The organism is Pelagibius sp. (assembly GCF_028281305.1).
Classification (GTDB): Bacteria; Pseudomonadota; Alphaproteobacteria; order Kiloniellales; family Kiloniellaceae; genus Pelagibius.
The window spans coordinates 1-45383 of the sequence record NZ_JANQKD010000097.1; the positions used below are offsets into that span (position 1 = coordinate 1).

The following is a 45383-nucleotide window of genomic DNA, read 5'->3' on the forward strand; positions in this document are numbered from 1 at the left end:
CATCGCCGCCGCCGGCTTCGGCCTGCAGGCCTGGCTGTTGCGGCGGCGCGACTACCGCACCATCGGCGCGCCCTCCCAGCCGCTGTTTTACGAGCTCGGGTCCCGCCGCCGGCCGGTGGAGGCGCTGTGCTGGCTGATCATCCTGCTGATCCTGGTGCTGCCCATGGCGGCGCTCCTGGCCGCCTCCCTGGTCAGGGCCTACGGGCTGTCGCTCTCGGCGGAGACCTTCACCCTGCGGCACTACGCGGATGCGGTGTTCAGCCACGACGCCACGGCACGCGGCTTCGTGAACAGTTTCGCCCTGGCCACGGGAACGGCGGTACTGCTCATCGCGCTGGCGTTGCCGCTGGCCTACTTTATCGTCTGGCGCCGCACCGCGCTGCTGCGGGTGCTGAACGGCCTCGCGGAACTGCCCTATGCCCTGCCCGGCGCGGTACTGGCCATCGCCGCCATCCTGGTGTTCCTGAAGCCGATCCCGCTGCTCGGCGTGTCGCTCTACGGCACGCTGTGGACCATCTTCGCCGCCTACCTGGCGCGCTTCCTCACCCTTGGCCTGCGCCCGGTGATCAGCGGCTTCTACCAGCTCGACCGCACGCTGGAGGAGGCGGCACAGATGGCCGGGGCCGGGTTCTTCCGCCGCCTCGCCACCATCGTGCTGCCGCTGACCGCACCGGTGGCCGCGGCCGGCGGCCTGCTGGTCTTCCTCACCGCATTCAACGAGATCCAGGTCTCCGCCCTGCTCACCTCCTCCGGCGCCGAGACCATCGGCGTCATCATCTTCTTCCTCGACGAGAGCGGCAGTTCCTCCATGGCCTCCGCCGTCGCGGTGATGGTGGTCGCCGTGGTGTTGGGGCTGATGCTGCTGGCCGGCCGCCTGGCCAAGCGCCTGCCCCGCGGCGTGCTGCCCTGGGAAGCCTAAAGGGAAAAGACCGAAGTCAGTGAATAGGCGCACCCTTCGAGACGATCCTTCGGATCTGCTCAGGGTGAGGGTGAGCGCTCAGACTGATTGACCTTATGCTGAGGAGACCGCGCAGCGGTCGTCTCGAAGCACGGGGTCAATCAAGCCGCCGGGATCACCCAGCCGTCCTGCACGGTCAGGCGCACGGGGTCGCCGCGGGACGGCGCAGAATCATCCGGCAGGGTAAGCTGCAGCCGCGCCGCCGGATCGGCCTCCGGCGCCACCTCCACCGCCGTCACGCCGCCCTTGTAGGTGACCCTGAGCGCCCGTCCGCGGATGGCACCCTCCGGAGAAAGGACCAGATCCTCCGGCCGCAGACAGACCCTGGCCGGCCCCTGCCGTTGGTCCGGCGCGCAGCGCAGCACGAAGTCGCGCCCCAGCAGGGTGGCGGTGCAGCGCCCTTCGCGCAGCAGGGAAGAGACCTCGGCCGGCACGATGCTGCCTTGGCCGATGAAGTCCGCCACCATGTCGTTCTGCGGCTTGCGGTAGAGATCGCGCGGCGCGGCAAGCTGGGCCAGGCGGCCGTCGTGCATCACCGCAATGCGGTCGGCCAGGGTCATGGCCTCCGCCTGGTCGTGGGTGATGTAGACCATGGTGGCGCCGGTCTTGGCGTGAAAGGCCGCAAACTCCTCCTCCATCGCGGCGCGGAGATGGACGTCGAGGTTGGCCAGGGGCTCGTCCAGCAGCACGATGCGCGGCTCCATCACCAGGCAGCGCGCCAGGGCAACCCGCTGGCGCTGGCCGCCGGAGAGCTCCGCCGGGCGTCGTTCCTCCAGGCCCTTGAGGCCCACGGTCTCCAGCGCCGCGGCGACGCGGCGGTCGTAGTCACTGCCGCGCACCCTCTGCACCCGCAGGGGATAGCCGACGTTTCCGGCCACGCTCATGTGCGGCCAGAGGGCGTAGGACTGAAACACGATGCCGATGCGCCGGTCCTCGGTGGCCAGGTGATGGGCGTCGGAGGATGCCAACAGGTCGCCCAGATGGATGCTGCCGGCATCCAGCCGCTCGAAGCCGGCGATCAGACGCAGCAGGGTGGTCTTGCCGCAGCCGGAAGGTCCCAGCACCGCCAGGAACTCGCCGTCAGCCACATCCAGGCTGACCGCCTCGACGGCGCGGATCTCGCCGAAGCGCTTGGAGACCGAGGAGATCGTGAGGGCGACCATGGTTCCCTGGGGTTCCCTGGGTGGCGGGTTTGTTACAACGCAAAGACGGCTCTGGCTTAGCCTGCCGCCGCCGCTGCGGTCAAATGACGCTTCAGAGAAACAGGCAGAACAGCGCGTAGCAACGGCCCAGAAGGCCGGTGAAAACGAAGTAAAGAACCGCGTCGACCAGCAGGCCGAGGACGAGGACCGGCAGCCCGACATAGAGCAGGAGATAATAGAGCGCCCAGCCGGTAAAGCGGCGCTTGGGAATGCGGTGACCGCGGATCTCGGGAACGGCCGGCCCGGGCGATCCGGGCGACCCGGGCGATCCGGGCGATCCGGGCGACCCAGGCGATTCGGTGGAAGGCTCTGCCATGGCCGCAGACTAAGCATTGTGGGGCGGAGAGAAAACCGGGAGACTGCGCCCATGGTCGCCGTTCCGGACACCGCCACGGAAGTCGCCTGGGAGCCCTGCATGCGCGAGCGCTGGGAGGCGCTGTTCCGCGCGGCCGGCAAGTCGACCCTGGAACAGGCCTGGGCCTACGGACAGGCCGTCGAGAGCGAACACGGGCTGACGGTCGAGCGCGGCCTGGTCGCCGCGGGCGGCGAGCCTCTCGCCCTGGTCCAGAGCTTCTGCCGCCGCCGGGCTCTGGTCCGCTTCGCCCGGGTCATGCGCGGACCGGTCTGGCTGATCGACCCGCTGGCGGATCGCCGCGCATCGCAGGTCTGCGCGGCGATTGCCGGTCATTACCGTCGGCGCCGCCTCGGTGACTTCCTGCTTTGGCTGGCCGAGCTGCCGCAGGACGTCCGCAGCGACGCCACGCTGCGCGCCCTGGGCCTGCGCCCGGTGGTGACCGGCTACAGCTCCGTCTGGCTCGACCTCGATCCGCCGCTGGAGACGTTGCGCGCGAAGCTCCACGGCAAGTGGCGCAACGCCCTGCAACAAGCAGAGGGGTCCGGGATCACGGTGGAGGCGGTCGACCACCCGCGCCGCCTCAACCAGATGCTGCTGCTCTACGACCGCTTCCGCCGCAAGAAGCGCTTCCTTGGCCCCAACGGTGACTTCATTGCCGCCCTGGCACGGGCGGACCGCGGGGCCGTGACAGCCCTCACCGCGCGCCGCGAACGCGACCTTGTCGCCGGGATCATCCTCGTGCGTCACGGCGCCAGCGCCACCTACCTCGCCTCCTGGACCAGCGATGCAGGGCGCGCCGGGCAGGCCCACAACCTGCTGCTCTGGCGCGGCATCGACGCGCTGAAGGCCGGCGGCTGCCGCTGGCTCGACCTCGGCGGCGTCAACACCGAAAGCCAGCCCGGCATCGCCCGCTTCAAACTCGGCCTTGGCGGCGAAGTTTTTTCGCTGGCGGGAACTTATCTGTAAACCGCCAGACCCACGCGAGTCAGGCGAGCTGTCCGCCCGTTGCGTCGAAGTCCATGCCGTTGAAGGCGGTGGCCGCGTCGGAGGCGAGGAACATGACCCCCTCGGCCATCTCGTGCGGGTCCATGATCCGCGGCGTCACGAAGGTCGGAGCGGCGGCTTCGTAGGTGAAGCCCTGGTAGTCGAAGCTTTCCCGCAGCATCGGCGTATCCACCGCAAGCGGGGAGATCGACACCACCCGGATGTTGTCCTTGGCCAGTTGGGCGCCGGCCTTGGTCAGGCCGGCGACGGCGTGCTTCGAGGCGTTGTAGTGCGCGGTGCTGGGGAAGCCGCGGTGGGCCGCGACGGAGGCCATGTTGACGATCACGCCGCTGCCCTGCGCCTTCATCACCGGAATGGCGTACTTCATTCCGTAGAAGACGCCGTAGGTGTTGGTGCGCAGCATGTCGTCGAAGTTCTCGAGTGCGATGTCCTCGATCAGGCCGGGGGTCATGAAGATACCGGCGTTGTTGAACAGCACGTCGAGCCGTCCGTAGGTGGAGAAGGTCGCGGCGATGAAGCCCTCGACCTGCGCGGGGTCGCGCACATCGGTGACCATCCAGGTCGCCTCGCCGCCCTTGGCGCGGATCTCGGCTTCGACCTGCTTGCCGAGGGCATCGCGGCGGGCGGTGATAACCACCTGCGCGCCGGCCATGGCAAAGGCATGGGCCGTTGCCGCGCCGATGCCGGAGTTGCCGCCGGTGATCGCCACCACCTTTCCGGCGAAACTGCCGTTCGGATCGGCGCGGTCCGGGGCGGCAAGCGGGTTCAGCGCGTTGGCCTTTGCCGTCGAGGCGGCGGCCGCTGTCGCTGCGGTCACGGCCAGGCCGAGCGCCCCACGGGTGAGCAAGGCGCGGCGGGTGGTGTCGGTTTCAGATAACATCGCGGGGATCCTTTCAAGGAGGAGCAGAAAGACCGAGCGCGGAACCGGTACTGCTCAAGCCTTCGCCTTGAAGAGTCCGGACCTGGTGCAGGCTTAGCTGCCGGGCGTGTTGCGTACGAAGGTGCTGCCGCGCTCGGCGGTCGCGGTGAAGGTCATGGCGTTGACCTTCCAGGCGCCGTCAACCCGCGCGAAGCCGTGCAGATAGGTGCCCCAGACCTCCCACAGCGGGTTGCCGCCGTTCTCCGGCAGGGCGCCGCGGTCCATGCGGTTCCAGGCATAGCCGTGGCTGAGCATCACCGCGGTGTCGGCACCGGTGAAGGTGATGCGGTGGTTGCCGCGCAGGTGAAAGCTCTCCTTCTCCGCCGTCAGGTTGGCGGCCCAGCCGGCGATCAGGTCGTCGGCGGCAATGGTCGCCGGCTCGCCGCCCGCCAGCGAGGTGAAGTCGACATCGATCTGATCCGTGAAGAGACTGCGGGCAAGGGCCCAGTCCTTGGCGTCGACGGCGGCGTCCAGGGTATCGGCAATCCGGATCATCTCGGCCCGGTCGACCAGGGTCTCGGCGGTCACCGGACTGCCCTGAAGGGCCGGTCCTGCCGTCTGGGCCTGCGCGGTCTGAACAGGGCCGGTGAGCGGCAGCGCCACGGACAGGGCAGCCGGGAGGGCGGCTGCGAGAGCAAGGGTCTTCATCGGCCATCTCCATCGCGCTTTGTGGTTCGCTAGGCTGGAGATAGGCGCCTCTATCGATAACCACAAATACCGTTTTCATATTTAAATGATGCTCTCAAAGCATCATTCATTCAGAACGGTCTCGATCAGGAGCGCCGTCAGGCTGCCAGGGTTGCTGCGGTGGATGAAGACAAACTCAAGCGGTACGGACAGCCCCTTCACCTTGCGGAACTGAACGCCGCGCGGCGGGCGCTGCATGTTGGCCGAGTTGACCAGGGCGCAGCCGACCCCCGCCGAGACGAGGCTGAGAATCGTCGTCTCGTTGTTGGCCCGCTGAACGATCCGCGGTTCGAGGCCAAGCGCCGCCATCGCCGCGTTCTGGCGATCAAAGTAGGCGGGTGCGGCCTCGCGCGGAAAGGAAACCATGGGCAGCCCGTCGATGTCAGCCGGATCGAGCGGCCCGTCGCGATCGAAAGCCATGTCGGTGGAGGCGGCGAGGACCACGTCGTCGGTGGCCAGCGGATGGACCGCCAGCTTGCCGCCGACGAGGCTGTCCTGACGGTAGACGAAGCCGGCATCGAGCAGGCCGTCGCGCACGGCGTCGATCTGCGCGATCGACCCAAGCGGCACCACATCAAGCTGAATATCGGGATAGGCCCGCGCAAAGCGGTTCAACGCGCGCGGCAGTGGTCCCGACCAGGAGGCGTTTTCCAGCAAACCGATCTTGATCGATCCTCCGCCGCCACGCGCGACGCGCTGCGCCTTGTCGACGGCGGCGGCGGCCCGTGCCAGCACGGCGCGTGCTTCTTCGGCAAAGACCTTTCCGGCATCCGTCAGAACAACACCGCGCCCCTCGCGGCGCAGCAGATCGAAGCCGAGTTCGGCCTCAAGGTCCTTGATCTGCCGCGAGACAGCGGGCTGGGCCACGTTCAGACGGTCGGCGGCGTGCCGCAGACCGCCATGATCGGCAATGGCAACGAAGTAGCGAAGATGCCTGAGTTCCATTCCTCCAATGATACCTCAGGAGCATCATTGAAGGAACAATCCGACGGCCTGGAGTATCGGGCAGCAAGCCCTGCAGCGGCCTCGGATTGGGCCCGGCCCTACTGAGCGGCACCGGAAGGGGTGTAGGCTGCCCGGACAGATGTCTCCTTCAGCGGGAAAACAAGCCATGCCCGAAACAGACTGCATCATGTGCCGCGGCGCCGAAGCCGACGGCGAACTCGACCGCATTGAGGTCTGGCAGGATGCGCACTGGCGGCTGACCTTCAGCCTCTCGTCCGAGGTGATGGGCTTTTCCTACCTGGAGCCGAAGCGGCACATCTCCCACATCCACGCCCTGGACGGCGACGAAGCCAGCACCTTCGGGCCGGCCCTGGCGCGCTGCACCAAGGCGCTGAAGGCAGCCACCGGTGCCGAGGTCGTCTATGTCTATATCTTCGGCGACGGCGTTCCGCACCTGCACCTTCACCTTGCCCCACACCGCGCCGGCGACGCGCTGAACGATCAGATGATCAAGGGCGAGATCGTCGAGGAGAAGCTGCCGAACGGCATGACCCGCTTCTACAGCCCGGACTTTCCGGCACTGCCGCGCAAAGACCTGCAGGAGACGGCCGAGCGGGTGAAAGATCTTCTAAACCCCTGAGCGTGCTGCCGGTCCCTCAAGGGACCGCCCCCGATGTCGCTCAGGGGCAGCCGCGGTCCAAATCGTTTTCCCGCGCGTCGTGGAAGCGCAGCAGGATGCGCCGCGGAAAAAAGCGCCTGAGGTTGCGCCGGACGTCGCGCTCGGCGCGCCGGGGGTCGAAGCCGGCCTGGGGATCGCGGCTGAAGGCGGCCGTGGTGGAGAAGTCGAGGAACTTGGCGTGCACGATGGTGGTCGGGAAACGCCAGATCATGTGGTAGTCCAGCGGCACGCCGCCCGTCTTGGCCTGGGCGCAGACCTGGCTGGGTTCGCCGTAGGCCGCCTCCAGGCTCTCCACCAGGCGCTCGAAAGCCGCCGGCGTGGCGCCGACGCGGCGGCGCTCCAGCAACACCTGGCGCAGGCGGTCGCTGGTCTCGTCCATCTGCAGATAGGCGGTGAAGGCGAGGCCGCCGATATCGACGTCCGGCACGCTGAGGTCCGCATAGGCGCCACCGTAGAGCCAGCGCCCGGGCAGCGGCTGCACCGCCGCCCCCAGGGCCGTCTCCAGTTCGCCGGCGGCCATGCCCCAGCGCGCCGCGCCCCAGCCCGGCAGGTCTTCTGGGCTCTCGGCTGCAGCCAGTCCGTTTGGCATCAGCGCAAGCACCAGCGCCAGCATCAGGAACTTCGGTCTCATGCCCCTCATGTGGTGTGGAACGGCCAGCGGCGCAAAAGGCGGTCACAGAAGTCACAAAAAAGTGCGGCGGTCTCATTGAAGAGACCGCCGCCAGTGGCAAGTTGCGGACCGCCCGGCAGATCGAGCGGATCTGAGCGGCCCAGGTGATCAGACGGGAAATGCGCGGTCAGATCGCATTCTTGCCCATCTGGTCAGCGATGTAGTCGGCCTGGCGCAGGGCCAGGGCGACAATCGTCAGGGTCGGGTTCTCCGCCGCGCCGGTGGTGAACTGGCTGCCGTCGGAGATGAACAGGTTGGCGATGTCGTGGGTCTGGCCCCACTTGTTGACCACGCCGTCGCGCGGCTTCTCGCTCATCCGGTTGGTGCCCAGGTTGTGGGTCGAGGGATAAGGCGGCGTCGGGAAGGTCCTGACCGCGCCCACCGCGTCATAGACCGCCGCCCCCTGCCGGTAGGCATGGTTGCGCATGGCGATGTCGTTGGCATGGTCGTCGAAGTGCACGTCGGGCACCGGCAGACCGTGCTGGTCCTTCATCGTCGCATGCAGGGTGATGCGGTTGGTCTCCTGCGGCATGTCCTCGCCCACCAGCCACATGCCGGCCATGTGATCGTACATGTCCATCGCCGAGGTGAAGCCGCGCCCCCAGGCGCCGGGGTTGAGGAAGGCAGCCATGAACGGCAGGCCGAGCGACAGCGTTTCCATCTCGTAGCCGCCGACGAAGCCGCGCGAGGGATCGTTGACGGACTCGTCGGTGATGATCCCCGCCATGGTGGTGCCGCGGTACATGTGCACCGGGCGGTCGAAGACGGCATAGACGCTGCCGGTCATGTGGCGCATGTAGTTACGCCCCACCTGGCCGGAAGAGTTGGCAAGGCCGTCGGGATACATCGCCGAGGCGGAGTTCAACAGCAGCCGCGGCGATTCGATGGAATTGCCGGCAACCGCCACTGCCCGCGCCTTCTGCCGGTGCTGCTTGCCCTCGGCATCGGCATAGAGCACGCCGGTGACCTTGCCGGAACTGTCGTGCTCGATCTGCAGCACCTGGCTGTTGGGCCGCACCTCCAGCTTGCCGGTCTCCTCGCCCTTGGGGATCTCCGCGTAGAGCGTCGACCACTTGGCGCCGGTCTTGCAGCCCTGAAAGCAAAAGCCGATCTGCTGGCAGGCACCGCGGCCGTCGCGGTCGGCGGAGTTGATCGCCATGCGGCCGGTGTGACAGCTCTTGTAGCCCAGCTTGTCGGCGCCGGCCTTCATGACCTTGAAGTTGTTGTTGCCCGGCAGGCCGTCGATGCCGTGGGTGCGGGTCACGCCCATGCGGTCTTCGGCCTTGGCGTACCAGGGCTCCATGTCGGCCAGCGTGATCGGCCAGTCCAGCAGGTTGGCGCCGGCGATGTCGCCGTAGGTGCTGCGCACCTTGAACTCGTGCTCCTGAAAGCGCAGCGAGGCGCCGGCCCAGTGCACGGTGGAGCCGCCCACCGCCTTGACGATCCAGGCCGGCAGGCCGGGAAAGTCCTTGGCGACCCGCCAGTCGCCGGAGGTGGTGCGCGCGTCGAGCCAGGAGATCTTGCCGAACATCCCCCATTCGTCGTTTTCGAAGTCGTCGATCTCGTGGCGGCCGCCGGCCTCCAGGATCACGGTTCGGATGCCTTTCAAAGCGAGCTCGGTGCCCAGCGTGCCGCCGCCGGCGCCGGAGCCGATGACGACGACGACAGAGTCGTCGTTCAGATCGAATGTCTTTGCCATGGTCCGTCCTCCCGCTCAGGCTTCCAGCCAGTCGATGTCGTCGAAGCCGCGGCTGATGTAGCCGCCCTTCTCCGCCGAGGCGCCCTCGTAGCCGAACTTCGCCCAGACCTCCGGCTGGTTGTAGAGCCCGGTGATCAGGCCGCCGCGGATCTTCTGAAAGAAGGCGCCGTCCTCTATCGAAGTCAGGATGGCGACGCGGTCCTCCTCCCAGGCAACATCGCGGTAGCCGCCGCCGTGGCGCGCCTGGGCGGTCGCATCCAAGAGGTCGACGCCGCCTTCGAGCATGGCTTTCAACGCCGCGTCCTCGCCGGCCGAGGCGTCATAGCCGATCATCGCCTGGGCATAGAACTTGTCCGCCAGGTGATCGTGCGGATAGGTGTCGCGGGCCATCTGCACCAGCGTTGCCATACTCTCGGGCCGCAGGGTCTTCACCTCCATGGCCCAGGCCCCGCCGGAGCCCATCACGATCCCGCCGTTGACAACGGCGATGATGCCGGCGGTGCCGGCCCCGGCGGTCTTCAGAAACCGCCGGCGCGTCACCTTCGTGCGCTTATCCAACGTCCTCATGGGCTTTTCCTCCTCAGATCCTCTGCTTTGTTCTTCGTTCTCTGTTGTTTGCTTTTCCGGTTTCTCGCCGACCCGCTGCTTTCAGCGGTAGCGCCCGTGCTGTTGCAGCACCTCGATCTTGTAGCCGTCGGGGTCCTGCACGAAAAAGAAGGACGCCATCAACGCGCCGTCGCGGTGAAACTCCTTCATCGGATTAGGATTGAGACCGAGTTCCTCGAAGCGCTCGTGCTCCGCTTTCAGGTCCTCCACCGCGACCGCCAGATGTCCATAGCCGGTGCCGTGGGTATAGGGTTCGCTCTGATCCTTGTTGACCGTCAGTTCGACTTCGAAGTCGTTTTCGGGATTGCGCAGATAGATCAGCGTGAAGCCGTCGAAGTCGAAGCGGTCGGCGACATCCAGCCCGAAGGCCTTCTTGTAGAACTCCGTCGAGCGCGTCTCGTCCAGTACGCGGATCATGGTGTGGATGGCTTTGGCCATGGCGGTCGTCCTCGCTTTATCTGCTGGCTGCCTCGATCAGGCCGCCCGCGACGTCTGGCGACAGCCAGCGCCAAGGGCGCGTCGCCGGCGCCATGAGAGGCAGAGCGCAGGCACACATCGGGCAGCAAAATTCACAACCGGTGAAGAGCGGTCGGCACAGCTGTGCTTCCTCCCAGGCCGTCTGGCTTTGCGCGTTCTTTCGGCCGTTGGTGAGGAGTCTACAGCCCGGCAGCGGGCAGGTGGTGTTATGCCGCTACTACAGCAGCGGGGATACGCGACCCTCGCTGCAAGATCGCTGTCTAGACCGCGATGCTTTCTTCAACCGAAAGCTTGGCCGATGGCCGAACCGATTGCGGAAAGCGTTCGTCGGTCAGGAACACCAGGCAGGCGCAACGCAGCAGCGAGGCGAAGTTGCTGATCTCGCCCTGAAGCTCCAGAACCTCTTCATAGAGTTCGGAGACAAATTGCGGCACCGTCATGTTCTGTGACCGCGCCATAGCCTCCAGAATATCCCAGAAACGGGCTTCCAGCCTGACAGAGGTGCTGTGGCCGTTGATGCGGATCGACCGCGTTACGAAACGATAGGTCTCAGGATCCTGTCCGGAAAAAACATGGCACATGGGTCTGACCTCCCCAGGACAGCGTAAGGTCCGGTTCCGCGCGCAGCATCACCCGTCGCGCCTTGCGAACCGAAAACCTCACAGGGCGAACTTTTGTATTTCTTTGTTGCCAGAAGTATGCGGAATCGAAGACCGCACTGTCCAGCCTCTCCTTTCGGGCCAGGTGGGTCAGGTCGGCTGGGTCAGGTCGGCTGGGCCAGGTCGGCTGGGTCAGGCCAGGCGGACGCGATTCCCGAGCCGGCCGACATATTCGCCAGCCGCAACGCAGCCGCGACAAGGCGACCCGGAGGAGGCTAAGCTGGCGACAGCGTGCGGCGGCTTGGACCGCAGGCCGGAGCAAGGAAACGCAGAACATGCCCGATCATGCCGTATCAACAGAGCGCGCAACGGAGCTCCCCGAAGCGGCCATCACCGCCTTTCAGCGGGACGGAGTCGTCTGCCTGCGGCAGGCCTTTGGCCGGCACTGGCTGGACCTGCTTGATCGGGGCATCTCGGAAAACCTGCGCAGCCCAAGTCCGCGGCAGGAAGTTCGCCGCGCCCAGGACAACCAAGAGGGGCCGCGCTACATAGAGGATTTCTGGGTCTGGTCCGACTTCCCCGCCTTCGAATCCTTTGTGCGGCAGTCACCGGCCGCAGGCCTGGCGGCGCAACTGCTGGGCGCGCGCCGGATCAACCTGGTGATGGATAACTGGTTTCTGCGTGAGGCCGGCTCCACGTCTCGGCCGCCCTGGCACCATGACATCTCCTATTTCGACTTCGAGGGCAGCATGTGCGTGCTCTGGCTGCCGCTGGAGGCCACCAGCAAGTCGGAGGGGATTTCCTTCGTGCGCGGCTCCCACCTCTGGAACCGCCTCTTTATGCGCACCTTCTTCGCCGATCACCGCCCTGCCGCCGCGCCAGGGATGGTCAACGGCAAGCTCTACGAGGCGCCGCCGGATATCGATGCCAACCCGCAGGACTACGAGCTTCTGTCCTTCGATTGCGCAGCCGGTGACTGCATTTTCTTCGACATGCGCTGTCTGCACGGCGCTCTTTCGGCCCATACGCCCGATCAGACGCGGCGGCGCTATACCCTGCGGATGGCCAAGGAAGACGCGCGGATCCGCTACCGCGGAGACTGGGCCAAACAGGAGCGCGCCATTATGGAAGCCGCCGGCCACCGCGAAGGCGACGCGCTGGAGAGCGCATTCTTTCCGACTCTCTGGGAAAACCCGGGCCCGCTCTAGACGACCCCACCACAGGACCGCCACGTCCAGGCGCGCCAACGTCGTCTCGAGCACACTAAAGGTCGTGAGAAGCACACGGCGGCACTTGCGAGCATCTATCCTGGCCACTCAACCGGGGACAGCAGTTCCGGACCGTGCTACGGTCGCGCGACACCACGACTAAGCACAAGCAACAAAAATGCTTCCGCAGCGCAAAAGAATGCGGAAGCGCATAACTGGGGGGTGTGCATGCTGTTCAAGAATCCTGTCCTGATCATTTCCGTCGGACTCAGCGCCATCATCGGTATCTGGAGCGTCGTTTCACCGGATGACGTGACCGGCGCCGCCGTCGCCCTGACCAGCGGCGCGTTGGAGTACCTCGACTGGCTGTTCATGCTCACCTGTACCATGTTCGTCTTCCTCGTCGTCTACCTGGCGATCACCCGCTACGGCGAGATCAAGCTGGGCAAGGACGAAGAGGAGCCGGAGTTCTCGACCGCCTCCTGGATCGCCATGCTGTTTGCCGGCGGCATGGGCTCAGGCCTGCTGTTCTGGGGCGTGGCCGAGCCGATGTACCACTTCTACTCGCCGCCGGGCATGGACGGGGAGACCGCAGAAGCCGCGCGCATGGCCTTCGTCATCACCAACCTGCACTGGGGTTTTCACGCCTGGGCGATCTACGGCGTCTGTGCGCTGGTCATCGCCTATTTCGTGTTCCGCAAAGACGCCCCCTCCATGGTCTCGACGCCCATCGAATACGCCCTGCGCCCTCTGCTGGGCGACCGTGCGACCGGCGTCATCTCCGTAACCTCCGACGTGCTGGCGGTCATGGCGGTGGTCTTCGGGCTGGCCGGCTCGCTCGGCATGGGCACCCTGCTGGTGCGCTCGGGCCTTGCAGAGGTCTTCGGCACCGATCCGGCGTCGCTCACCGTGGCCATCGGCATCCTGGTGGTGATGACCATCGCCTTTCTGCTGTCCGCCTGCACCGGCGTCGACAAAGGCATCAAGATTCTTTCCAACCTCAACATGGTGATCGCCATCGTCATCATGCTGGTGGTGCTCTTCGCCGGTCCCACGACCTTCATCTTCAACGCCTTCGTGAACTCCATCGGCGACTATCTCAGCCAGTTCATCTTCCTGTCGTTCCGCATCTTCTCCTATGACGATTCGCTGCGTGGCTGGACCCACGGCTGGACGCTGACTTACCTCATCTGGTGGATCGCCTGGGGTCCCTTCGTGGGCATCTTCATCGCCCGCATCAGCCGCGGGCGCACCATTCGCGAGTTCTGCATCGGCGTGGTCATGGTGCCGACGATCTTCTCCATGCTGTGGTTCGCCGTCTTCGGCGGCGCCTCGGTCTACATCGAGATGAACGGCGGCGGCGGCCTGGCGGAGGTGGTCTTCGAGGACGTCACCAAGGCGCTTTTCACCTTCTTCAGCTATCTGCCGGGCACCGGCCTGCTGAACATCCTGGCGGTGATTCTGATCTTCGTCTTCCTGGTGACCAGCGCCGATTCCGGAACCTTCGTCGTCTCCATGATGACCACCCGGGGCAATCTGAACCCGGATGTGCGCACCAAGCTGCTCTGGGGCATCATCATGTCGGCCATCACCTTCGGCGTGCTGGTCTCCGGCAGCGTCACGGTGGCCAAGGCAATGGCGATCACCGGCGCCATACCCTTTACCTTCATCGTCTTCTTCCAACTGGTCGGGTTCTTCCGAGCCTTGCGAGAAGACGAGTCGCCGGAGAACCGCGACCTTCGCATGGCGCGGCGTATGGCGCACGCCCAGGCCCAGGTCCAGTCGGGCAGCGGCGGCGGATCGGCGGACTAGGGGGGAGACGAACCATGACCAGATTCAGCAAAGCCGCCGCGCTCGCCCTCGTCCTCGCCGCCACCCTCGGCCTTGCGGCCTGCGCGGAGGAAGACGCGAAGATCGTGCGCGTCGCCTCGAAGAACTTCACCGAAAACATGCTGATGGCCGAGATGATGGCCCGCATCGCCGAAGAGGACGGCCTGGCGGTGCAGCGGGCCATCCCCTACGGCTCCTCGGCGGAGACCTTCGAGGCTCTGAAGCAGGGGCGCATCGACCTCTATCCGGAGTACAACGGGACCGGCCTGGTCTATCTCGGCCAGCCGCCTATGACCGACGGCGATGCGGCCCTGGCGCGGGTGCGCGAGCTCTATGGCGCCCTCGAGCTGGATTGGCGTGAGCGCCTCGGCTTCTCCAGCGACTACGTGCTGGTGGTCCGCCCGGAGGTCGCCCAGGCCCAGGGCATCACCAGGATCAGCGATCTCGCGCAGTTGGCGAGCGTCGACTTCGCCACCGACGACACCTTCGTCGAACGTCCGTTGGACGGCCTCAACCCCTTGGTGCGGCGCTACGGGCTGCGGCCCGGCAAGGTTCTGACCTACAGCCTCGACGAAGGCGGCAAGGATGCCATCGCCCAGGCGGTGCTGGAAGGCGATGCCCTGGTCGGTGAACTGTTCCGCACCGACCAGCAGATCGACAGCTTCGACCTAGTTGTGCTGCAGGACGACCTCGCCTTCTTCCCGGTCTACGAGCCTTCCCCGCTGGTGCGCCGCGAGGCGCTGACCCGGTTTCCCGAACTGGGCCCCGCACTGGCCAAGCTGGAGAACAAGCTGACCGCCGACGCGATGCGCGAGATGATTGCCGAGGTCGAGCTGGAGGGGCGCAGTGTGGCTGCCGTCGCCTTCGACTATCTTGTCGCATCAGGCCTGCTGCAGGCGGCATCGGAAGCGGGCGACACCGGTGGCGGCGGGGCCGACCCCCTGGTGGTGGCGATGGGCGAGCTGGACTCGCTCGCCGGGCCGGCCGGAAAGGCCGTGCGCGCGGCACGCAGCGTCTTTCCCAAGCGCTCCGTCGTCGTCGAGCGCGCGCCCAACCCGCTCGATCTCGTCACCTCCGGGGCTGCACGCCTCGCGGTGGCCGGAGTCGATTCCTTCTACGACGTCGAGGGCGACAATGCCGTGCTGACCAGCCCGGCCGAAGCCTTGGGCGTGGTCGGCTTCCAAGTGGCCCATGTGATCACCCGCGAGAACGGCCCGGCCGGCCTGGCGGAGGTCGGCAAGCTGGGCGTCGGGCAGGCCGGCTCCTCCTCAGACCGGGTGGCGCGCATGGCGCTCGCCGGCATCGGGCTGGCCGAGGTGAACGTGGTCGCCGGCCAGGATGCGGAACTGGGCATCCAGTTCGAGGCCATGGCCAAGGGCCTGGTGGACGCCCTGTTCGTCATGGCCCCGCTCGGCGATACGGCGGTGCTGGAATTGCTGGAGGGCGGCTCGTTCAAGCTGCTGCCGATCCCGGGCTGGACCGAAGGCAACGCGCCGCTGCGCTTTTCCTTCCTGCGCCAGATCCAGATCCCGCAGGGCACCTACGACGGCCAGCAGGCCGCCATCGAGACGCTCGGGGTGCAGATGGTGCTGGCCGGTCCCTCCGGCGGACGGGAGGCTTTCGGCGCGCAGGGCCCCGGCACCACCGGCACGGCGGCGACGCAGCCCTTGCCGGCCTCCACCGTTCAGGAGCTCTCCAAGGCCCTGGGCTCGGCCGAGGCGGTCGACCCGGCAGCGCCCGCTGCCGCCGCGCTCAGGCCCACGCTCGACGAAGGTCCGCAGCCGCTCGTCGCCGACCCGGCGACCTCGCTGATCAACCTCGTCGCCAGCCTGTTCCTGGTCTGGATGGTCTATCTCCTGGTCGCCAGACCGCGGCGCGCGCCGGATCAGCCCAGCGACATCCGCATAACACCGGCCAGGTCGGCCGACAGCACCGGCGAGTGATCGGGGGAGGACGCGCCAATGACAAAGAAAGTACTGGTTCCCATCGACCTGGAACACAAAAGCTCCTGGGCCAAGGCGCTGCCCAATGGCGTCGATCAGGCCCGCATCCTGGGGGGCGAGGTCTGGCTGATGACGGTCGTCCCGCACATTCCCTCCGGTATCGATTGGCGCTATGCCATCCGCGGCGAGGAGCACGGCTCGATCGACTATGACGTGAAGGAGTTCGTCAAACAGGCCGAGGGGCGTTTGAAGGAACTGGCAGGCGAGCTGATTCCGGAAGATCTCTTCGGCGGCATCATCGCCGCCCACGGGACGATCTACGAGAAGATCGTCGAAGCGGCGGAGCAGGTCGGCGCGGATCTGATCGTCATGGCCGCCCACCGCCCCTCGCTGAAGGACTATCTGCTCGGCCCCAACACGGCGCGGGTCGCCCGCCATGCGCCCTGCTCGGTGCACATCGTGCGCGACTGACCGCAACCGGCGTGCGGACCTTCAGCCGCGCGCGTCCTGCAGTCCGTAGAAACCGTAAGCCGCCGCCAGGTAGGCCTTGCGCAGGAACGGCAGGGGAAAGCGCGGCAACGGCGCGCGCAGCACCGCCGGCAGGGCCTCGGCTCCCTGGCGCCCGGCGACCAACGCCGCCAGCGCCCGCCCGGCATAGGCGGTCAAGGCAACGCCGTTGCCGTGATAGGCCAGGGCGGCGAAAAGACCCGCCTCCCGGCCGCCGCCACGGCCTTCTTCCAGAGCGCCGACAAAGGGCACCAGCGGTTGGCTGAGACAGACCAGCCCGCGCCAGAAGAACTCCGTCTCAACCTCACGCCACAGAGGAAAATGCCGCTCGAAAGCATGGCGCAGGCGCTGCGCACCACGCTCTGCGGCTGCCGGCGAGCCCGACACCCCGCCGCGCCCGCCGAAAAGAAACCGACCGTCCGGCAGCAAGCGGAAGTAATGCAGCAGCCGGCGGCTGTCGGCGCACATGGTGGTCGCCGTCCAGCCCTGCGCCGCCCGTTCCGCTTCGCTCAGGGGCCGGGTGACCAGGATGTTGGAGAGCACCGGCAACAGCCGGCCCGCCAGTCCGGGCAGGCGCTGCTCCTCACTGTAGCCGTTGGTCGCGATGATGACCTTGCGGGCGGAGAGCCGGCCCTGCGGCGTGACCAGCAGGAAGCCGGCAGCGCTGCGTTCCACGGCGAGGACGGGCGAGTTGCCGAAAACCCTGACCCCGGCGTCGACCACGGCGCGCGCGAGGCCGCGCAGGTACTTCAACGGATGAAGGCCGGTGCCCAGAGGAACCAGGAAGCCGCCGTGAAAGCCGCTGGCTGCGAGCCCCCGCCCGGCCAGGTCTGCAGGCGAGAGAATCTCGGAGTCGAGACCGAAGAGCCGGCGCAGGGTCTCCTGCTCGGCGCGCATCTCCACCAGCCGGCCCGGGCGGTGGGCGAGCACGATCTCGCCTTCCCCCGTCAGATCCGCTGCGATACCGCGGCGGGCGCAGAAGTCCTTCACCAGATCGATGGCTTCCGTCTGAACCTGGAAGAAGCGGCGCGTCTCTTCGCGGCCGTAGCGGCGCTCCATGGCGCCATAGCCCAACTTCGCGCCGCCCAGACAGCAGAAGCCGCCGTTGCGCCCGGAGGCGCCCCAGCCGGGGGTCCCCGCCTCCAGCACGGCGACATCCATACTGTCTTCTTCGGCCAGGCACAGCGCCGCCGTCAGGCCGGTATAGCCGGCGCCGATGACGGCAACGTCACAGGCCGCCTCCCCCGCCAGGGCGGGTGTCTCGCGGTCCAGCGGCGGGGCCGAAGCCTCCCAATAGCTGCCGACCGCCGCAGCGCGGTCGTAGAGGCTGGGGTGATAGAGACGGGTCATAACAAGGGTCTATTGGATTTCACGGTTCCTGCAAAGGGCGGCCCGCTCTAGGAAGAGTGGCCCGGGCGCGCTATGCTCCGCGAAACAGGCATCAGAACCGGGGATCGGAACCATGGGCTTCTTAAGTAAGCTGTTCGGCGGTGGCGGCGGCGAGACCGCCGCCCCGAGCGCTGAGGCGATCGAGTACAAGGGCTTTCAGATTCAACCGGCAGCGCGGCGCCAGGGCGGCCAATGGCTCACCGCCGGCGTCATCCGCAAGGAAGTCGACGGCGAAGTGAGGGAACACAGTTTCCTGCGCGCCGACACCCACGCCTCGCAACAGGATGCAGACGACTTCGCGCTGGTGAAAGGGCGGCAGATCATCGACGAACAAGGCGACCGCCTGTTCAAGGACTAGGCACCTTTCTTCCGGATTGGCCCCATGAACCTCGATGCCTTTCGTGACAGCCTTCAGGCCGGCGAACCGCCGGCGGGCCTGAGCCTGCCCCTCGCCGCGCTGTGGCAGGCCGCCAAGGGCGACTGGGATGCCGCCCACCGCCTGGCTCAGGCCGACGACAGCGCCGCGGGTGCCTGGGTCCATGCTTATCTGCACCGGGTGGAAGGCGACGAGAGCAACGCCGGCTATTGGTACCGCCGTGCCGGCAAGGACCACCCCAAAGGCCCCTTGGACGAGGAGTGGACGGCCATCGCCGGCGCCCTGCTCTGATCCCGTCGGAACACTCTATCGCCGCGCATTTGCAACCCGCATACCGGCTGGCGTCGGGCGCAGCGAGCGTTCGATGAACTCGCCCAGCGCTTCGGCGGCCGTGTTGTGTTTCTTCTTGCTGCGGTAGAGACGGACCACCACATCGCCGAGGGCCGGCAGCCCGCTGGCCGGACCCAGCACCGGAACCCCCTCGCCGATGGTGCCGGCGGCGAAGGCCGAAACGCCCAGCCCGGCCAGCACCGCGGCCTGCAGGCTGGCGGTGCAGGCCGCGGTGTAGATCAGGCGATGCTCGATGCCGCGGGCGGCGAGACCCTCCAACATGGCCTCCCGATAGAAGCAGCCGGCCGGGTAGACCGCGAGCGGCAGCGGCGTGTCCTGCCTTTGCAGGAGTTGGCCATGGCCGACCCAGAGGATCGGCTCGCGCCAGAGCACCTTGCCCGGCGGTGCGTCCTGGCGGGGCTGACGCATGAGCACAAGATCCAGCTGCTCGGCACGCAGCATTTCGGTCAGATCCACCGCCATACCGGAGACCACTTCGATCTCAAAGGCGGAGTGCAGGCGCATGAAGCGGTTCAGCAGCGGCGGCAGCTGGGTCACCGCCAGTCCTTCCTGCGTGCCGAGCCGCACCTTGCCGGACCCGACCGGCAGACGCAGGGCAGCCACGGCATCGCTTTCGATGCGCAGCAGATCGCGCGCATACCCCAAAAGAACAGCCCCCTCCGCCGTGACCGCGACCCCTTGCTTGGAGCGCACCAGCAGCCGCGCCTTGGTAAGAGCCTCCAGCTTGGAGATCTGGTTGCTGATGGTCGACTGGGAGCGCCCGATCCGGTGTCCGGCCCCGGTGAAACTGCCGGCCTCCACCGCCGCGACAAAGGTCCTCAGCAACTCCAAGTCAAGCTGAGGGCGGGGATAATGCACCGGTGCGTGCCAATCCATCGAAATCCCCTCTGACATGTATCCGAATTACGAATGTGACATAGGGTTGTGGTTTGAGCAATCATTGGGGTTACTCGGTACGCTGTGCCTCTGACAGGAAGGCAGGAAGATGGAAGAGCGGATCCAGGATGGGTTGCTGCGCGGGCTTGCCGGTTTCTACCCCGGGTCCGAGCTGCTGAAGCGGTTCGGAGACCATATCCAATCCTTAGTTGAGGCTGCAGAGCAGACGGCAGAGGACGGCGATCCTGAACGCCACATCGCCGCCTTGCTGGCGTTGGAGGCTGTGCTGCTGAGCGACCTGCTGTCCGATCCGGAAGCGCGCGAAGTGGTGCATGGCGAGGACCTGCAGGCCGCCATGGCGACCAGCCAGCGGCTGTTCGCCGATTTCGAGTGCCGCCTGGAAGACGCCTTCGTAGCGGACATCGCCCGGGTCAAGGATCCACAGCGCTACCTCAGCGACTGCGAGTCGGAAACGCGCGGCTACCTCGCCCGCTACCGCGCCTTGGCGGCCGCGGAGGTCGCCCTGGCCGGAATCGGCCCGCAGGACCGGGTCGTCTTCGTCGGCGCCGGATGCCTGCCCGTCACGGCAATGGAGTACGTGCGCCGGACAGGCTGCCGGGTGGACGCCGTCGAAATCCTCCGCGACAGGGCCGCGCAGGCCGGCGCGGTCATCGAACGCCTGGGCCTGGCCGACAGCCTGCAGGTGATCCCCGCCGACGGGCGCACGGTCGACTTTGCCGGATACAATGTCATTCTGGTGGGGGTTCTGGCCGAACCCAAGGCCGCGATCTTCGCCCGCATCGCGGGCAGCGCCGCCCCGGACAGCCGCGTGCTCTGCCGCACGACGGAGGGCCTGCGTCAGTTCATCTACAAGCCGACGGCGCCGGAGTCCCTGCTGCCCTATCAGGCCCAGGCGATCAGCCGCGCCCGCGGCTTCCAGACGCTCTCCACCCTGTGCCTGGGGCGGGTGTCGCTGAAACCGGACGGCGCGGCCTGATGGAAACCCACCTCGGACTGCTGAGTGTTGCCGGCGTCTGGGCGATCGCCGCCATGTCGCCGGGGCCGAACTTTCTGATCTCCGCACAGTCCACCCTGCTGTTCGGGCGCAGGAAAGGTCTGGCCACCGTGTTGGGCATCGTCTGCGGCACCGTGGTCTGGGGGCTGGCCGGTTTCTTCGGCCTCTCCGCCGTGATGGCCGCCGCGCCCGGTGCCTTTCTCGTGCTTTCGGTCATCGGCGGCGGCTACCTCATCTATCTCGGCCTGCGCCTGGTCTACAGCGCGCTCGGCGCGTCCGGCCTGGGCGCCGCCTTGCAGGAAAATCCGCCATCGGAAGTGTCGGCCTGGCGCCGCGGTCTGCTGACGAACCTCGCCAACCCCAAGACCGTCGCTTTCGTCGGCAGCCTCTTCATTGCGACCCTGCCGGCCCCCGCGCCGCTTTGGGTCGGGCTTGCCGCCGTGACCATCATGGCCGTCACCTCCTTCACCTGGTACTCGCTGGTGGTCGCCACCCTGGCCTGGCCGCAGATCCGCGCTGCCTATGGCCGTGCCCAGGGCTGGATCAACGCCACCGCCGGCATCGTCTTCGTGTTCCTCGGTCTTCGCCTGGCTGTCTCCGACCTTCCGACTCTGGCAGCCGGCGCCTAGTGCGGTCCCCGGGAGGGACGCTTCCGGCGCTCTCCGGCGGACCCGTCGATTGCAGTCAATCCCCTTCCCCCAAAGCTTTGTGCAAAAGGAGACGTCACCGTGTCAGATGCTGCTGATCTCTTGATTGCCAACGACAGTCCCTCGGAGGCTTCCACGCTTGACCTGGCAAGCGTGGAGGTCTCCGCCAAAAGCTTCCTCGGCCTGGCGCAGCCGTCATGTCTGACAGAGACCCTGCGTTTGCGGCTCACCGACCAGTGCTATCTGCCAAAGGCCGATGCGCCCTTGCGGGACTGGGTCGCGCGGGTGGCCTGCCCGGCTTTCCTGGCCTACCGCCGCAAGCACCCGGAGGCCGCCGCGGCACTCAGGCGGTTCTGCACGATCGGCACCGGCGCCGGCCTGGACGCTCTGGCCGCAGCGGAGGTGCTGAAGCCCGCCATGATCGCAGTCACCGACCTGCACCGCGCCGTGGTCGACCAGGCCATGGCCAACGTTCTTGCCAACCTGAAGCGGCCGGACAGCGTCATCCTGCGCAGCGGCGTGGGCGATCTGCTCGCTCCTTTTGCCGGCAGCGGTCTCAGCTTCGACCTGATCTACGAGAACCTGCCGAACATTCCGCTGCCGGCAGACATCTCCCTGGAAGACGGACAGGCCAGTTCCAGCTTCATCGCCCCGCGCAGGGAAGCTCTTCCGCCGCTGGCCCGCGATTTCCTGCTGGACCTGCATGTCGCCTTCCTGCTGCAGGCGCGCGGCTTCCTCAGCCCCGGCGGCAGGGTGCTCTGTTCCATCGGCGGGCGGCTGCCGCTGCGCGCCATGCTGCACAGCTTTGCGGCCGTGGACTTCAGTGCCGAGATTCTGCTCTACAGCTGGAAAATCCAGAGCGAGCCCGAGGAGGTGATCGGCGGTTATGCCGAAGCACAGAGCAACGGCCGCGGGCCCTTCCACTTCTACCTGGCCGAGGATCTGGACGCGGCCTTCGCCGGCGCCGCGCCGGTGCAGTCCACAAGCGAGGCGCTGGCCCTGGAAAGCGCGCTGGCGCCCAAGCGGATCGACCCGGCCAGCGCCCTCAAGCTGCACCGGGCGGGCAGAACCATCGGCCACACCACAGTCGTGATCGAAGGACGGCCGACCGCAGGGAGTTAAGAGCCAGCGTTTCGCCGCCGCGGCATGCCGACGCGCGGGACCGCGGCGAGCAGTGCCTGGGTGTAGGGATGCCGGGGGGCGTTGAAGACGGATTCGACGCCCCCTTCCTCCACCACCTCGCCGTGGCGCATGACCGCAACGCGGTCGGCAACATGCCGCACGACGGCGAGGTCGTGGGAGATGAAGAGGTAGCTGAGGCCGAGGCGTTCGCGCAGGTCCATGAAGAGGTTCAGCACCTGGGCCTGCACCGAGACGTCCAGCGCCGAAACCGGCTCGTCGGCAACGATGAGATCGGGATGGGTAATCAAGGCGCGGGCGATCGCGATGCGCTGGCGCTGGCCGCCGGAGAACTCGTGCGGAAAGCGCTCCGCATCGCGCGGCTTCAGGCCGACGGAGTCCAGGACCTCGGCAATGCGCGCCTTGCGCTCGGCGGCGCTCACGCCGCTCTCCAGCGCGTCCAGCGGCTCGGCGATGGTCCAGCCGATCTTGCGCCGCGGGTCGAGGGAGCCGTAGGGGTCCTGGAAGACCATCTGCGCGTGGCGCCGCAGAGCCCGCAGACCGGCGGGCGGGAGCGCGAAGACATCCTGCCCCATCATCTCCACCCGCCCGGCCGTCGGCCTCTCCAGCGCCAGGACCGTGCGCGCCAGGCTGGACTTGCCGCTGCCCGACTCGCCCACCACGGCCAGGCTCTCCCCCTTGGCGAGGTGCAGGTTGACGGCGTTCAGCGCCCGGAAGCGCGGCGCCGGCGCCAAGAGACGTTCGCGCGGCAGGGGGTAGTCGAGGGTGAGGCCCTCGACGCGCAGCAGCATGGGGCCTGTCTCGCCTGCCGTCATGCCGGCAGCTCCGCGCCGTGCGGGTGGAGACAGGCGACGCGGTGCCCGTCCTCCAGCGCCCGCTCGGCCGGCGGGCCGGGCAGGCAGTCGGGCGCCGCCCGCGAGCAACGTCCCGCAAAAACACAGCCCTGAGGCCGGTGCTGCGGATCGGGAACGCGCCCGGGAATGGTGGCCAAGCGCCGCCCCGCCGGTAGGGCCCTGTCGAGGGCATGGGGCGAGGCCGCCAGCAGCCCGCGGGTGTAGGGATGGGCCATGCGCTCAAAGACCGCCGCCGTGGTACCGCGCTCCACCACACAGCCGGCGTACATCACCAGCATGGAGGCCGTGTTCTGCCAGACCACGGCGAGGTCGTGGGTGATGAGCATGAGCGCCATGCGCGCCTCGGCCGTGACATCGGCCAGGAGATCGAGAATCTCCGCCTGGCTGGTCACGTCGAGGGCGGTGGTCGGCTCGTCGGCGATAAGCACCGCCGGATCGCAGGCCAGGGCGATGGCGATCACCACCCGCTGGCGCTGGCCACCGGAGAGCTGGTGCGGATAGAGCCCGGGCGCAAAGCGCGGCTGCGGCAGGCCGACCCGGTCCAGCAGCTTTACCGCCCGGGTCTCCGCTTCACCGCGCCCGAGGCCCATGTGCCAGCGCAGCCCCTCGGCAACCTGGTCGCCGATGGTCTTCACCGGGTTGAGCGCGGTCATGGGCTCCTGAAAGACCATGGCGATGCGCCGGCCACGGATTTGGCAAAGCGCGTCCTCGTCCAGCGCCAGGAGATTCTTGCCTTCGAAGATGACATGCCCTTCCGCCCGGGCGGCCGCCGGCAGAAGCCCCATGACGGCCAGCGCCGTCATCGACTTGCCGCAACCGGACTCGCCGACAATCCCCAGCTGCTCGCCGGCCGCAAGGTCGAAGCTGACGCCGTCCAGCAGCGTCGCCGGACCCTCCGGCGTGGCGATGGTGACGCGCAGGTCCTGCAGGCTGAGCAGTGTCATGGCGTCCTCACCGCAGCCGCCGCAGGCGCGGGTCCAGGAGGTCGCGCAGGCCGTCTCCGAGAAGGTTGAGGCCGAGGACCGTCACCATGATGGCAAGGCCCGGAAAGACCGCGAGCTGCGGGGCGATGAACATCAGGGTCTGTGCCTCGTTCAGCATCTTGCCCCAGCTCGGGTTCGGCGGCTGGGTGCCGAGACCGAGATAGCTCAGACCCGCTTCGGCCAGGATCGCCAGCGCAAACTGGATGGTCATCTGCACGATCAGCAGGCTGGCGATGTTGGGCAGGATGTGATCGATGGTGATGCGCGTGCGCCCGCGCCCCGCGACCCGCGCTGCCAGCACGAAGTCGCGCTTCCAAAGACTGAGCGCCGCCGCGCGGGTCAGCCGCGCGAAGACCGGAATGTTGAAGATGCCGATGGCGATGATGGCATTGATCGCCCCGGGCCCGAAGAGCGCGGTGATCATCACCGCGGACAGCAGGGCGGGAAAGGCGAAGGTGAAGTCGTTGAAGCGCATCACGACCTCCTCCACCAGCCCGCGGCGGGCCGCCGCCAGCGCGCCGAGCGGCACCCCGATGCCGGCGCCGATGCCGACGGCGACCAGAGAAACGGCGATGGAATTGACCGCCCCGGCCATGATGCGCGACAGCACGTCGCGGCCGAACTGATCGGTGCCCAGCCAGTGATCGGCCGAGGGCGGCTGCAGCTTGCCCGGAATGTCGATGGCGCTGACGGTATAGGGCGTCCAGACCAGCGAGACCAGCGCGACTGCGACCAGCGTCAGGGTCACCGCAAGACCGATCATGAGGTTGGCCTGGCCGCGCCCGCGCTGCCAGTACTCGCGAAGGGCCGAGGTCTGCGTCTCAGACGACATGCTGGCCTCCGCGCAGCCGCGGATCGAGCACGGCGTAGAGCAGGTCGACCACGAAGTTGACGACCACCACGCTGGCGGCCAGCAGGATCACCAGGTCCTTCACCACAATGAGATCGCGCTGGGCGATGGCCTGAAAGATCAGGCGCCCGAGACCCGGCAGGTAGAAGACGTTCTCGATGATGATGGTGCCGGCCAGGAGGAAGGAAAACTGCAGGCCCATGATGGTGACCACGGGGATGAGGGCGTTGCGCACGGCATGGCGCCAGAGGGCGGCGCGGCGGCTGAGGCCCTTGGCCCGGGCGGTGCGCACGAAATCCTCGCCCAGGGTTTCCAGCACCGAGGAGCGGGTGACACGGGCGAGGATCGCCGCCTGCGGCAGGGCCAGCGCGACCGCAGGCAGGATCAGCGTCTTCAGCGCCGGCCAGAAGCCGGCATCCCAGCCCGCGAAGCCGCCCGCCGGCAGGACCTGCCAATGCACCGCGAAGAGCAGGATCAGCAGCATGGCGAACCAGAAGTTGGGAATGGCGATCCCCAACTGGGTGAACCCCATGACGCCCACGTCGGCGGGCTTGTTGCGCCGCGCCGCCGCCAGCACGCCGAGCGGAATGGCAAGCGCCGTGGAGAGCACGATGGCCATCAGGGCCAGCGGAAGGGTGAGGCCGATACGCTCGCCCACCAGTTCCCAGACCGGAACGCCATAGGTGTAGCTGCGCCCCAGGTCGCCGGTCACCAACCCGCCGAGCCAGACGAGGTAGCGCTCGGCCGCCGGCCGGTCGAGCCCCATCTCCGCCCGCAGCGCCGCCAGCGTATCGGCGCGCGCGTTCACGCCCAGGATGATGGCCGCCGGATCGCCCGGCAGCACCTCCATCACCAGGAAAACCAAAAGGCTCGCCACCAGCAGGGTGATGACCAGCGCGGTCAGCCGCTGAACGAGGAAGAGGGCCATGGCCTAGTTCGAGAACTCGACGAAGCTGGCGTGCCGTGCTGGATCACCAGCCTGCATGCTTCGCGACGCCCGCCAAGGCGGGCTCCTCAGCATGAGGATCTTTCTTCGTGCCATACAGGGTCTCCCTCATCCTGAGGAGCGCGGCCGGGCATCAGCCCGGAGGCGCGTCTCGAAAGACGCAGGGTCGCCCTGCAATTCAGAGCCTCAACCCGGCAACCTACGTCCCTACTGCCAAGAGACCGCGGTCAGGTCGTTGGCCTGCACCGGGCTGTTCTCCCAGAGGCCGACGATGTCCTTGTTCCAGACGCCATGCTTGGCGAGTTGGAAGAGAAAGACGTTCACCGAGTCCGCCGCCAGCTTTTCCTGCGCTTCGGCGAGCAGGCCGTAACGCGCGCCCTCCTCCACCGTGGTGTTGAGCTTGGCCATCAGCGCCTTGAAGTCAGCGTCCTGGTAATTGAAGTAGTAGGTCTCGCGGCCGTAGATGCCGATGTCCATGGGCTCGGTGTGCGAGACGATGGTGAGGTCGTAGTCGGTACCCTTGAAGACCTGCTCCAGCCACTGCGCCCACTCGACCTGGCTGATCTCGGTCGCAACACCCACGGCGGCAAGCTGGGCGGCGATGATCTCGCCGCCGCGGCGCGCGTAGCTGGGCGGCGGCAGCTTGAGGCTGAGCGAGAGCCCGTCACCGTAGCCCGCCTCGGCCAGAAGGGCCTTGGCCTTGTCCGGGTCGTAGGGGTAGCTGCCGGTCAGGTCGACATAGGCGGGGTGGTGCGGGGCGAAGTGGGTGCCGATGGGCGTGCCATAACCGAACATGGCCCCGTCGATCACCGCCTGACGGTCGACCGCGTGGGCCAGCGCCTGACGCACGCGCAGATCGCTGAGCGGTCCGCGGGCGTTGTTGATGGCGAGAATGGTCTCCCCCTCCGTGCTGCCGATCACCACCTTGAAACGGGGATCGGCCTCGAACTGCGCCAGCGCCTCAGGCGCCGGGAAATTGGCATAGGCGTCGATGTCGCCGGCCAGCATGGCCGCTGTCGCCGCAGCGGGATCAGGGATGATCTTGATGGTGGCCCTGGCCAGCCTGGCGGGCGTGCCCCAGTAATTGCCGTTGCGGACCATCTCGACCCGGTCGCCCTTCACCCAGCGCTCGAAGGCGAAGGGGCCTGTACCGACGGGATTGGTCTTGTTGTTGGCAACGCTTTCCGGCGCAACGATGACGGCATCGCCCCAGCCGAGATTGAAGAGCAGATTCCCCGCCGGCTGCTTCAGCGTGACCACCACGGTTTCCGCATCCGGCGTTTCCACCGAGGCGATCGACTCGAAGAGCCCTTTCTGCGCATTGGTGCTGTCTTCGGCCATGGCGCGGTCGAGGGAGAACTTCACGTCGCCCGAGTCAAAGGCGGTACCGTCGTGGAACCGCACCCCTGACCGGAGCGCAAAGGTGTAGGTCAGGCCGTCGTCCGAGACCTCCCAGCTTTCGGCCAGGGCAGGCTGTACGGCGCCGGCGCTGTCGATGCGGGTCAGGCCCTCGAAGATGTTGGCGTAGACCACCTCGTCGATGGCCGCCGCCGCCCCGGCAGTGGGATCGAGGTGCGGCGGCTCGAGCGGCATGGCCAGGGTAATGCTGTCCTTGGCGGCGGTGGCCGGCAGTGCGCCGAGGCCGATCAGGCCGCAGGCCACCACGCCCGCCTGGATGCTGCGTGCAAGAAATCTGTTCATCGGTCCGCTCTGCCTCCTCCTTGGCCTCTGGACGGGAGCATGGCCGCTGAACGGCGCCGTCCCCTGCTTTGCCGGAAGTTTAGCCAGCCGCGGCGCTGCCCAAAAGCGTCAATGTCGCAGAGGCCATGACCTTGGCGGAAGCAATCATATCGTCGATACCGACATACTCATCCGGCTGATGGGCCAGATCGAGGATGCCCGGCCCGTAGGCGATGCAGTCCTCCAGGTGGCCGACCCGCACAATGTGCTTCTGGTCGTAAGTGCCGGGGGAGACCACCTGTTCCGCCGGGCGGCCCAGCACCGACTCGATGGCGGCAGAGACCGCGCGCACCACCGGCGCCCCGGCATCGGTCAGGGTGGGCTGAAAGGCCAGCACCTCTTTCAAGGCATAGTCGAATCCGGCGCGGTCGTGCTTCAGGCTCTCGAGGATCGAGACGATCTCGTTCTTCACCGCCTCCGGATCCTCTTCGATGAGGTAGCGGCGGTCGAGCACCATGCGGCAGGAGTCCGGCACCATGGGCGCCGGCAGGCCCTCGTAGTCTTCGGCGAGGCCGCCGTGGATGGCGTTGATGTTGAGGGTCGACTGGCGCGCGCCCTCCGGCACCACCGGCATGGCGGTGCGCTTTTTCGCCAGGGCGGGGTAAAGCTCGCTCTCCAGGCGCTGCAGGAAGGCGCCCATATGGCGCACGGCGCAGTCCCCCAGGAAGGGCATGGAGCCGTGGGCGATGTGACCCTTGGTCTCCACCTCCGCCCACCAGACCCCGCGGTGGCCGATGCAGACCCGGTCGACGTTCAGCGGCTCCGGGATAATCACGTGGTCGACCCGCGGCCGTGAGAAGAGGCCCTGCTGCGCCAGATAGCCGACGCCGGCGTAGCCGCCGGACTCCTCGTCGACGGTGCCGGAGATCTCCAGCGCCCCGGCAAAGCCGCCGCCCTCCTTGACCCGGGCCTCTTCGACCAGGGCCTCGACGGCGATCACCGCCGCGGCGATCCCGCCCTTCATGTCGCAGGCGCCGCGGCCATAGACCCGGCCGTTGCGCACCACCGGCGCGAAGGGATCGACCGACCAGCCGCGGCCCGCCGCCACCACATCGATGTGGCCGTTGAAGTGAACGCAGGGGCCGGGGCGGCTGCCTTCGATGCGGGCGACCACGTTGGTGCGCGGATAGCGCGCCGAATCGCCCACCACGCCTTCGGCACGGTGATAGGAGACATCGAAGCCGCGCTTGCGCAGCCGCTCCCCGAGAAACTCGGCGCAGGGCGTGTAGGCCTCGCCCGGCGGGTTCACGGTGGGAAAGCGGATCAAGTCGCAGGTCAGCGCGACCAGGTCCTCCTGCTTCTCCTCGATACGACGAAAGACGGCATCCTGCATGAATGCCAGCTAGCCACAGAGCGCCACCGGGGCGCAAGCGATAGCCGACACAAAGCAGAGTGGGGGGATCGGGGAACAGGGAAAGGACAGAAATGTCACAAAAGCCCCCTTCGCCCCTGCAGCGAAGCCCCCACCTATAGACCTGGAGAGAGCGCCGAGCCCGAGGATCGACGATCAGAGGAGACGCGCCATGCCGATTCCCACCGACCTTCTGCAAGCCAAGCAAACCGTTGCCCCACGGCTGCTGCGCGCCGCCCTGCGCGGCGGCACCGTAACCGCGCGCCGGCCCTTGGGAGTCTCCGGGCGAATCTCCGGCGCGATCGCCGCCGCCGGCGCCAATGTGCATGCAGTGGGCGTCGGCAAGAAGGTCGTCGCCGGAAAGGCGACGAAGCAGAGCTGCGTACGCTTCTATGTGGCGCAGAAACTGCCGCTGTCCCTGCTGGCGCCGCGCGACCGCCTGCCGGAGACCATCGACGGATTGGTCACCGACGTCATCGAGACGGCGCCTGCCTTCGCGCTGGGCAGCACCGTGGTGAAGAAGCCGCCGTCGAAGACGGCAAGGCCTGCCGCGAAGCGCCGCAGCGCAACGCAGCAGGAGGACTGCAGCGAGGCCAGGCAGTCCCGCCAGCGTCCGGTTGTCGCCGGCATCAGCGTCGCCCATGAGGACGTGACAGCCGGCACACTCGCCTGCTTCTGCCGTTCGACCCGCAATGGCGACGATCCCGGCCAGGTGCTGGCACTGAGCAACAACCACGTCCTCGCCGATACCAACCGAGCGCTCATCGGCGACGACCTGCTGCAGCCGGGCCCAGCCGACGGCGGATCGGTAACCGACCGCTTCGCGACGCTGCAGCGCTTCCAGGAAATCGTCATCGACGGACAGACGCCGAACCGCATCGACGCCGCCGTCGGCCTGCTGCTGCCGGAGACCGAAAGCCGGGCGGAGGTCTGCAGCATCGGGCCGCTGTCCGGCGCCGAGCGCGGTGTCGAGGGTATGGAGGTGCGTAAGCACGGGCGCACGACCGGCTATACCGAGGGCGTGGTCACGGACGAGTCCTACGACGCACTGGTCGGCATGGACGCCTTCGACCCCGCTGCCGTGGCGCTCTTCGTCGATCAGCTGCGTATCGAGGTGACGCCGCCCTACAGCGCCATCGGGCTCGGCGGGGACAGCGGGTCGCTGATCGTCAACCGGGCCGCGGCCCGCGCGGTGGGCCTGTTCTTCGCCGGACCGCAGAGCGGGGTTTACGGCATCGCCAACCAGATGAATGATGTGATGGAGAGCCTGGAAATCGAACCGATCTAGGAAGCCTGACCGATGGGCGACCCTCTGGACGAAGCGAAGCAGCGGCTGAAGCACCGCCTGCTCGGCCGCTGCGGTATCCACGCGGTGGGGATCCGCCGCGCGGACAACGCGGTCTGCCTCTATGCCGCGGCGATCGAAGACGCCGAGCTGGTCGCACTGCTGCCAGAGATCGAAAGGGAGGTCGCGCCGCTGCGGGTTCTGCTGATCGAGGAGGCGCCGCCCAAGGCCGCGGGCTGAAGCCGGCAAAGCCGCTTTTGCTCAAGTCCCATCGCGCTTGCGGTCACGAAACAATCGCCAGCGGCGCCCCAGGTACCAGAAGAGACCCCAGGGCAGAAGCCGGCGCAGCCGGCGGCGCCAGCCGAACAGCGGCGGCTCGCCCGGCGGCATGGCGATGCAGCGCAGGCCTTTGACGGCTGGGCGGCCCTCGCCGTCCTGCGGTTCGCGGACGCGCAACGCCTCCGGCCCGAGATGTAGCTCCATACGCTGCGGTGCTTCAGGCGCGATGGGATCGTAACCGCTGAGGGAAAGCCAGCCGTCGTCCCGGTCCTCCAGGCGGTAGACGACCAGGACCTGGGCTGCCGCGGGCGCGGTCAGGGGGTCGCGCAGCAGCTCCACCGCAAGAGGCTGCCGCTGCGCCAGCGCCGCCTTGATGCGCTCCAGAGTCTCGGCGGTCCGGGCCCTCAACCAGGCGCCACCGCCAGGGACCGGCGGTTTGAGATCCAGGTCCACGGCGACCGAGGTGAAAAGCCCGGTCTCCGACAGCTGACGCTCGAGACTGCGGCTGATCTGCTCCGCCGGGATCCAGTTGTCGGCAATCCGTCCGGCGGCGGCCCGCCAGACCAGGGAGTCCGCCGCATTGTCCTCGGCCCAGGCGTGAAGCCGTCGCAGCAGATAGGGCTGCAGGGCGGCCCAGCGCTCCCTGTTCGCCGCGTTGGTGCCGCCCCCGGGGTCGGGGCGCGGCGGGGCGAGGCGGGCCCGGTAGTGATCGACGGCCGCAAGGGCCAGGACGATGCGGAACAGGGCTTCGGGCTCCGCGGGTGTCGCCGCCAGGCGGTCGACCAGGGCGGTGGCGCCGAAACGCCGGGCCTCTGCGGCGAAATCGCTCTCCAGGCGCGCCTTGGCCGAACCCGCGGCAACCCGCAGGCGTTCCGCGACAGCCGCTGCCTCCCTGGGCTCCAGCTCCCAAAGGTCCCAGGGCCCGGGATCGTCCAGCCAGGGCCGGAACCAGCTTTCAAGCCTGGCCACAGTCAGGATCTCTCATGTCTGGTTGCGGACAAGGGAGGCGTGCCTGGGGCGCGGCGGACAGAGGGGTAGTCTTCAGAACTACCGCGATCGCTGTTTTTTTGCAGCACCCTCACCGCCGGTGCCGGCAGCCGAGGCCGCCATGTCGCGGGCAGCGCCGGTTTCCTCGTACCACCGGCCGAGGGCATCCAGCGCCTCGCGCGAGGTCTCGCGCTGGGCGGTCAGCTCCAGTCCGCAGCCGGCGCAGACGATGGGTTGCCCGGACAGCACCGCGGCAACCGGCAGGGGCAGCGGGCGGCTGCAGGATGGACAGGGGATTTCCCCGGGCTGCGTTGCCGTCATGGCCTAGTCGTCCTTGCTTTCACGCGTGCCGTCTTCACTCTGTGCTTCTTCACTCTCTGTTGCGGTCACCGCCTTCTGGCCGGTCGACTCCCCGGCCAGCGCCAGAAGCTGGGCGAGGCCGGCCGGCATGTCGGCCTGTTCTATGCGCAGCTTCATCTTCAGGAGCATATCGACCGAACGCCGGTCGCCGGGGCGCTGCTCGCGGGCGAAAGCGGCGCGCAGGGTCGCCGGCGGTTCGCCCAGCGGCCCCTGGCGCTTGGTGGTCATCAACTGGTTGATCTCGGCCTGGCGCTGCGGCAGCGCCTCGGTCTGGATAATCTTGACGGTGTAGTCCAGCTCCGCGTCTTTGATCTGCAGCGCCGGGATCGGCAGCATGGAGAGCAGCGGGATCTGCACTTCGACCTCTTCGTCGCTGCCGTCGGCATTGCTGCGGCGGCGCTTGAAGCGGGCCATCTGCAGGTCACCCAGTTCGCCCATGCCGTCGCCGTTGCCGACAAAACCCACCGAGCGGATGAAGCGGGCCGTCGCCATGGCCGACTGCGCCTCGGCATCCACCAGGGCATGGATCGGCGCACCGATGAGCTGGGCCAGCGACAGCACCGAGCCCTGCGGGTCCGGCAGATCACCACGCGAAGACGACGGGCCGCCACTGCTACCGCCGCCGTCATCACCCCCACCAGGCGGCTCGCCGTTTCCGGCGGGCACCGGCACCGCCGCGTCCTCCGGTGTCTCGTCAGACATTGCCGCTCTCCTTTCTGCGCGCGCCTACTCGGACGTCAGGGCGTGGCGCGTCGTGCGGTCGCCCACCTTCACTTCCGTCCAGACCATGTTGCGCACCACAGCCTTGATCTTGACGCTGGACAGGGCCGCGTCGCTCAACTGGGAAAGCTGACCGCCCTCGATCATGATATCGAGACGGGTATCGCTGTTGCCCTGCCAGATGGTCTTGATCGGTCCGGCCATGGCCGCCACCGCCTGCTTGATGGCGTCTTCGCCTATAATCGGCAGGATCAGCTCGCGCAGATCCCGTTTCATCTGCTGTTCGGCCTCTTCATCGCGGGTGAAATCCTCCTTTGCGAAGGCCTCCATGGCCCAGCGGAAAGGCCGCTCCAACTCGCCCAGGACGAGCGCGGCATTGAAGTTGCCGTCATCGTCGATCATGTGAGTGTAGGACTCGATGAAGTAGCGCAGCACCTTCTGGCGCATCTCGATGCGCAGGGCGGTCGAGTTGAAACCCTTGCTGAGATACTTCCACCAGCTCTCGTTGAAGGCCTGGTCATCCTGGTTGCGCGCCCGCGCGATGTCGAGAAAGCTGGCAACCAGGCGCTCCACCGAACGCTCGAAGAGAACGGCGGCGTTGGCTTCCTGGCTTTCGTTGTTCACCTCGCTGTCCGGAACGCCGGCAATGGAGAACTTCAGATCGATCTCCACCTCTTCGAAGTCGGCGCGCGGCACCGGAAACTTGCGCAGGAGGTAGTCGTTCTCGTAGTAGCGCGCGATCGAGCGCGAATAGAGATCGGCGCTAAATCGCGCCTTTGCCAGGTCCCTCAGGATCGCCCCGACGATCTGTTGCAGATCGGCCATCTTCGCCTACGCCGCCTCCCCCTTCATGCGGACGTTACCCGCCCCAGAGCGTCTTCTAGCCTGCGCTCCAGGCACTATGCCATCCGCCGAGCCAATCCAACAGACGCCGCCAGAGGCGGGTGTGGACCGGACGGGATCTGGCAAGGGTGCTGGGGCGGCCCGGCAGACTCTTGAGCTCAGGCGGCCCCAGCGCGATCAGTTTCCCCGGGAACCGCCGCCCCCGCCGCCACCGCCGCCAGCACCGCCGCCGCCGGTCTGATCCGTCACAGGCGGTGGTGCCTGAATGGTGTCGGCCAGGATGTTCAGCATCTTGGCCAGACCGGCGGGAAGTTCGTCCTGTACGGCATGGACATGCACGTCGATGGTGGTCTCCACCGAGTACTTGGAGTTCTTGGTCGACTCCGAGTCTTTCTTGGAGGAGATCGAGGCTTCCAGACTCGCCTTGAAGAAGAGATAGCGGGCGCTGGCATTGACCTTGGCGCTCTTGCTGGTCGACTCCACCGTCTTGTCGGCGCTCTCCTTGCTGGAGGTGATGTTCGCCTTGAAGTCGATGGTCATCTCGTCGATGCGGATGAAGGGGATCGGCACGATCGTCAGCAGCGGCACCGTGATCTCGGTTTCCGTGCTGCCCTTCTTGGCGGTGAAAGTGATGTTCTGGACCGCGCCCTTGTCGTCGAACCCGATGGAGCGGATGAAGTTCACCGACGAGACGGCCGCCTTGGCCTGCGCTTCGATCGCCGCGTCGAGCGGGCCGCCGATCAAGGACCCGAACGGTAGTGCCTGCAGTTCGCCTGCTACGGCCATAGTCTCCCCTCCGTTGACGAGCCCGCGGCGAAGCGCGTCCCCCTGCCCGCAAGGCGAGCAGGCTCCCTGACGCTGCCGCGACGGCTCGGCTCACAACCCAGGGCCGTTCCTGCGGACAGCGATGTAACCTTCCGGAGGAATCGACCGATTATTTTCACAGCATAGCGACGTTTTCACTAGGGGCCGTGACAAATAAGAGTCAGAGAACGGTGAGGAGAGTCGATGTACGACGCTCAGGCGGAGGCCGGCAGGATCTTCGTGCGGACGAGCAGGTGGCGCAGCGTGAACCAGCGCGGTGTCCGCGCCGCATAGTCGCGGTAAGCCTCGCCATGGACATTCGACAGGTGAGTCTCTTCAAGACGCACCTGCAGATGCAGCACGACAACGCCGACCACAAGACAAAGCAGAGTAAAGCCGCTGGGGAAGGCCAGAAAGAACCCGAGCTGGGCGACCTGGACCATCAGGAACATCGGGTTGCGGGTCCAGGCAAAAGCCCCCGTCGTGATCAGGGGCGGCGGGCCGCCCGCAGTCACGAGGCCGGAGCGCCAGGCTTCGCCCATGGTCAGATTCAGAACCACGACCACCGTAAAGGCGCCCACCATCACCGCGACGCCGGTGACAACAACGGCCGGCGTCACCATCCAAGGGAAGGCGAGCAGATAGCTATCGAGCTGAGGCCAGAACGCCCGGGCGAGCATGGCCAGGGTGATCGCGCTGCGAAAGAAAACGAAGGTCTTGGCCAGCCACCAGGCTTGGCTGCCGACGGCGCCGTGCGAAGCCGCCGAATGGCCGAGGGCGGAGCGACGCCGTGTCAGGCGCAGGATGTAGAACAAGGCTACGCCCGGGAAAAACAGCGCAAGGAACCAGCGCACGGCATCCAGGATTTGCGGCTCTGCCACCTCTTGAACCCATTTTGATTGTCGGCAGGACTATAGCTGCAACACACCACTGAAGCATTAGAAGATGATTAATTAACAAATAAACGATTGTAGATCAGGCTTTTATCCTGGCCATCTCCGGGTCGATCAGCGGTCCGAGGTGCAGGCGGCAGGGCAGCCGGTCGCCGGCGACCTCCAGGGCGTAGTCGCCAGCCTCCAGATAATCCCGTCCGATCGGCGCATCGGCGCGGACGTAGCCGTAGCCGACCGGTCGCCCCAGACTGTGACCGAAGCCGCCGCTGGTCAGCCAGCCGGCACGGGCCCCGTTGCGGAAGATGGTCTCGCGTCCCAACAGGACGACCTCCGGGTCGTCAGGCAGGAAGGCGGCAAGGCGCTTCTTCACACCGGCGCTGCGCTGGGTCTCCAGGGCCGTCCGGCCCCGGAAGTCGCACGATCCGCCAAGCTTCACCGCCCAGCCCAGGCCGGCCTCCAGCGGCGTATGATCCGGCCCGATCTCCGCAGCCCAGGCCCGGTAGCCTTTTTCCAGCCGCAGCGACTCGATGGCCCGGTAGCCGGCATTGCAGAGCCCCGCGCTGGCACCCGCCGCACTCAGCGCCTCATAGACCGCAACCATCGATTCCGTGGGCACGTGCAGTTCCCAGCCGAGCTCGCCGACATAGGTCAGGCGCAGCGCCCAGACGGTGGCCCCGGCAATGGGAAGGGGCCGCGCGGCAGCAAAGGGAAAGGCCGCGTTCGAAACGTCCGCCGGGGTCACCGCCTGCAGGATATCGCGCGCCCGCGGGCCCATCAGCGCCAGCACGCCGTAGGCCGAGGTGACGTCCAGCAGTTCGGCACGCGCGCCCGCCGGCATGCTGCGGCGGATCCAGTCGAAGTCATGGGTGGCAAAGCCGGTGCCGGTGACGATGTAGTAGCGCTCGGCAGCCAGGCGCGTCACCGTCAGGTCGCATTCGATGCCGCCATGGTCGTTCAGCATCTGGGTGTAGATCACGCTGCCCGGCGGCCGCGTCACGTCGTTGGCACAGATCCAGCCCAGCGCCGCCTCCGCATCCGGGCCCTGCAGCAGGAACTTGGCAAAAGAACTCTGGTCGAAGAGCGCCGCGGCCTCGCGCGTCGCCCGGTGTTCGCGGGCCACCGCCCCGAACCAGTTCTGGCGGCCGAAACTGTAGACGTCTTCCGGTACCTCCCCCGCCGCAAGGTCGGCGAACCAGTTGGGCCGCTCCCAGCCCAGCTTCTCGCCGAAGCAGGCACCCTGATCCTTCAGGATCTGATAGAGCGGCGAGCGCCGGCAGGGCCGCGCCGAGGCATGCTCCTCATGGGGCCAGGCCATGGTGTAGTGCTTGCCATAGGCCTCCAGGGTGCGCCGGCGCACCCAGTCGGTATCGGCGTGGGGCCGACCGAAGCGCCGGATGTCCACCGGCCAGAGATCAAAGGGCTGCTCCCCCTTTGCGACCCATTCCGCCAAGGCCATGCCGGCACCGCCGCCGGAGGCGATGCCGAAGGCGTTGAAACCGGCACCCACGAAGAAGCCAGCCAGCTCCGGCGCCTCGCCGAGAATGAAGTTGCCGTCGGGGGTGAAGGACTCGGGACCGTTGATCAGTTGCTTGACCCCGGCGCGTTCCAGCGCGGGCACGCGACCGAGCGCCAGTTCCATCATCGGTTCGAAGTGATCGAAGTCGGAGTCCAGCAGGCTGAAGTGGAAGTCCGGCGGGATGCCGTCCACCGCCCAGGGGATCGGGTTGGGCTCGTAGCCGCCCATCACCAGACCGCCGACCTCTTCCTTGTAGTAGGTGAGCCGGTCGGGATCGCGCAGGGTCGGCAGGTCGCGGGTCACCCCCTCGATGGGCTCGGTCACCATGTACTGGTGCTGGACCGAAACCAGCGGGACGGTGACCCCGACGCCAGCCGCCAGCGTCCGCGACCACTGCCCGGCGCAGCAGACGATTGTCTCGCAGGCGATCGTCCCCTGCGGAGTCTCCACCCCCGCGATGCGGCCGCCGTCGTCCAGCACGATCCGGGTGACCGGCGTGTCTTCCATCAGCGTCACGCCGGCCTGCCGGGCGCCCTTCGCCAGCGCCAGGGTGATGTCGGAGGGGTTAGCCTGGCCGTCGCTCGGCAGGAAGGCCGCGCCCACAACGTCGTCCACTGTCATCAGCGGCCAGAGGGCTTGTGCTTCCTTGGGCGTCAGCAGTGCCATCTCCAGGCCGAAGGAATGGGCCGTGGTCGCCTGGCGCTTCACCTCGGTCCAGCGCTCTTGGTTGCAGGCCAGGCGCAGGCCGCCGTTGCGCTTCCAGCCGGTGGCCTGTCCCGTCTCCGCCTCCAGGCGGTCGTAGAGGTCGACGGAGTAGCCGAGCAGCTGGGTGATGTTGGCGGAGCTGCGCAGCTGGCCGACCAGCCCGGCCGCGTGAAAAGTGCTGCCGGAGGTGAGCTTGTGCCGCTCCAGGAGCAGGCAGTCGGTGATGCCGAGCCTGCCCAGGTGATAGGCGGTCGAGCAGCCGATGATGCCGCCGCCGATGATGATGATCTTCGCAGACGAGGGAAGCTGGCCCATAAAGGCTCCTCAGAGTGCCGCAAAATCCGTGTGAGCACGCTCGAAACGCCGGCGGTTCTCCGCGGTATAGGCGGCGTAATCGAAGTCCAGGGTTGAGTGGATCTCGGAGACCATGGACCAGAGCGTTTCGCGCAGTAAGGACGCGCATTTCATGGCGCTGAAGCGGCGGTAGAGCGCCGCGTCCGCCGGCGCCTCGAAGTAACGCGCGAGCAGATGGCGTTCCAGGTCCCGGTCGAGCCCGCAGTTGGTCGCGAGATTGGCAAGGTCGAAGAGCGGCGATCCGAAGCCGGCGTAGTCCCAGTCGATCAGCCAGAGCCGGTCGCCGTCGTCGAGGATGTTTCCCGGCAGCAGATCGTTGTGGCAGAAGACCAGATCGATCTTTCCGACGGCCACTTCCAGGTCCTCGGTGATCTGGAGCAGCTCCGGCAGATCGGCGCGGTGGCGGCTCCCGCCCTCTTCCAGGGCGCGCCCGTAGTCGCGCAGCACGTGGAAGGGCCAGAAGGTCAGGGCCGGGCCGCGGAAGACGCGCGCCACCTGCCAGTGCACCCTTTGCAGCAGCGGCACAAGGCGGTCGAGCATCGCAGCGGCGCGCAGGTCGGCCTCGCCCAGGGTGCGCCCCTCGACGAAACGCACCACCAGAACGCCGCGCTCGGCATAGACCACCTCCGGCGACACCCCGGCCGCCGCCGCGGCGCGACTGGCCGCCGCTTCGTTGAAGCGCATGACATGATGCACCGGGATGTCGTCGCCCAGGCGCACGACATAGCCCGCATCCCCGTCGACCACGTGGAAGTTGACGTTGGTGATGCCGCCTTCAAGCGGCTGAGGGTCCACCGGGCCGGACCATAAGGAAAGGCCCCGCACCCGCGCCTTCAGCGCTTCGAGATCCCCCACGCTCGTCATCCCTCAACCAGCAAATCCTCGCCGCGCGAGTGTGCCGGGTCGGCCCAGCCGCCGCAACCATCAGAAGGCCTTGGCGAGGCTCTGCTTGCCAGTGATGATTCTGAGGGTTGAGTTCAGCGTCGCCTCGTCGTTGTCGAAACCGCCGTGGGTGGTGCTGTCGGAATCGAGCTTGATCGAAGTTGGCACATTGAGGGCACGGATCGTCGTTCTACCGTTGCCCGGCTGGGCTTTGCCGATAACCTGCTGGACCCGCTTCGACAGTTTGCGGTCTTCGGGTGGCAGCTTGATGTATGCCTTGTTCGCAGGATCGATAAAGGCCTCCATGCCCAGGAGCGGCACGCGGTGGCGCTGCTCGAAGGCCTCGGTCACCAGGTAGAGCAGGCTCTTGTGGTAGGCCGGCCCCACGGAGTCATCGCGCTCAACCGCATCGGTCAGGTTGAACATGACGAAGCGCTCGATGTTCTGCCCGATATGCCCGGCGATCTTCTCATCGAAGAGCGACAGCGCACAGGCCGGCGCAAAGAGTGTAAGCGACTTCACCGGCTGGCCGATCTCCGACAGCACTGGCACCAGATGGGCCAGGAAAATGCTGCCGGCGCTGTGGCCCACCAGGTGCAGTTCCGTCTTCTCGCTCATGCCGTCGAAGCAGGACTTAATCCGTTTGGCGGTAAAACGGGCACCGCCTTCCGCATCCACCGAGGCGCGGGTCGCGTTGTCCTTCATCTGATTCCACAGCGGCTTGCCAAGCGGTTGGGCGCCCAGCTCGACGCCCTCGTCGAGCAGGTCGTAGAAGCGCTCCTTCATCCTGTCGGCCCAGCCCTGGAAACGGCCGCGGCGAAAGGCGTCCTGCACGATGCCGCGGATCGACTCCAGCGCCCCGGTCTCCCACATGAAATGCAGGGGATAGATCTGGTTGGCGAGGAAGTAGGGTCTGAGCGAGGCAATGCGCGCGGCCGAGGCCTTCTCGCTGTTCAGCCCGCCGTGGCAATAGATCGCCAGCTTTCGCGGGCCGCTCCACGATGCAGAGATTTCCTTGAAACGCTTCAGCACCACATCCTCGACGTCATCTGGGTCGCTGGAGTAGCGCCCGGACTGGGAGAAGCGCCCGTCGTTGCCCAGGTTGACGAAGTGGGGTCGGATGTCGTTCAGCTCAACCGCTTCATCGGCGACATAGCCGAACTCGGCGGCGCGACCGTGAACCCGGTCGCGCTGGTCCTCCGGAATCGCCAAAACCGGCACGCCAAGGCGTGCGACCCAGCAGTCATAGCCGTTCTGCAGCCAGTCGTCGTAGCCGAGGTGACAGAAGCCCTTCAGTCCCCAGCGCGGCCCCCAGGAGTTCTGCACCCAGAAGCCGCGGTCATCGTAGCCGACGATGGCGAAGGCATGGCCGCCGATCAGTCTGGGGCTGTAGCGGATGATCCCATCGCCTCCGACATGACTCCAGCCGTCGTGCACCGAAGCGCTGGCATAGAGGATGCCGGCTTCCTTCAGCGCCGCCTGCATCTGGTTCAGATAAAGGTGGCGCACGCGGTAGTAGGCGCCGAGGGGATGGCGCAGGGCATCGAACTGGCGCGGCGGCGTCAGGCGCCCCGGTTTGTTGGCGTTGTAGGGCCATTTGCGCCAGGAACAGACGCCGTGCTTGGCCCAGCCCTTCATGGCGCCACGCACCGATGAGCCGTCGTAGTTCTCCCCTTGCCACTCGTCATAGCGCTTGGCCATCTCGTAAAGCATGCGGGCGCTGGCGCCATTCTCCTTTTTCTTGTATTTGGCTTTCTGTGCCGCCGTGAAATCGCCGCGGTTGTGGTGCAGGAAGTTCACCACAGCGGCGAGCCCGAAGCCGGTGCAGGCACCCTCTTTGCCCTGGTCGAGCACCACCGGCACCCTTTTCCGGTTGTCGAGTTTGAAGGGCAATTCGAAGAGGCCGCTCTCGTACATCAGATCGCGCAGATCGAGCGGATCCTTGACAACACCCGAATAGACCTTGCCATCACCTTGACCGGATCCTGGCATCTGAGATCTCCCCCCTTCATGACTGCTGAATGAAGTCAGTCTCGGCCCATCCAAGCCGCGGCGTCAATGGGGCCATCCGCCGAGCCGGCGATCTTTGGAGTTACGACGCCGCGCCGCTGCGGAAGCTGCCCCAGAGCCTGCTCAAGAGTCTGCTCTAGAGTCTGCCCTAGAGTCGGGGATCCACCGGCTCGCTCTCGAGCGCCAGAACCGCGAAAACGCATTCATGCACGCGGCGCAGCGGAGCCCGTGCAACGAAGCGCTCCAGTGCCTCCATGCCCAGGGCGAATTCGCGCAGCGCAAGGGAGCGCTTTCGCCCGAGCCCGCGCTTGCGCAGTCTGGCGATGTTCTCCGGGGCGTCGTAGTCCGGGCCGTAGATGATCCGCAGGTACTCCTTCCCGCGGCACTTCACCGCCGGCTGGACGAGGCCGCGCGGCCCGCGGGTGACGAAATCCAGCGGCTTGACCACCATGCCCTCGCCCCCGGCCCCGGTGAGCGCCGTCCACCAGGCCGTCGCCTCCGCTTCGGCCGCCGTGTCGCCGAGATCGACGAAGCGGTGCGCCGTCGCCATCAGCAGCGGATCGCCGTTGGCCGTCAGCCGCTCCAGTTGGTCCATATGCCAGCGGTGATCCTTGTCCATATGAACCGCCCCTTCGCTGGCGAGCAGATGGAAGGGGGCGATGCGATAGTCGTCCAGGCTCTCCACCGGCCAGCAGTAGCGGCGATAGGCAGCCGCGTAGTCCGCCGCCCGCTCCGCGCGTTGAGACACGGTTCTCTCAAAGCCGTCCAGGTCGACCCCGCGGGACACTGCGGTCCTGAAGACCGTTTCCTGGGCCGCCAGCGAGAGCCGGGCGGCCGCGCCCACCGGGGCATATTGCTGCCGCAGCAGGGACTGCGCCTTGGCCGACCAGGGCATGATCTCGGCATCCAGCAGCAGCCAATCGGTCTTCAGCTTCGCCCAGAGCCCGGCCGAAGAGGCCGCCGTGCGCAGACGCGCCAGCACGGCCTCGGTCTTGTCCCGATCGAAAAAGAAGTCGCGGCCCGTGCGCGAATAGATGACTCCGGTCTCATTGCCTTCGGTGCCGAAGCGGGCCTGCGCCGCTTCGGGCGAGCGGCACAGAGCGATCACCGCGCGGGAGCCCATGTGTTTTTCCTGGCACACCACGGTGGCGACGCCCTGCTTGCGGAAATAGGCAAAGGCTTCGGCCGGGTGCTCCAGCATGCCGCCTTCCTCGGAGGTCTCGGACGGCGACATGGTCGGCGGCAGATAGACCAGCCACTTCGGATTGATGGCAAAGCGGGTCATCGCCTCCAGGGCCGCGGCGGCCTGCGCCTCGTTGACCGTCACGCTGCGCTGCAGGCCGGTCTGGATGATCCGCTTGCCGCGGACATCGTCCAGGTCCAGCATGTCGTCGTCGATGGCCTGAGCGCTGCGCTGGTCTTCAGGGCCTCCCAGCGGCTTGACCGGAGCAAAGTAGGTCTGCGCCGCGGGCACGGACACCAGTTCACGCTCCGGATAGCGCAGCGCCGTCAGCTTGCCGCCGAAGACACAGCCGGTATCGATGCAGATGGTCCCGTTCAGCCATTCAGCCTCGGGGACCGGCGTATGGCCGTAGACCACCATCGCATCGCCCCGGTAGTCCGCTGCCCAGTTGTAGCGGACCGGCAGGCCGAAGTCGTCGGTTTCCCCCGTCGTTTCGCCATACATGCAGAAAGAGCGCACGGCCCCGGAAGCCCGTCCGATCATGTCCTGGCGCAGACCCGCATGGGCAACGACCAGGCGGCCATCGTCCAGCCAGTGGTGGGAGAGAAGCCCGTCGAGAAACCGCCGCACCGTCTCGCGGAAACCCTCGGTCTCCGCCTCCATCTGCGCCACCGTCTCCGCCAGCCCGTGGGTCAGCTTCACGTTGCGGCCGTTCAGCCAGCGCAGAAACTTGTTCTCGTGGTTGCCCATGACGCAGAAGCCGTCGCCCGCGGCCATCATCGACATGACGAGCCGCAGGACATCGGGCGAGCGCGGTCCGCGGTCAACCAGGTCGCCGACGAAGACGGCCCGGCGCCCCTCCGGCGGGGTCACGGTGCAGCGGCGCTCATCGCCCTCGCCTTCAAACCGCACGGTGTAACCGAGCCGGGCCAGAAGAGCCTCCAGCTCGTCACAGCAGCCATGCACGTCGCCGATGATGTCGAAGGGCCCGGCCTCGCCGCGCTTGTCCGTCCACAGCGGCTGGCGCGTCACCACCGCCGCCGCCATGTCCTCGACGCTTCGGAACTCGTGAACCTGCCGGAAGCCTTCTTTCGGCAGCTTGCGAATGCCGCGTTTCAGGGCGCGGATATGGTTGCGCACCACATGGGGGCCGAACTGCCGGTCCGGCCTTTCCGCATTGCGGGCGTGGCAGACGTCCTCCCCAGGATTGAGCACGATGGCCACCGGCAGGGCATGCTGCCGGCGCGCGATGCGGACGTACTCGGCGCGGTCCTCGCCGCGCACGTTGGTCGCGTCGATCACGGTGAGACGGCGGCTCTGCAGGCGCTTTTCCGCGATGAAATGCACGAGGTCGAAGGCCGGCCCGGTGGCCGTCTGGTCGTTTTCGTCATCCGCCACCATGCCCCGGCAGGCATCGGAGGAAATCACCTCCGTCTCCAGGAAATGCTGGCGGGCAAAGGTGGACTTGCCGGCCCCGGACGGGCCGATCAGAACCACGAGACAGAAATCCGGCAAGGCGATGCGGGTCACGGGGCGCTCCGCTCGAAGACTGCGAGCTGCGTCGGTGCGCCAAGCTCCGAATGCGTTTCACCGATTCCGTCAAAGCGAACCCCGTAGCCGAAGCGGCCGGCGACACCTTCGGCCCAGTCCTTGAACTCTTGCCGGGTCCATTCGAAACGGTGATCGCCGTGGCGCAGCGCACCCGGCGCCATTCCCTCGAACAGGGCGTTGTACTCGCGGTTCGGCGTGGTCACGACGACCAGGCCAGGCGCCATGCTGCCGAAGACCACACGCTCCAGTGCGTTGTGCCGGTCCAGGTCGACATGCTCGATCACCTCGACCAGCGCCACGGCGTCGTAGCCCTCCAGCCGGCGGTCGCGGTAGGTGAGAGCGCCATGCAGCAGCTTCAGCCTTGCGGCCTGGCGTTGCGGCAGGCGGTCGAGCTTCAGGCGCTGCTCGGCCCGCTCCAGGGCGACGACGGAGGTGTCGACCCCGACGATCTCCTCGAACTGCCGATTCTGCATGAGTTCCCGCAGCAGGCGGCCCTGGCCGCAGCCGAGATCGATCACCCGCTTGGCGCCGGCGGCCGTCAGAACTTCGGCAACCCTGGCCATGCGCTGATCGTTCAGGCGCATCGGTTTTTCCAGGTCCTGCTCGCGAGCGTCCTGCGCCTGCGGCTCCTCGGCTTCCGTCTCGGCGTCGGTTTCGCTGAGGCGCGCCAGCGCCTCACGGACCAGGCTCTCCCGGCGCTTCAGGGACCGCTTTACGATGAAGTCTCGCTCCGGGTGGGCCTCCAGCCAGCCTTCGCCTTTGGCGATCAGGGTTTCCACCTCGTCGCTGGCCACATAGTAGTGCTTGGCGTTGTCGAGCACCGGGATCAGGACATAGAGGTGCGTCAGCAGTTCCTGGAGACGCAGCATCCCTTCCAGGTGCAGGGTGATGTAGGGGCTCTCGCCCCAATCGGGCAGCGCCGCATCCAGCGGATGGTTTGTCACCGTGACGCGGTAGCCGAGCGGCTCGAAGAGCCGCTGCGCGAGGCCTTCGCTGCCGCGCGCGGCCAGAGGCACCACCGTCGCTTCCAAGGGCAGTGCCGTCTGCGCCAGATCCGGGCGATGCTTCGAACGCCCGGCAAAGGCGGTGTTCAGCGAACGGGCAATGGCCACCGAGAGGAAGGAGGAGGCCGCATAAGGACGATCGTTGACGTAGTGGTCGTGCAGACCCGGCGCCCGACCCGGCTTGCGCACGAGCCCGATCGCATCGACGTCGACGGCAAGGGCAAAGCGGCAGCGGTCCTCCTCCGCCTCGGGAAAGCACATCACCGCTCTGCCGAAAGGAAGCGACTTTTCGTGGCAGCGCGCCGGGTTCTTGTGCAGCAGATACCCCAGGTCCGTGGCGGGCCTGTGCGTTGTCGCAATGGTCAACAGCATCAGGTCCGCCCGCCTTTCCGGTTTTCGCAGACCAGATCCCGGAACAGGGTGTCGGCCTCGGCCGCAAGGTCCGGCGTCGCCGGGGCGTTGCCCGGCAGGGCCCGTTCGGCCCGCGCCATCTCCTCCTCGATAAGGGCGTCGAGCACCACAAGGCGCGGACCCTCGCCCAGCTCGCGGCTGCGCGCCTTGCGGGCCAGCATCTCGTCCAGAAAGGCCGAGAGGCCGGCCGGCAGGTCGAGCCCGGCCCGCAGTTCGGCGAAGTTCATCGGCAGCGCGCGGTTGGGGTGACGGCGCAGCCACATCAGCGCCAGCGCCGGGCGCAGGGCGTAGAAGTACTTCTTCAGCTTCACCCGGTCCTGATCCTCGATAAAGCGGCGGTACTGGCCGCGGCAGAGGTGCAGGTAGTGATAGGCCGAAGGGCGCCGGTGTGCCGTCTTCTCCGCCAGATCCAGCAGCTTCACCATGGCCTCCCCATCGGCACGGTAGACGATGGGCGAACGCAGCCATTCCAGCAGCACCGGGTTGGGCTTCAGCAGAAGGGCCAGCGCCTTGCGCAAGTCCCAGCCGTTGATGTCGAGATCGCCTTCGATCGGCAGCTCGATGACGTCGCGGCGCTGCTCGATGGAGAGATACCACTCCGGCCGGTGCACGTAGACGAAGCGCACGTCGTAGTCGCTGTCCGGCGAGGGAAAGCCCCAGGCGCGGCTGCCGGATTCGATGGCGAAGAGCAGACGCACGTCGTGATCGCGCTCGATGGCATCCAGCCGCTCGGCGATGAGAGCGCGGGGCTCCGCTGCAATAGGGGCATAGGCCAGCGCGGTCATGTCT

Annotated in this window: 44 protein-coding genes; 14 read left to right on the top strand and 30 right to left on the bottom strand. The window is 67.1% G+C overall.

Annotated features, from left to right (window positions below; all coding sequences use genetic code 11):
• Positions 1-919: iron ABC transporter permease (locus Q0982_RS19100; protein WP_299398302.1), on the top strand; the 919-nt coding region annotated here is incomplete at its 5' end.
• A 140-nt stretch (positions 920-1059) separates the two neighbouring features.
• Here Q0982_RS19100 and Q0982_RS19105 read toward each other — a convergent pair.
• Both Q0982_RS19105 and Q0982_RS19110 read right to left on the bottom strand, forming a co-directional pair.
• Complete coding sequence (locus tag Q0982_RS19105; RefSeq protein WP_299398304.1) at positions 1060-2121, bottom strand: ABC transporter ATP-binding protein; 1062 nt, start codon at positions 2119-2121, stop codon at positions 1060-1062.
• A gap of 91 nt (positions 2122-2212) precedes the next feature.
• The gene (locus Q0982_RS19110; RefSeq protein WP_299398307.1) at positions 2213-2476 is read right to left on the bottom strand and encodes a hypothetical protein; all 264 of its coding nucleotides are present in this window, start codon (positions 2474-2476) and stop codon (positions 2213-2215) included.
• Between the two features lie 51 nt (positions 2477-2527).
• On the opposite strand from Q0982_RS19110, the gene Q0982_RS19115 reads away from it, so the two are divergent.
• The gene (locus Q0982_RS19115; protein WP_299398308.1) at positions 2528-3481 is read left to right on the top strand and encodes a lipid II:glycine glycyltransferase FemX; all 954 of its coding nucleotides are present in this window, start codon (positions 2528-2530) and stop codon (positions 3479-3481) included.
• A gap of 19 nt (positions 3482-3500) precedes the next feature.
• Here the strand turns inward: Q0982_RS19115 and Q0982_RS19120 are convergent, their stop codons facing one another.
• The 3 genes from Q0982_RS19120 to Q0982_RS19130 form a co-directional block, all read right to left on the bottom strand.
• Positions 3501-4400 (bottom strand): SDR family NAD(P)-dependent oxidoreductase, encoded by a 900-nt coding sequence (locus tag Q0982_RS19120; RefSeq protein ID WP_299398310.1) that lies wholly within the window; start codon positions 4398-4400, stop codon positions 3501-3503.
• Positions 4401-4493: 93 nt separating this feature from the next.
• A complete protein-coding gene (locus tag Q0982_RS19125; RefSeq protein WP_299398313.1) occupies positions 4494-5087 on the bottom strand; it encodes a nuclear transport factor 2 family protein in 594 nt (197 codons plus the stop codon).
• Between the two features lie 102 nt (positions 5088-5189).
• Complete coding sequence (locus tag Q0982_RS19130; RefSeq protein WP_299398315.1) at positions 5190-6071, bottom strand: LysR family transcriptional regulator; 882 nt, start codon at positions 6069-6071, stop codon at positions 5190-5192.
• 166 nt (positions 6072-6237) lie between these two features.
• Here Q0982_RS19130 and Q0982_RS19135 point away from each other — a divergent pair, with 166 nt between their 5' ends.
• On the top strand, positions 6238-6711 hold the full coding sequence (locus Q0982_RS19135) for an HIT family protein (protein WP_299398318.1): 474 nt from the start codon (positions 6238-6240) through the stop codon (positions 6709-6711).
• Positions 6712-6751: 40 nt separating this feature from the next.
• Here Q0982_RS19135 and Q0982_RS19140 read toward each other — a convergent pair whose 3' ends face one another.
• The 5 genes from Q0982_RS19140 to Q0982_RS19160 all read right to left on the bottom strand — a co-directional run bounded on the left by Q0982_RS19140 (position 6752) and on the right by Q0982_RS19160 (position 10783).
• Positions 6752-7381, bottom strand: coding sequence for a hypothetical protein (locus tag Q0982_RS19140; RefSeq protein ID WP_299398320.1), 630 nt, complete (start codon positions 7379-7381; stop codon positions 6752-6754).
• Between the two features lie 166 nt (positions 7382-7547).
• Positions 7548-9119, bottom strand: coding sequence for a GMC family oxidoreductase (locus Q0982_RS19145; protein ID WP_299398323.1), 1572 nt, complete (start codon positions 9117-9119; stop codon positions 7548-7550).
• Between the two features lie 15 nt (positions 9120-9134).
• Entirely contained in the window at positions 9135-9686 is a 552-nt protein-coding gene (locus Q0982_RS19150) for a twin-arginine translocation signal domain-containing protein (protein WP_299398324.1), read from the bottom strand.
• A gap of 81 nt (positions 9687-9767) precedes the next feature.
• Complete coding sequence (locus Q0982_RS19155; RefSeq protein WP_299398327.1) at positions 9768-10163, bottom strand: VOC family protein; 396 nt, start codon at positions 10161-10163, stop codon at positions 9768-9770.
• Between the two features lie 299 nt (positions 10164-10462).
• On the bottom strand, positions 10463-10783 hold the full coding sequence (locus Q0982_RS19160; protein ID WP_299398329.1) for a ribbon-helix-helix domain-containing protein: 321 nt from the start codon (positions 10781-10783) through the stop codon (positions 10463-10465).
• Positions 10784-11136: 353 nt separating this feature from the next.
• Here Q0982_RS19160 and Q0982_RS19165 point away from each other — a divergent pair, with 353 nt between their 5' ends.
• The 4 genes from Q0982_RS19165 (at position 11137) to Q0982_RS19180 (ending at position 16253) form a co-directional block, all read left to right on the top strand.
• Positions 11137-12009: a phytanoyl-CoA dioxygenase family protein gene (locus Q0982_RS19165; protein WP_299398332.1), complete on the top strand. Its 873-nt coding sequence runs from the start codon at positions 11137-11139 to the stop codon at positions 12007-12009.
• Positions 12010-12237: 228 nt separating this feature from the next.
• Complete coding sequence (locus Q0982_RS19170; protein WP_299398335.1) at positions 12238-13821, top strand: BCCT family transporter; 1584 nt, start codon at positions 12238-12240, stop codon at positions 13819-13821.
• Between the two features lie 14 nt (positions 13822-13835).
• Positions 13836-15782, top strand: coding sequence for a glycine betaine ABC transporter substrate-binding protein (locus Q0982_RS19175; RefSeq protein ID WP_299398337.1), 1947 nt, complete (start codon positions 13836-13838; stop codon positions 15780-15782).
• An 18-nt stretch (positions 15783-15800) separates the two neighbouring features.
• Entirely contained in the window at positions 15801-16253 is a 453-nt protein-coding gene (locus Q0982_RS19180; RefSeq protein WP_299398340.1) for a universal stress protein, read from the top strand.
• 21 nt (positions 16254-16274) lie between these two features.
• Here Q0982_RS19180 and Q0982_RS19185 read toward each other — a convergent pair whose 3' ends face one another.
• Complete coding sequence (locus tag Q0982_RS19185; protein WP_299398342.1) at positions 16275-17639, bottom strand: FAD-binding oxidoreductase; 1365 nt, start codon at positions 17637-17639, stop codon at positions 16275-16277.
• Positions 17640-17751: 112 nt separating this feature from the next.
• Here Q0982_RS19185 and Q0982_RS19190 point away from each other — a divergent pair, with 112 nt between their 5' ends.
• Both Q0982_RS19190 and Q0982_RS19195 read left to right on the top strand, forming a co-directional pair.
• Positions 17752-18036 carry an HlyU family transcriptional regulator gene (locus Q0982_RS19190; RefSeq protein WP_299398345.1) on the top strand — a complete coding sequence of 95 codons (285 nt, stop codon included), beginning with the start codon at positions 17752-17754 and terminating at the stop codon, positions 18034-18036.
• A 24-nt stretch (positions 18037-18060) separates the two neighbouring features.
• Positions 18061-18345: a hypothetical protein gene (locus Q0982_RS19195; protein ID WP_299398347.1), complete on the top strand. Its 285-nt coding sequence runs from the start codon at positions 18061-18063 to the stop codon at positions 18343-18345.
• A gap of 15 nt (positions 18346-18360) precedes the next feature.
• On the opposite strand, the gene Q0982_RS19200 is transcribed toward Q0982_RS19195, so the two are convergent.
• Positions 18361-19281 carry a LysR substrate-binding domain-containing protein gene (locus Q0982_RS19200; RefSeq protein WP_299398349.1) on the bottom strand — a complete coding sequence of 307 codons (921 nt, stop codon included), beginning with the start codon at positions 19279-19281 and terminating at the stop codon, positions 18361-18363.
• A 109-nt stretch (positions 19282-19390) separates the two neighbouring features.
• Here Q0982_RS19200 and Q0982_RS19205 point away from each other — a divergent pair, with 109 nt between their 5' ends.
• The 3 genes from Q0982_RS19205 to Q0982_RS19215 all read left to right on the top strand — a co-directional run bounded on the left by Q0982_RS19205 (position 19391) and on the right by Q0982_RS19215 (position 22065).
• Entirely contained in the window at positions 19391-20278 is an 888-nt protein-coding gene (locus Q0982_RS19205) for a nicotianamine synthase family protein (RefSeq protein WP_299398351.1), read from the top strand.
• Entirely contained in the window at positions 20278-20925 is a 648-nt protein-coding gene (locus tag Q0982_RS19210) for a LysE family translocator (protein WP_299398354.1), read from the top strand. The genes Q0982_RS19205 and Q0982_RS19210 overlap by 1 nt, the downstream gene beginning before the upstream one ends.
• A gap of 99 nt (positions 20926-21024) precedes the next feature.
• Complete coding sequence (locus Q0982_RS19215) at positions 21025-22065, top strand: class I SAM-dependent methyltransferase (RefSeq protein WP_299398355.1); 1041 nt, start codon at positions 21025-21027, stop codon at positions 22063-22065.
• Here the strand turns inward: Q0982_RS19215 and Q0982_RS19220 are convergent.
• From Q0982_RS19220 to Q0982_RS19245, 6 genes are all read right to left on the bottom strand, one after another.
• A complete protein-coding gene (locus Q0982_RS19220) occupies positions 22062-22898 on the bottom strand; it encodes an ATP-binding cassette domain-containing protein (protein ID WP_299398358.1) in 837 nt (278 codons plus the stop codon). The genes Q0982_RS19215 and Q0982_RS19220 overlap by 4 nt on opposite strands.
• Complete coding sequence (locus Q0982_RS19225) at positions 22895-23881, bottom strand: ABC transporter ATP-binding protein (protein ID WP_299398361.1); 987 nt, start codon at positions 23879-23881, stop codon at positions 22895-22897. Before Q0982_RS19225 ends, Q0982_RS19220 begins: the two co-directional genes overlap by 4 nt.
• 7 nt (positions 23882-23888) lie before the next feature.
• Positions 23889-24752 carry an ABC transporter permease gene (locus Q0982_RS19230; protein ID WP_322097072.1) on the bottom strand — a complete coding sequence of 288 codons (864 nt, stop codon included), beginning with the start codon at positions 24750-24752 and terminating at the stop codon, positions 23889-23891.
• Complete coding sequence (locus Q0982_RS19235) at positions 24742-25698, bottom strand: ABC transporter permease (RefSeq protein WP_299398363.1); 957 nt, start codon at positions 25696-25698, stop codon at positions 24742-24744. Before Q0982_RS19235 ends, Q0982_RS19230 begins: the two co-directional genes overlap by 11 nt.
• A gap of 225 nt (positions 25699-25923) precedes the next feature.
• Complete coding sequence (locus tag Q0982_RS19240; protein WP_299398366.1) at positions 25924-27417, bottom strand: ABC transporter substrate-binding protein; 1494 nt, start codon at positions 27415-27417, stop codon at positions 25924-25926.
• A gap of 79 nt (positions 27418-27496) precedes the next feature.
• Positions 27497-28789, bottom strand: a complete 1293-nt coding sequence (locus Q0982_RS19245; RefSeq protein WP_299398368.1) for an acetylornithine deacetylase/succinyl-diaminopimelate desuccinylase family protein — start codon at positions 28787-28789, stop codon at positions 27497-27499.
• 190 nt (positions 28790-28979) lie between these two features.
• Here Q0982_RS19245 and Q0982_RS19250 point away from each other — a divergent pair, with 190 nt between their 5' ends.
• Positions 28980-30095, top strand: a complete 1116-nt coding sequence (locus Q0982_RS19250; RefSeq protein WP_299398370.1) for a hypothetical protein — start codon at positions 28980-28982, stop codon at positions 30093-30095.
• 12 nt (positions 30096-30107) lie between these two features.
• Entirely contained in the window at positions 30108-30332 is a 225-nt protein-coding gene (locus Q0982_RS19255; RefSeq protein WP_299398371.1) for a hypothetical protein, read from the top strand.
• 21 nt (positions 30333-30353) lie between these two features.
• On the opposite strand, the gene Q0982_RS19260 is transcribed toward Q0982_RS19255, so the two are convergent.
• The 12 genes from Q0982_RS19260 to Q0982_RS19315 all read right to left on the bottom strand — a co-directional run.
• Positions 30354-31340, bottom strand: a complete 987-nt coding sequence (locus tag Q0982_RS19260; protein ID WP_299398373.1) for a hypothetical protein — start codon at positions 31338-31340, stop codon at positions 30354-30356.
• Positions 31341-31418: 78 nt separating this feature from the next.
• Positions 31419-31679, bottom strand: a complete 261-nt coding sequence (locus Q0982_RS19265; protein WP_299398375.1) for a hypothetical protein — start codon at positions 31677-31679, stop codon at positions 31419-31421.
• Positions 31680-31682: 3 nt separating this feature from the next.
• Positions 31683-32420: a DUF2589 domain-containing protein gene (locus Q0982_RS19270; RefSeq protein ID WP_299398377.1), complete on the bottom strand. Its 738-nt coding sequence runs from the start codon at positions 32418-32420 to the stop codon at positions 31683-31685.
• A 24-nt stretch (positions 32421-32444) separates the two neighbouring features.
• Positions 32445-33263: a hypothetical protein gene (locus Q0982_RS19275; RefSeq protein WP_299398379.1), complete on the bottom strand. Its 819-nt coding sequence runs from the start codon at positions 33261-33263 to the stop codon at positions 32445-32447.
• 195 nt (positions 33264-33458) lie between these two features.
• Complete coding sequence (locus Q0982_RS19280) at positions 33459-34067, bottom strand: DUF2589 domain-containing protein (RefSeq protein WP_299398381.1); 609 nt, start codon at positions 34065-34067, stop codon at positions 33459-33461.
• 233 nt (positions 34068-34300) lie between these two features.
• The gene (locus tag Q0982_RS19285; protein WP_299398383.1) at positions 34301-34966 is read right to left on the bottom strand and encodes an isoprenylcysteine carboxylmethyltransferase family protein; all 666 of its coding nucleotides are present in this window, start codon (positions 34964-34966) and stop codon (positions 34301-34303) included.
• Between the two features lie 94 nt (positions 34967-35060).
• Positions 35061-37514, bottom strand: coding sequence for an FAD-dependent oxidoreductase (locus Q0982_RS19290; RefSeq protein WP_299398385.1), 2454 nt, complete (start codon positions 37512-37514; stop codon positions 35061-35063).
• Positions 37515-37523: 9 nt separating this feature from the next.
• Complete coding sequence (locus Q0982_RS19295; RefSeq protein ID WP_299398388.1) at positions 37524-38417, bottom strand: phosphotransferase; 894 nt, start codon at positions 38415-38417, stop codon at positions 37524-37526.
• 60 nt (positions 38418-38477) lie between these two features.
• Positions 38478-40427 (bottom strand): C1 family peptidase, encoded by a 1950-nt coding sequence (locus tag Q0982_RS19300; protein WP_299398391.1) that lies wholly within the window; start codon positions 40425-40427, stop codon positions 38478-38480.
• Positions 40428-40593: 166 nt separating this feature from the next.
• Positions 40594-43158, bottom strand: a complete 2565-nt coding sequence (locus Q0982_RS19305; protein ID WP_299398394.1) for a polynucleotide kinase-phosphatase — start codon at positions 43156-43158, stop codon at positions 40594-40596.
• A complete protein-coding gene (locus Q0982_RS19310) occupies positions 43155-44555 on the bottom strand; it encodes a 3' terminal RNA ribose 2'-O-methyltransferase Hen1 (RefSeq protein ID WP_299398396.1) in 1401 nt (466 codons plus the stop codon). Before Q0982_RS19310 ends, Q0982_RS19305 begins: the two co-directional genes overlap by 4 nt.
• Positions 44555-45383: nucleotidyltransferase domain-containing protein (locus tag Q0982_RS19315; RefSeq protein ID WP_299398399.1), on the bottom strand; the 829-nt coding region annotated here is incomplete at its 5' end. The genes Q0982_RS19310 and Q0982_RS19315, both read right to left, overlap by 1 nt.

Excerpts from the sequence above, each read along its gene's own strand:
- Q0982_RS19125 (WP_299398313.1), bottom strand. The coding sequence starts at position 5,087 with ATGAAGACCCTTGCTCTCGCAGCCGCCCTCCCGGCTGCCCTGTCCGTG.
- Q0982_RS19165 (WP_299398332.1), top strand. The coding sequence starts at position 11,137 with ATGCCCGATCATGCCGTATCAACAGAGCGCGCAACGGAGCTCCCCGAA.
- Q0982_RS19220 (WP_299398358.1), bottom strand. The coding sequence starts at position 22,898 with ATGACGGCAGGCGAGACAGGCCCCATGCTGCTGCGCGTCGAGGGCCTC.
- Q0982_RS19270 (WP_299398377.1), bottom strand. The coding sequence starts at position 32,420 with ATGTCTGACGAGACACCGGAGGACGCGGCGGTGCCGGTGCCCGCCGGA.
- Q0982_RS19300 (WP_299398391.1), bottom strand. The coding sequence starts at position 40,427 with ATGCCAGGATCCGGTCAAGGTGATGGCAAGGTCTATTCGGGTGTTGTC.
- Q0982_RS19245 (WP_299398368.1), bottom strand. The coding sequence starts at position 28,789 with ATGCAGGATGCCGTCTTTCGTCGTATCGAGGAGAAGCAGGAGGACCTG.
- Q0982_RS19185 (WP_299398342.1), bottom strand. The coding sequence starts at position 17,639 with ATGACCCGTCTCTATCACCCCAGCCTCTACGACCGCGCTGCGGCGGTC.
- Q0982_RS19195 (WP_299398347.1), top strand. The coding sequence starts at position 18,061 with ATGAACCTCGATGCCTTTCGTGACAGCCTTCAGGCCGGCGAACCGCCG.
- Q0982_RS19265 (WP_299398375.1), bottom strand. The coding sequence starts at position 31,679 with ATGACGGCAACGCAGCCCGGGGAAATCCCCTGTCCATCCTGCAGCCGC.
- Q0982_RS19130 (WP_299398315.1), bottom strand. The coding sequence starts at position 6,071 with ATGGAACTCAGGCATCTTCGCTACTTCGTTGCCATTGCCGATCATGGC.
- Q0982_RS19115 (WP_299398308.1), top strand. The coding sequence starts at position 2,528 with ATGGTCGCCGTTCCGGACACCGCCACGGAAGTCGCCTGGGAGCCCTGC.
- Q0982_RS19205 (WP_299398351.1), top strand. The coding sequence starts at position 19,391 with ATGGAAGAGCGGATCCAGGATGGGTTGCTGCGCGGGCTTGCCGGTTTC.
- Q0982_RS19170 (WP_299398335.1), top strand. The coding sequence starts at position 12,238 with ATGCTGTTCAAGAATCCTGTCCTGATCATTTCCGTCGGACTCAGCGCC.
- Q0982_RS19290 (WP_299398385.1), bottom strand. The coding sequence starts at position 37,514 with ATGGGCCAGCTTCCCTCGTCTGCGAAGATCATCATCATCGGCGGCGGC.
- Q0982_RS19175 (WP_299398337.1), top strand. The coding sequence starts at position 13,836 with ATGACCAGATTCAGCAAAGCCGCCGCGCTCGCCCTCGTCCTCGCCGCC.
- Q0982_RS19210 (WP_299398354.1), top strand. The coding sequence starts at position 20,278 with ATGGAAACCCACCTCGGACTGCTGAGTGTTGCCGGCGTCTGGGCGATC.
- Q0982_RS19225 (WP_299398361.1), bottom strand. The coding sequence starts at position 23,881 with ATGACACTGCTCAGCCTGCAGGACCTGCGCGTCACCATCGCCACGCCG.
- Q0982_RS19180 (WP_299398340.1), top strand. The coding sequence starts at position 15,801 with ATGACAAAGAAAGTACTGGTTCCCATCGACCTGGAACACAAAAGCTCC.
- Q0982_RS19275 (WP_299398379.1), bottom strand. The coding sequence starts at position 33,263 with ATGGCCGATCTGCAACAGATCGTCGGGGCGATCCTGAGGGACCTGGCA.
- Q0982_RS19255 (WP_299398371.1), top strand. The coding sequence starts at position 30,108 with ATGGGCGACCCTCTGGACGAAGCGAAGCAGCGGCTGAAGCACCGCCTG.
- Q0982_RS19190 (WP_299398345.1), top strand. The coding sequence starts at position 17,752 with ATGGGCTTCTTAAGTAAGCTGTTCGGCGGTGGCGGCGGCGAGACCGCC.
- Q0982_RS19140 (WP_299398320.1), bottom strand. The coding sequence starts at position 7,381 with ATGAGACCGAAGTTCCTGATGCTGGCGCTGGTGCTTGCGCTGATGCCA.
- Q0982_RS19105 (WP_299398304.1), bottom strand. The coding sequence starts at position 2,121 with ATGGTCGCCCTCACGATCTCCTCGGTCTCCAAGCGCTTCGGCGAGATC.
- Q0982_RS19145 (WP_299398323.1), bottom strand. The coding sequence starts at position 9,119 with ATGGCAAAGACATTCGATCTGAACGACGACTCTGTCGTCGTCGTCATC.
- Q0982_RS19120 (WP_299398310.1), bottom strand. The coding sequence starts at position 4,400 with ATGTTATCTGAAACCGACACCACCCGCCGCGCCTTGCTCACCCGTGGG.
- Q0982_RS19310 (WP_299398396.1), bottom strand. The coding sequence starts at position 44,555 with ATGCTGTTGACCATTGCGACAACGCACAGGCCCGCCACGGACCTGGGG.
- Q0982_RS19200 (WP_299398349.1), bottom strand. The coding sequence starts at position 19,281 with ATGGATTGGCACGCACCGGTGCATTATCCCCGCCCTCAGCTTGACTTG.
- Q0982_RS19295 (WP_299398388.1), bottom strand. The coding sequence starts at position 38,417 with ATGACGAGCGTGGGGGATCTCGAAGCGCTGAAGGCGCGGGTGCGGGGC.
- Q0982_RS19280 (WP_299398381.1), bottom strand. The coding sequence starts at position 34,067 with ATGGCCGTAGCAGGCGAACTGCAGGCACTACCGTTCGGGTCCTTGATC.
- Q0982_RS19230 (WP_322097072.1), bottom strand. The coding sequence starts at position 24,752 with ATGTCGTCTGAGACGCAGACCTCGGCCCTTCGCGAGTACTGGCAGCGC.
- Q0982_RS19135 (WP_299398318.1), top strand. The coding sequence starts at position 6,238 with ATGCCCGAAACAGACTGCATCATGTGCCGCGGCGCCGAAGCCGACGGC.
- Q0982_RS19150 (WP_299398324.1), bottom strand. The coding sequence starts at position 9,686 with ATGAGGACGTTGGATAAGCGCACGAAGGTGACGCGCCGGCGGTTTCTG.
- Q0982_RS19240 (WP_299398366.1), bottom strand. The coding sequence starts at position 27,417 with ATGAACAGATTTCTTGCACGCAGCATCCAGGCGGGCGTGGTGGCCTGC.
- Q0982_RS19110 (WP_299398307.1), bottom strand. The coding sequence starts at position 2,476 with ATGGCAGAGCCTTCCACCGAATCGCCTGGGTCGCCCGGATCGCCCGGA.
- Q0982_RS19250 (WP_299398370.1), top strand. The coding sequence starts at position 28,980 with ATGCCGATTCCCACCGACCTTCTGCAAGCCAAGCAAACCGTTGCCCCA.
- Q0982_RS19155 (WP_299398327.1), bottom strand. The coding sequence starts at position 10,163 with ATGGCCAAAGCCATCCACACCATGATCCGCGTACTGGACGAGACGCGC.
- Q0982_RS19160 (WP_299398329.1), bottom strand. The coding sequence starts at position 10,783 with ATGTGCCATGTTTTTTCCGGACAGGATCCTGAGACCTATCGTTTCGTA.
- Q0982_RS19235 (WP_299398363.1), bottom strand. The coding sequence starts at position 25,698 with ATGGCCCTCTTCCTCGTTCAGCGGCTGACCGCGCTGGTCATCACCCTG.